53 protein-coding genes (1 of these 53 running past the window's edge) are annotated in these 57,671 nt (G+C 44.8%); 43 read left to right on the top strand and 10 right to left on the bottom strand.

The window, feature by feature from the left end; genetic code table 11:
- The 3 genes from recG to RTL34_RS08460 all read left to right on the top strand — a co-directional run.
- Positions 1-1,274 carry the 3' portion of an ATP-dependent DNA helicase RecG gene (gene recG / locus RTL34_RS08470; RefSeq protein ID WP_312116179.1) on the top strand. The gene continues 880 nt to the left of window position 1, outside the view, so only the last 1,274 of its 2,154 coding nucleotides appear in the window; its start codon lies beyond the left edge, outside the window; the stop codon is at positions 1,272-1,274.
- Between the two features lie 208 nt (positions 1,275-1,482).
- Positions 1,483-1,662 carry a hypothetical protein gene (locus RTL34_RS08465; protein WP_282842130.1) on the top strand — a complete coding sequence of 60 codons (180 nt, stop codon included), beginning with the start codon at positions 1,483-1,485 and terminating at the stop codon, positions 1,660-1,662.
- A 265-nt stretch (positions 1,663-1,927) separates the two neighbouring features.
- Positions 1,928-3,745 (top strand): alkaline phosphatase D family protein, encoded by a 1,818-nt coding sequence (locus tag RTL34_RS08460; protein WP_312116176.1) that lies wholly within the window; start codon positions 1,928-1,930, stop codon positions 3,743-3,745.
- A 60-nt stretch (positions 3,746-3,805) separates the two neighbouring features.
- On the opposite strand, the gene RTL34_RS08455 is transcribed toward RTL34_RS08460, so the two are convergent.
- Positions 3,806-5,467 carry an electron transfer flavoprotein-ubiquinone oxidoreductase gene (locus tag RTL34_RS08455; protein ID WP_312116173.1) on the bottom strand — a complete coding sequence of 554 codons (1,662 nt, stop codon included), beginning with the start codon at positions 5,465-5,467 and terminating at the stop codon, positions 3,806-3,808.
- Between the two features lie 547 nt (positions 5,468-6,014).
- Between RTL34_RS08455 and RTL34_RS08450 the strand changes: the two genes are divergently transcribed.
- The 4 genes from RTL34_RS08450 to RTL34_RS08435 all read left to right on the top strand — a co-directional run bounded on the left by RTL34_RS08450 (position 6,015) and on the right by RTL34_RS08435 (position 9,384).
- Positions 6,015-6,728 (top strand): DUF1285 domain-containing protein, encoded by a 714-nt coding sequence (locus tag RTL34_RS08450; RefSeq protein WP_312116171.1) that lies wholly within the window; start codon positions 6,015-6,017, stop codon positions 6,726-6,728.
- A gap of 190 nt (positions 6,729-6,918) precedes the next feature.
- On the top strand, positions 6,919-7,788 hold the full coding sequence (gene murI / locus RTL34_RS08445; RefSeq protein WP_312116169.1) for a glutamate racemase: 870 nt from the start codon (positions 6,919-6,921) through the stop codon (positions 7,786-7,788).
- A gap of 128 nt (positions 7,789-7,916) precedes the next feature.
- Positions 7,917-8,924: a DUF4062 domain-containing protein gene (locus RTL34_RS08440; protein WP_312116166.1), complete on the top strand. Its 1,008-nt coding sequence runs from the start codon at positions 7,917-7,919 to the stop codon at positions 8,922-8,924.
- A gap of 199 nt (positions 8,925-9,123) precedes the next feature.
- The gene (locus RTL34_RS08435; protein ID WP_007115866.1) at positions 9,124-9,384 is read left to right on the top strand and encodes a hypothetical protein; all 261 of its coding nucleotides are present in this window, start codon (positions 9,124-9,126) and stop codon (positions 9,382-9,384) included.
- A 161-nt stretch (positions 9,385-9,545) separates the two neighbouring features.
- Here the strand turns inward: RTL34_RS08435 and RTL34_RS08430 are convergent, their stop codons facing one another.
- Together RTL34_RS08430 and msrA are read right to left on the bottom strand one after the other, a co-directional pair.
- Positions 9,546-10,931 (bottom strand): lytic murein transglycosylase, encoded by a 1,386-nt coding sequence (locus RTL34_RS08430; protein WP_312116162.1) that lies wholly within the window; start codon positions 10,929-10,931, stop codon positions 9,546-9,548.
- A gap of 254 nt (positions 10,932-11,185) precedes the next feature.
- A complete protein-coding gene (msrA, locus tag RTL34_RS08425) occupies positions 11,186-11,716 on the bottom strand; it encodes a peptide-methionine (S)-S-oxide reductase MsrA (RefSeq protein WP_050325183.1) in 531 nt (176 codons plus the stop codon).
- 279 nt (positions 11,717-11,995) lie between these two features.
- Between msrA and cmoA the strand changes: the two genes are divergently transcribed.
- Both cmoA and cmoB read left to right on the top strand, forming a co-directional pair.
- Positions 11,996-12,769 (top strand): carboxy-S-adenosyl-L-methionine synthase CmoA, encoded by a 774-nt coding sequence (cmoA, locus tag RTL34_RS08420; protein ID WP_096488316.1) that lies wholly within the window; start codon positions 11,996-11,998, stop codon positions 12,767-12,769.
- 48 nt (positions 12,770-12,817) lie between these two features.
- The gene (gene cmoB / locus RTL34_RS08415) at positions 12,818-13,870 is read left to right on the top strand and encodes a tRNA 5-methoxyuridine(34)/uridine 5-oxyacetic acid(34) synthase CmoB (protein WP_312116158.1); all 1,053 of its coding nucleotides are present in this window, start codon (positions 12,818-12,820) and stop codon (positions 13,868-13,870) included.
- Positions 13,871-13,950: 80 nt separating this feature from the next.
- Here cmoB and RTL34_RS08410 read toward each other — a convergent pair whose 3' ends face one another.
- The gene (locus RTL34_RS08410; RefSeq protein ID WP_007117392.1) at positions 13,951-14,169 is read right to left on the bottom strand and encodes a DUF2788 domain-containing protein; all 219 of its coding nucleotides are present in this window, start codon (positions 14,167-14,169) and stop codon (positions 13,951-13,953) included.
- Between the two features lie 266 nt (positions 14,170-14,435).
- Between RTL34_RS08410 and argS the strand changes: the two genes are divergently transcribed.
- Both argS and RTL34_RS08400 read left to right on the top strand, forming a co-directional pair.
- Positions 14,436-16,253, top strand: coding sequence for an arginine--tRNA ligase (argS, locus tag RTL34_RS08405; protein ID WP_312116155.1), 1,818 nt, complete (start codon positions 14,436-14,438; stop codon positions 16,251-16,253).
- A gap of 62 nt (positions 16,254-16,315) precedes the next feature.
- Positions 16,316-17,041 (top strand): SPOR domain-containing protein, encoded by a 726-nt coding sequence (locus RTL34_RS08400; protein ID WP_309593856.1) that lies wholly within the window; start codon positions 16,316-16,318, stop codon positions 17,039-17,041.
- A gap of 60 nt (positions 17,042-17,101) precedes the next feature.
- Here RTL34_RS08400 and plsB read toward each other — a convergent pair whose 3' ends face one another.
- Positions 17,102-19,855, bottom strand: coding sequence for a glycerol-3-phosphate 1-O-acyltransferase PlsB (gene plsB / locus RTL34_RS08395; RefSeq protein WP_312116151.1), 2,754 nt, complete (start codon positions 19,853-19,855; stop codon positions 17,102-17,104).
- A 183-nt stretch (positions 19,856-20,038) separates the two neighbouring features.
- On the opposite strand from plsB, the gene RTL34_RS08390 reads away from it, so the two are divergent.
- Entirely contained in the window at positions 20,039-21,013 is a 975-nt protein-coding gene (locus RTL34_RS08390; RefSeq protein ID WP_312116148.1) for an acyl-CoA thioesterase, read from the top strand.
- A gap of 64 nt (positions 21,014-21,077) precedes the next feature.
- Positions 21,078-21,551, top strand: a complete 474-nt coding sequence (locus RTL34_RS08385; protein WP_312116146.1) for an acyl-CoA thioesterase — start codon at positions 21,078-21,080, stop codon at positions 21,549-21,551.
- Between the two features lie 98 nt (positions 21,552-21,649).
- On the opposite strand, the gene ribBA is transcribed toward RTL34_RS08385, so the two are convergent.
- A complete protein-coding gene (gene ribBA, locus RTL34_RS08380; protein ID WP_312116144.1) occupies positions 21,650-22,765 on the bottom strand; it encodes a bifunctional 3,4-dihydroxy-2-butanone-4-phosphate synthase/GTP cyclohydrolase II in 1,116 nt (371 codons plus the stop codon).
- Positions 22,766-23,214: 449 nt separating this feature from the next.
- On the opposite strand from ribBA, the gene RTL34_RS08375 reads away from it, so the two are divergent.
- Positions 23,215-23,868 carry a BLUF domain-containing protein gene (locus tag RTL34_RS08375; protein ID WP_312116141.1) on the top strand — a complete coding sequence of 218 codons (654 nt, stop codon included), beginning with the start codon at positions 23,215-23,217 and terminating at the stop codon, positions 23,866-23,868.
- 39 nt (positions 23,869-23,907) lie between these two features.
- Here the strand turns inward: RTL34_RS08375 and RTL34_RS08370 are convergent, their stop codons facing one another.
- Complete coding sequence (locus RTL34_RS08370; protein ID WP_312116249.1) at positions 23,908-25,191, bottom strand: replication-associated recombination protein A; 1,284 nt, start codon at positions 25,189-25,191, stop codon at positions 23,908-23,910.
- 622 nt (positions 25,192-25,813) lie between these two features.
- On the opposite strand from RTL34_RS08370, the gene RTL34_RS08365 reads away from it, so the two are divergent.
- From RTL34_RS08365 to RTL34_RS08345, 5 genes are all read left to right on the top strand, one after another.
- Positions 25,814-27,769 (top strand): TolC family protein, encoded by a 1,956-nt coding sequence (locus RTL34_RS08365; protein ID WP_312116138.1) that lies wholly within the window; start codon positions 25,814-25,816, stop codon positions 27,767-27,769.
- A gap of 46 nt (positions 27,770-27,815) precedes the next feature.
- Positions 27,816-29,027, top strand: coding sequence for an HlyD family secretion protein (locus tag RTL34_RS08360; RefSeq protein WP_312116136.1), 1,212 nt, complete (start codon positions 27,816-27,818; stop codon positions 29,025-29,027).
- An 8-nt stretch (positions 29,028-29,035) separates the two neighbouring features.
- On the top strand, positions 29,036-30,490 hold the full coding sequence (locus RTL34_RS08355; RefSeq protein ID WP_312116134.1) for an ABC transporter permease: 1,455 nt from the start codon (positions 29,036-29,038) through the stop codon (positions 30,488-30,490).
- On the top strand, positions 30,490-31,677 hold the full coding sequence (locus tag RTL34_RS08350; RefSeq protein ID WP_312116132.1) for an ABC transporter permease: 1,188 nt from the start codon (positions 30,490-30,492) through the stop codon (positions 31,675-31,677). The genes RTL34_RS08355 and RTL34_RS08350 overlap by 1 nt, the downstream gene beginning before the upstream one ends.
- A 198-nt stretch (positions 31,678-31,875) precedes the next feature.
- Entirely contained in the window at positions 31,876-33,321 is a 1,446-nt protein-coding gene (locus RTL34_RS08345; RefSeq protein WP_312116131.1) for an L-serine ammonia-lyase, read from the top strand.
- Between the two features lie 50 nt (positions 33,322-33,371).
- Here the strand turns inward: RTL34_RS08345 and RTL34_RS08340 are convergent, their stop codons facing one another.
- The 3 genes from RTL34_RS08340 to RTL34_RS08330 form a co-directional block, all read right to left on the bottom strand.
- Positions 33,372-34,931 (bottom strand): pyridoxal phosphate-dependent decarboxylase family protein, encoded by a 1,560-nt coding sequence (locus tag RTL34_RS08340; protein WP_312116129.1) that lies wholly within the window; start codon positions 34,929-34,931, stop codon positions 33,372-33,374.
- A gap of 77 nt (positions 34,932-35,008) precedes the next feature.
- The gene (locus RTL34_RS08335) at positions 35,009-35,578 is read right to left on the bottom strand and encodes a nucleotidyltransferase family protein (RefSeq protein ID WP_099833351.1); all 570 of its coding nucleotides are present in this window, start codon (positions 35,576-35,578) and stop codon (positions 35,009-35,011) included.
- 83 nt (positions 35,579-35,661) lie between these two features.
- Complete coding sequence (locus tag RTL34_RS08330) at positions 35,662-37,026, bottom strand: diaminobutyrate--2-oxoglutarate transaminase (RefSeq protein WP_312116125.1); 1,365 nt, start codon at positions 37,024-37,026, stop codon at positions 35,662-35,664.
- Positions 37,027-37,870: 844 nt separating this feature from the next.
- On the opposite strand from RTL34_RS08330, the gene RTL34_RS08325 reads away from it, so the two are divergent.
- The 24 genes from RTL34_RS08325 to RTL34_RS08210 all read left to right on the top strand — a co-directional run bounded on the left by RTL34_RS08325 (position 37,871) and on the right by RTL34_RS08210 (position 57,544).
- Positions 37,871-38,476 carry a 2Fe-2S iron-sulfur cluster-binding protein gene (locus RTL34_RS08325; RefSeq protein ID WP_159767911.1) on the top strand — a complete coding sequence of 202 codons (606 nt, stop codon included), beginning with the start codon at positions 37,871-37,873 and terminating at the stop codon, positions 38,474-38,476.
- Positions 38,473-39,516: an FAD binding domain-containing protein gene (locus RTL34_RS08320; RefSeq protein ID WP_312116122.1), complete on the top strand. Its 1,044-nt coding sequence runs from the start codon at positions 38,473-38,475 to the stop codon at positions 39,514-39,516. The genes RTL34_RS08325 and RTL34_RS08320 overlap by 4 nt, the downstream gene beginning before the upstream one ends.
- Positions 39,513-41,936 carry a molybdopterin cofactor-binding domain-containing protein gene (locus RTL34_RS08315; protein ID WP_312116120.1) on the top strand — a complete coding sequence of 808 codons (2,424 nt, stop codon included), beginning with the start codon at positions 39,513-39,515 and terminating at the stop codon, positions 41,934-41,936. Before RTL34_RS08320 ends, RTL34_RS08315 begins: the two co-directional genes overlap by 4 nt.
- A 21-nt stretch (positions 41,937-41,957) precedes the next feature.
- Positions 41,958-43,052, top strand: coding sequence for an XdhC family protein (locus RTL34_RS08310; protein ID WP_312116118.1), 1,095 nt, complete (start codon positions 41,958-41,960; stop codon positions 43,050-43,052).
- The gene (locus tag RTL34_RS08305; RefSeq protein ID WP_312116116.1) at positions 43,036-43,737 is read left to right on the top strand and encodes a nucleotidyltransferase family protein; all 702 of its coding nucleotides are present in this window, start codon (positions 43,036-43,038) and stop codon (positions 43,735-43,737) included. The genes RTL34_RS08310 and RTL34_RS08305 overlap by 17 nt, the downstream gene beginning before the upstream one ends.
- 9 nt (positions 43,738-43,746) lie before the next feature.
- On the top strand, positions 43,747-45,033 hold the full coding sequence (locus tag RTL34_RS08300) for a molybdopterin molybdotransferase MoeA (RefSeq protein WP_312116115.1): 1,287 nt from the start codon (positions 43,747-43,749) through the stop codon (positions 45,031-45,033).
- Positions 45,034-45,035: 2 nt separating this feature from the next.
- Positions 45,036-46,040 carry a GTP 3',8-cyclase MoaA gene (gene moaA / locus RTL34_RS08295; RefSeq protein WP_312116114.1) on the top strand — a complete coding sequence of 335 codons (1,005 nt, stop codon included), beginning with the start codon at positions 45,036-45,038 and terminating at the stop codon, positions 46,038-46,040.
- 139 nt (positions 46,041-46,179) lie between these two features.
- Complete coding sequence (moaC, locus tag RTL34_RS08290) at positions 46,180-46,677, top strand: cyclic pyranopterin monophosphate synthase MoaC (RefSeq protein WP_312116113.1); 498 nt, start codon at positions 46,180-46,182, stop codon at positions 46,675-46,677.
- Entirely contained in the window at positions 46,664-46,927 is a 264-nt protein-coding gene (gene moaD / locus RTL34_RS08285) for a molybdopterin converting factor subunit 1 (RefSeq protein ID WP_144918644.1), read from the top strand. Before moaC ends, moaD begins: the two co-directional genes overlap by 14 nt.
- A 37-nt stretch (positions 46,928-46,964) precedes the next feature.
- The gene (locus RTL34_RS08280) at positions 46,965-47,456 is read left to right on the top strand and encodes a molybdopterin synthase catalytic subunit (protein ID WP_312116112.1); all 492 of its coding nucleotides are present in this window, start codon (positions 46,965-46,967) and stop codon (positions 47,454-47,456) included.
- Positions 47,457-47,462: 6 nt separating this feature from the next.
- Positions 47,463-48,200 (top strand): sulfite exporter TauE/SafE family protein, encoded by a 738-nt coding sequence (locus tag RTL34_RS08275; RefSeq protein ID WP_312116109.1) that lies wholly within the window; start codon positions 47,463-47,465, stop codon positions 48,198-48,200.
- A 309-nt stretch (positions 48,201-48,509) separates the two neighbouring features.
- A complete protein-coding gene (locus RTL34_RS08270) occupies positions 48,510-49,847 on the top strand; it encodes a tyrosine-type recombinase/integrase (protein ID WP_312116108.1) in 1,338 nt (445 codons plus the stop codon).
- A 7-nt stretch (positions 49,848-49,854) separates the two neighbouring features.
- Positions 49,855-50,046: a hypothetical protein gene (locus tag RTL34_RS08265; protein ID WP_312116106.1), complete on the top strand. Its 192-nt coding sequence runs from the start codon at positions 49,855-49,857 to the stop codon at positions 50,044-50,046.
- Between the two features lie 105 nt (positions 50,047-50,151).
- Positions 50,152-50,850, top strand: a complete 699-nt coding sequence (locus tag RTL34_RS08260; protein ID WP_312116105.1) for a hypothetical protein — start codon at positions 50,152-50,154, stop codon at positions 50,848-50,850.
- A gap of 124 nt (positions 50,851-50,974) precedes the next feature.
- A complete protein-coding gene (locus RTL34_RS08255) occupies positions 50,975-51,244 on the top strand; it encodes a helix-turn-helix transcriptional regulator (protein WP_076775354.1) in 270 nt (89 codons plus the stop codon).
- A gap of 10 nt (positions 51,245-51,254) precedes the next feature.
- A complete protein-coding gene (locus RTL34_RS08250) occupies positions 51,255-51,521 on the top strand; it encodes a helix-turn-helix domain-containing protein (RefSeq protein ID WP_076775352.1) in 267 nt (88 codons plus the stop codon).
- Complete coding sequence (locus tag RTL34_RS08245; RefSeq protein WP_076775350.1) at positions 51,518-51,739, top strand: hypothetical protein; 222 nt, start codon at positions 51,518-51,520, stop codon at positions 51,737-51,739. Before RTL34_RS08250 ends, RTL34_RS08245 begins: the two co-directional genes overlap by 4 nt.
- Before the next feature lie 2 nt (positions 51,740-51,741).
- A complete protein-coding gene (locus tag RTL34_RS08240; RefSeq protein WP_312116100.1) occupies positions 51,742-52,095 on the top strand; it encodes a hypothetical protein in 354 nt (117 codons plus the stop codon).
- Between the two features lie 106 nt (positions 52,096-52,201).
- Positions 52,202-52,948 carry a hypothetical protein gene (locus RTL34_RS08235; protein WP_312116099.1) on the top strand — a complete coding sequence of 249 codons (747 nt, stop codon included), beginning with the start codon at positions 52,202-52,204 and terminating at the stop codon, positions 52,946-52,948.
- Positions 52,949-53,075: 127 nt separating this feature from the next.
- On the top strand, positions 53,076-55,157 hold the full coding sequence (locus RTL34_RS08230) for a DUF3987 domain-containing protein (protein ID WP_312116097.1): 2,082 nt from the start codon (positions 53,076-53,078) through the stop codon (positions 55,155-55,157).
- Positions 55,158-55,428: 271 nt separating this feature from the next.
- Positions 55,429-55,695 carry a hypothetical protein gene (locus RTL34_RS08225; RefSeq protein WP_312116096.1) on the top strand — a complete coding sequence of 89 codons (267 nt, stop codon included), beginning with the start codon at positions 55,429-55,431 and terminating at the stop codon, positions 55,693-55,695.
- Positions 55,696-55,820: 125 nt separating this feature from the next.
- Positions 55,821-56,459, top strand: coding sequence for a hypothetical protein (locus RTL34_RS08220; protein ID WP_312116095.1), 639 nt, complete (start codon positions 55,821-55,823; stop codon positions 56,457-56,459).
- A 117-nt stretch (positions 56,460-56,576) separates the two neighbouring features.
- On the top strand, positions 56,577-57,116 hold the full coding sequence (locus tag RTL34_RS08215; RefSeq protein ID WP_312116094.1) for a surface-adhesin E family protein: 540 nt from the start codon (positions 56,577-56,579) through the stop codon (positions 57,114-57,116).
- Positions 57,117-57,385: 269 nt separating this feature from the next.
- On the top strand, positions 57,386-57,544 hold the full coding sequence (locus tag RTL34_RS08210; protein ID WP_312116093.1) for a hypothetical protein: 159 nt from the start codon (positions 57,386-57,388) through the stop codon (positions 57,542-57,544).
- Positions 57,545-57,671 lie beyond the last annotated feature (127 nt).

Raw genomic sequence — 57,671 nt, 5'->3', positions numbered from 1 at the left:
CAACCCATGCCCAAAATCGGGTCGTGGGAGAAATCGTCAAAGATTTATCAACGTCAGTGCCCATGCTGCGACTCGTGCAAGGCGATGTTGGCGCAGGCAAAACCTTGGTGGCAGCTTTGGCGGCGTGCTATGCGCTTGATAGCGGCTGGCAAGTGGCGGTGATGGCACCGACAGAGATTTTGGCGGAGCAACATCTTAATAACTTTAAAAACTGGTTTGAACCGCTTGGCATCGGTGTGGGTTGGCTGGCGGGCAAACAAACAGCCAAAGCGCGTGAAAAAGCCTTGCAACAAGTACAAGACAACGAGGTGCAAATCGTGGTCGGTACGCATGCGCTCTTTCAAGAGCATGTCAATTTTGCCAAGTTGGGCTTGGTGATTATTGATGAGCAGCACCGTTTTGGGGTGGAGCAGCGAATGGCGCTCGTAGATAAAGGCTTGGCGCATACCACACCGCATCAGCTGATTATGACAGCCACACCCATACCGCGTACCCTTGCGATGAGTGCATTTGGTGATATGGATACGTCCATTATTGATGAGCTGCCGCCCAACCGTACCCCCATCACCACCGTCACCATAAGCCGTGACCGACGCGATGAAGTGATTGAACGTATCGCTGCCAACTGCGAGCAAGGCAAACAAGCTTACTGGGTGTGCCCACTAGTCGAAGAGTCTACCGTGCTTGATGCCCAAGCTGCTGAAGCGACCTATGCCGATTTGAATGACAGGCTCAATCTCAACATTGGTTTGGTGCATGGCAAAATGAAACCCAATGACAAACAAGCGGTCATGGCGGATTTTAAAGCGGGTAAAACCGCTTTGCTGGTGGCTACCACCGTGATTGAAGTCGGGGTCGATGTGCCCAATGCTTCGCTGATGGTGATTGAAAATGCTGAGCGATTAGGGTTATCGCAATTGCACCAGCTACGCGGACGCGTGGGACGTGGCACGCAAAAAAGCTTTTGTGTATTGCTTTATCAAACGCCATTGTCAGAAACGGGTATCGAGCGCCTCAATGTGCTACGAGATAGCAATGATGGCTTTGTGATTGCGCAAAAAGATTTGGAACTGCGCGGTGCAGGGGAGCTTTTGGGTAAACGGCAGACAGGGTTTGATAGCTACTATGTCAGTGACCTAGCGAGGGATGAAAGCTTGCTAATCGTGGCGCAAGCGATTGCTAAGTACCTAATTGCTGATGAAAATCGCAAATCACAAGTGCAGCAATATATCAGCCATTGGACACCCGATGCCATTAAATACATTAACGCGTGATAGCGCATAGTAGGCGCTTAAATTCTGATAGAGCGCTATTTTTACAGATAAAGCGCCTATTCACATCTGCAATTTTTTGTTATTTTATGCCATATGACTGATGGATGAATGGACACTTGCATGGCTATTGGTTTTAGTTGATTTTTTATACATGGGGCAATATCACTGTTATTAATATAGAACTATCAATATTTTAAGGATATATGTTATGCCACAAACCAAATATGATGTACCTATCGCAGACAAAGCGCATGCGGATGAAATCATCAAAAAAACCGAAGACATCAAAGGGGTCAAGTTTGTCAATGTTAACCCTAATGGCACCATCGTTGTGACCCATGGTGACGACTTTGATGAAGCGGCATTCAAAACGGCCGTGGGTATCTAGCTACTAGTCTTGATAAGCGACTAGGTTTTATGCCTAGTTTTATTGCCTGTATGTTTTATTACATAAATTTTTGACTGCACAAAAGCTGACTTCGGTCAGCTTTTTTATTGGCTAAAATTTGCCGTTAATTGTTCATTCAATTGTCATACGGTTGTCACCTTCGTCAGCTAATGTTTCCTAGCGATAGCGTATCTTTTTATTACAATTTGACTTATCACAATTTGACTTTTCATATTGTGGCTTTGCCTAACCTTGAGGAAATCCCATGACTGACCAACCCGCTGAGCAAAATTCTCCTATCCACAATTTGCTTAAAGATACCCAGCCATCAAATCCAAGTATCAACCGTCGCCGTTTTTTACAATCTACCTCGCTTGCGACTGCCGCAGGTGCATCGATGTTGCTAGCGGGTTGTAATAATGACAATGATGATAATGATAACACAGCGCAGGTTAGCTTTTTACATGGCGTAGCCAGTGGCGACCCGCTTGCTGACAAAGTGATTTTATGGACTCGGGTGACACCGGTGAGCAGTGGCAGCAGCCTTGATGTCGAGTGGCAAATTGCCAGTGATAATACGTTTAATACCATCATCAATAAAGGCACGAGCAAAACAAACGGTGGGCAAGATTATACGGTCAAAGTGGATGCCACGGGTTTACAGCCGAATACGCCTTACTTTTATCGATTTATATGTGGTGGTGTCACCAGTCCGATTGGCAAAACCAAAACCCTACCTGTCACAAATGTCAATCAAGTGAAACTTGCGGTGGTGAGCTGTTCAAACTATCCTGCAGGCTATTTTCATGCGTATGCCGATATTGCCAAGCGTAGCGATGTCGATGTGCTGCTCCACTTAGGTGATTATATCTATGAATATGGTCGCCATACCATCGATGACCAAGGTAAAACGGTGCCTGCCTATGCTTCAAGCCAGGCCGCACAGCTCAAGCGCGAAGTCATCCCAGTTGAGGAGTTACTCACCATTACTGGCTATCGCTTGCGCTATGCCCAATATCGTACCGATAAAGATTTGCAAGCGGTACATGCCGCCATGCCAATGATTGCGGTGTGGGACGACCATGAGATTAGTAATGATACTTATAAAGCAGGTGCTGAAAACCACCAATCCAATGAAGGCGATTGGAATCAGCGCAAGATGGACGCGATGAAAGCCTATCATGAATGGATGCCCACGCGTAATAGTGTGATGACGCAAATTTATCGTAGTTTTGATTTTGGTAATTTACTCAGTCTACATATGCTAGACACCCGTGTTATTGCCCGGGACAAACAGCTAGATTACAATAATTTTTTAGTTAAAGATGCCAATGGTCAGCTCACCTTGGATGGCACGAAATTCACCGCAGCAATGCGAGATACCAGTCGCCAATTGATTGGTTTGCCCCAACAAAATTGGCTGGCAGGTCAATTGCAAGCGTCAAAGTCGACTTGGCAAATTCTGGGTCAGCAAGTGGTGATGGGGCAGATGTTTATTCCTGCACCCGTACTGCTCAACTTTATGAACCCTGCCTTGGGGGTAGATGCCGTCACTTATCTGACCCTAATGCAAAAAGCGCAGACCGCGCCCACGACCTTGACGCCGCAAGAGCAGAGTATGGTACAACAATTGCAGCAAGCCCCATTCATTCCTTATAACCTAGATGCGTGGGATGGTTACGCGGTGGCACGCGAGATGATTTATGGTATTGCCAACGCTATGCAAAAAAACTTAGTGGTATTGGCAGGCGATACCCATAACGCTTGGGCAAATAATCTAGTCAATGTCAAAGGTGAACCCGTCGGGGTGGAATTTGCGGTACAATCAGTGACATCGCCAGGTTTTGAAGAATACTTAGCGACAGTTGACCCAAAACAGCTATCGCTGGGGTTACCCATGTTGGTCAAAGGCGGTACGTTAAAATGGTGTGACACCTCTCAGCGCGGTTATATGATTGTGACAGTCACCCCTGAGCAATGCACCAGCGACTGGGTGTTTGTCAGTGATATCACCAAGCCCACCTATACAAGCAGTGTTGGTAAAACCATGCGTGTCAGAGTGGGTGAACCTTATTTGGTTTAGACAACTTTGATAAAACCCAATAAAAAAGCCGCTAACTTAGCGGCTTTTTTTGATACATCATTACATATTTGGGTAATTTGGACCACCACCGCCTTCTGGCGTGACCCACGTGATGTTTTGTGAGGGGTCTTTGATATCACAAGTTTTACAGTGCACACAGTTTTGTGAGTTGATTACAAATTTTGCGCCGCTGTCACTTTGTACCACTTCATATACCCCTGCTGGGCAGTAACGCTGTGCAGGCTCAGCAAAGATTTTGAGGTTACGCTTAATTGGCACCTCTGGATCGGTTAATTTTAGATGACAAGGTTGATCTTCAGCGTGGTTGGTATTGGAGATAAACACGGAAGATAATTTATCAAAGGTCAGCTTACCATCGGGCTTTGGATACTCAGGGATATAAGCGTGGTCTGCGCGCTCAAGCACATCGTAGTCTGGCATTCTGTCACGAATAGTCAGTGGCATTTTACCCTTAAATATATTTTGCTCTAGGAAGTTGAACGCACCGCCCATCCAGATACCCATGCGGTGCATCGCATTTGCGAAGTTACGCGCTTGGTACATGTCGTTGTAGAGCCAGGATGCTTTGAATTTTTGCTCATAAGTTGGCACTTCGTCATGTTGACGACCGGCAGCAATCGCTTCATACACGGCTTCAGCGGCTAACATACCGGATTTGATGGCGGTATGAGTACCTTTGATTTTTGCTGGGTTTAGGAAGCCTGCATCGTCACCCACTAACACACCACCGGCAAAATACAGTTTTGGTAATGAGTTTAAACCGCCTTTGGTCAAGGCACGCGCACCGTAAGATAAGCGTTTACCGCCTTCTAAAATATTGCGAATGAGCGGGTGGGTTTTTAGACGTTGTAACTCATCAAATGGCGATAGGTAAGGGTTGTGATAAGACAAGTCAATCACCATACCAAATGACACTTGGTTGTTTTCATCAAAGTATAACCACCAACCACCGTTACTATGCGTCTCGCTAAGTGGCCAACCTGAACCGTGCAGCACCATGCCTTCTTGGTGTTTGGCAGGGTCAATTTCCCAAAGCTCTTTTAAGCCAATCCCGTAGTGCTGCGGGTCTTTGCCTTCTGATAGGTTAAAACGGCTGATTAAGCGTTTACCTAAGTGACCACGGCAGCCTTCAGCAAAAATGGTGTATTTTGCCAGTAGCTCATAGCCTGGCTCATAGCCTGATTTTGGTTGACCTTCGGCATTGACGCCCATGTCACCTGTCAATACACCACGGACAGAACCATCTTCGTTGTAGAGGATTTCAGCGGCAGAAAAACCTGGGAACATCATTACTTCAAGCTCTTCGGCTTGGGTAGCTAACCAACGTACAAGGTTACCCAATGAGATAATGTAGTTGCCATGGTTGTGCATCAAACTTGGGACGATTTTTTCTGGCAATTCGCGGTATTTGGTCTTATTTTTGAGCATGTAGACGCGGTCACCTTTGGTTTGCACGCGAACGGGCGCACCTTTTTCTTTCCAATCAGGAATCAGTTCAGTCAGTGCATTAGGCTCCATGACCGCACCTGATAAGATATGGGCACCAAATTCTGACCCTTTCTCAACGATACACACGCTAAAATCAGGATTGCCAGCAGCAATGGCAAGTTGACGTAGACGAATTGCCGCAGATAGACCTGAAGGTCCGCCACCCACGATAACTACGTCAAACTCCATTTGCTCGCGTTCGATGTCTTGCATACAAACTCCTTAGAAAAATAAAATTCAGTGATGACAACTTGCTTAACCTTGCGCGCATTGGGTTAAACAATGCGGTTCTTCAGCTTACATCTGACAATACACATAAGTTGCATCACGATGATTTTTGCAAGGCTAGTGATCTAGAAGGTTAGCCTTTGATTATCAGTTCATCAAATAATTGCTGGCACAGGCTGGCAATGTTATCAATGGTTTTCTTGATTTTAACATATAATGAATCGTTATATGAATTCAGAAAAAATACTACTTAGTATAATAGATTAACCGTTTAACCACCTAATATTTTTGCAGGAGAAAATGACTGCCGGGCTTAATTTATCGCATCCAATCTGACTTGTCTTATGCTATCTGTCACCTTTATATACAATAAATCGACACAGGTACTAACAGCGACTATTTGAAACCCAGCGTTGAATTGACTACTATGTACCACAAAGTGATGTCAACACAGCGCATCATGGCATTCATAAACCCATACAATCCTCTAAATCCTAATCTAAATAAAAACTACCATAATACGAGCTATAAAATGACTAATACTGATACTAATAATGTAGCATCTAAACCCAGTTTTGATACTAGCTTTGATATAAGCGAGCTAAGCCAACAAATCGAGCAATCGGTTACTTCGCAAGCCGTAGCAGCCGCAAATCATCCGACACGCCAAATTCCACCGCTTGAAAAATGGCAACCCAAACTCAGCGGTGCGATGGATATGGTGGTCAAAGCCAATGGCGAGTGGTGGCATGAAGGCAGTCAAATCACCCGTCCACTACTCATTGATCTGTTTGCCAAAGTGTTGTGGTCAGAGGTTGATGACAACCACCACGTTCAGTATTTTTTAAAAACCCCTGTTGAGAAATGGCAAATTCAAGTAGAAGACGCGCCACTGCTAGTCAATCAAGTGGACGTCATTAACGAGCAATTTGGTGGTACTAGCAAACCGGTGTTGCAGTTCACCACCACGCAAGGCGATGTGGTGATTGCTGACGAGCAGCATCCGATCCGTTTGGGTTTGCCATTTACCCATGCAAACCAGCATGATGCTGGCTTACAGCAAAAACAAGCCAGTCAGCCTTATCTGTTGGTTCGCCAAAATGGTGACTCAGCATTATACGGACTCATTCATCGCAATGTGTTTTACCATTTGATTAAGTTGGGTGAGTTGGCAGAGGGTGAAGAGGGGACGTCATTGATTTTGCACAGTGGTGATAGCACTTTTACCTTGACGATGACCCTCTAACCAGCCGCTTTAGCCAAATTTTGATAACTTGTGAACCAGCAAGGTGACGAATTTGCTGTCAAATTCAGCAACTGCATTTTTTTGTAGTGAGCGTCTAAAAATTGGTATAAGATAGTGGTCTATTTTATGGGTAGGCGATTATTTTGCGGTTTTATCTAGCAAACACCCTGCGAGTTGGACTGATTAGGCTATGGTAGAGTTAGCAAGCGCGCCGATAGGCGTATTTGATTCTGGGTTGGGCGGATTGTCGGTATTGACCCATTTGCAGCGACGCTTGCCATTTGAACGTTATATCTATCTTGCCGATACCCTGCATGTACCCTATGGCTCACGCAGTGAAGTACAGATTCGTGAACTTACCTTGCAGGCAGTGGACTGGCTACACTCGCAAGGCTGTAAGCTTATTGTGATAGCTTGCAATAGTGCCTCTGCGCATGGATTACAGGCGGCAAGGCGGCAGTATCCTCAAGTACCGATTGTCGGCTTAGTCCCTGCATTAAAACCTGCGGTGATGCAGTCGGCGACCAAGCAAGTCGCGGTGTTGGCAACCCCAGCGACCTTGCACGGGTATTTACTCAATGAAGTTATTGAACAAGTCGCCAAACCGCAGCAAGTGACTGTCCACAAATATAGCTTTAACAGCCTAGTGCCTTGGGTAGAATTGGGTATGCCAAGCCATCACCCAGCCGTGACGGATTTAGATCACTTGCTAAGTGAGTTACAGGATAAAAAGGTAGACCAGTTGGTACTGGGCTGTACCCATTTTCCTTTTTTTAAAGCCTATTTGGCACAGCGTATCGACGAGCTGATGACCCACCAAGCTATGGGGCAAGTGGCATTGATTGATTCAGGCGATGCCATTGCCAAACGGGTGCATGATTTGCTTGAGCAAGCCAATCAGCTTGCCTCTCATAAAGAGCGACCACGGTTACAGTTTTATGCCACCGCCAACTTACCCACTACTGAGCAGGCGGCAACGCGTTTGTTGCAGCGATTTTTGCCAGAGTTGGGGATTGATTTTTTTACCTTGTGTGTGACTCAACATCGCGCAGTGTATTGAACTTGTTTGTTAGTCAGCATGGCTTTTTACCCTTTTAGCTTTTAACGATTTAGCTTCTAACGAGTCAGCTTTTAACCCTTTACTTTTTTAATTAATTGCGTTCATTAGAGCGTTATGGAGAAGATAGCATGTCTCAAAAGAAACGTTATCATATTCATATCTCTTTGGTGAGAAATGAAAATCTCTACCTAGAGAACGCGCTAGAGTACGCGTTATCGACGGATTATTTTTTGACTTGGGATTTGCTTGCGACCCATACCAATTTTGTTGAGTACAGCCGCCAACAAATCGACCAATGTGATTATATGATTTTTATTTTGGGCAATGATTACGGTCATTTAAGCCTATCTGGTGTCAGTTATCTGCACTTATCTTATATCTATGCGTCTTCAAAACGTGTGCCGATGATTGCGTTAGTCAATACCCAACCAAGCCAACATGAGCTATTACGTCAACGGTTGGATTTGTTTAATTTGGTGATTAAAGAGCAAGGTTCGCGGGCAATTCATTTCGATCAGAACCATGATGGTGTGCCAGACTGTGTGCGAATGCTTGAGGAAATCAAAGACAAGTTTCCGCGATCAGGTTGGGTCAAAGACACCCTTCCATTGAGGACGCTACCGACAGGCGCTAGTGGGGATTTGAAGTCGGTTTTTGTCTCGGATAGATTTCATATCCGTAATAGTGTGCAACCCGCCTTAACTGCCAGTAGTCTAGAGCGCGATCAAAAGCCGCCTGAACTTGAAGTCAGACCGACCCAAGTCACGCCAAAAGAGCTCAATGAAGCGTTATTGGTCAATTACACCGCACACGCGTTTGAAGGCGGCAACTTGCGAGAAATCAGCGCAGCTTATACATTTAGCTGGGGCAATATTGTGCAAATGCTACAAGCATTACCGCAACCGTTTACCAGTAATATGATGTTGACCCAAATTAATGATGCCCTCAAAGATGCTGCGATGGCAGAGGCGCTCAAAATCTCACCCAAAATCCATGCCGTCTCTCGCTGTCAAATTAGCAATATCGATTATCAATGGATCAAAAGCCAACTGGTGAAAAAACAATGGTTGGTCTCGGTCAAAGAAGAGCGAAGTATCCGCGAGCTGTGGCAGATTAACATCATTGTACAAGCTTAATCCGTCATTTTTAACACACCTTTTTTAGTGGTTTATCTCAGTATTTTACCCAAGCATGTTATACCAGCTTTCACCAAGCCATGATTTACTCATGTCATGATAATGTTATACAGACCTGCTAACTAGCGTCACATTTGTTTGTGTTATGATAATCTGAAAATGCATATAACGATAACGAGAATAAAAAGAGGAGAAAATTATGAGCAATCATGTGACCCAACAAGCAGACGATCTTGAAAACAACATCAACCAACTTGAAGATACCATGCACGAAGCGCAGCAGTTTCGCACCCTCGAAGAGCAAGTCGAAGATATGAAACGCCGTGGCATCAACCCACGCGATAACTTCAAAAAATGGGATGAAGACGAAGAGGACAATTGGGGCAGCAATTCAAAAGGCGAAGTCAAACCGATCCAAATGGATGATGGTGAAGAGCCCACCCCGCCACCTATTGTATAAGGTTGTACAATGCGCGGATATTAACAAAACCCTATCACTATCAACAAAAAACCCTTAATGGTGACATTAAGGGTTTTTTGTTTGGGGATGAAAAATTGATAAACATTGTAGATGACTAAGTCCCAAATACCTCAGGTTTAAATCATTTAAGGTTTCAATGACTAAGGCGTTGTCACCCCACCTTGCCCATTATCGATACGATAGTAACTCGTGCGCCCATTGGCATCGCGTATCATTTTAGTGGGCGTGGCAGTAACCGTTGAATTCGGTACAGACTGGTATCGAACGGGCGTTTGGGTCGGGTATTGGGTTGGATACTGAGCATTGCCTGTTGGCTGAGTCATTAGCATACGGTAGAGTTTCATACCCGCACGACCATCCGGGTTGACACCTTGCTGCCGTTGAAAATCTTGAATCGCATAGCGCGTTTTATCGCCAATCATGCCATCAGCTTGACCAATATCATACCCACGATTAAGTAGTGCTTGCTGAATTTCACGGGCTTGACGGCGACTAATACCGGCATCATCCGTTGGCCAAGGTGTGACAAAGCCGACATTGCTAGTACGGTTTTGGCTAATCATATCGGATAAATGCGCAATCGCTAGCGCGTAGTTCTCTGACGCATTGTAACTATAAAACGCATCGAAATTTTTACCCACTAAGAACGCCGGGCCTTTAATACCCGCAGGTAATAGCAAACCTGTACTATCAAGGCTAGAAGGTAGCGGCTGACCATTGGCAAGAGTCAGACCTTGACTGCGCCAGTAGCTCATCGGTTTTTTGGCCTTGCGGTTGCTATCTGCCCAAAACCCTGCAGGCAACTTGACCTCAAATCCCCAAGGTTCGCCCGTGCGATAACCTGCTTTATCCAAGAAATTGGCCGTTGACGCGAGCGCATCAGCTTGGCTGTTGACCAAATCTTTACGTCCATCACCATCAAAATCTTGCGCCAAGCGTAAGAAGGTACTTGGCATAAACTGGGTTTGCCCAAACGCGCCTGCCCATGAGCCAGTCATATCATCACGGCGGATGTCACCATTTTGCAAGATACGCAGCGCGTTGGCGTATTCCGTGCGAAAGTACGATTGACGACGATCAAAGCAAGACAGGGTCGCTAACGACTGGATTAAGTCTTTTTTACCCAGCTGTTTACCAAAGTTAGATTCCACCCCCCAAACACCGAGTACATCCGTTCCTTTCACGCCATAGCGCTGCTCGATGCGGCTTAACGTACTTTGCAGTTGGTTTTTGGCATTGATACCGTCTTGCACACGCTCTTCATCGACCAAACCTGAGAGATAGTCCCACACTTCTTTTTGAAACTCAGGTTGATAGTTGAGCGAGACAATCACGCTAGGGTCAGGCTCAGTTGGGCGATATTGTTCTAAAGTGCTGGCTACACCGCGAAAGGTGCTGCTGTTTTTGAGATTGGATAAACACTGTTGAAACTGGGCATTGCTAAGATTAGGCGGTGTCGGTGCGGCATTGGCTTGGCTAATCATCGCCACGCCTGCCAGCGCCATAAAAATCGGAAGTAAACGCATAACAAACCTTGAATAGTGATAGATAAAGACATCAACAAACGGGGTGAATTTTGACTCATTCAAGGGTATAAAAAAAGCCCGCTTAGTGAAAGGAGTAAATGCATTTAATTACATTTTTTCACATTGGGTGATAAAGCGTTAATTTTTGCACGGTTATAGTAAGTCCAATTATTTAACGCGAAAAAATTGGGCATTAACGCGGTAAAGCCCAATTTTGGAAAGACTAATAAGTATCAATAAAATCACAATACGCGTTATTGTTCGATCATAAAACCGCTAAAATATTGTTTAAGCTTAGCAAGCTTGGGCGGAATCACAAAGTTGCAATAGCTTTGGGTCGGGTTGTTGGCGTAATAGTCTTGGTGGTAGTCCTCGGCAACGAAAAACTGCGCAGCAGGATGCACTTCGGTCACCACCTTGATGCCTTGCTCATCACGAAGCTCACCAATCACACGGTCAATGGTCGGTTTTTGCTGCGCTTCATCGGTGTAAAACACCACAGAGGCATATTGTCTGCCGACATCATTACCTTGACGGTCTTGTGTCGTCGGATCATGGGTGGCAAAGAAAATATCCAATACCGTCTCAAGCGGAATAATGGTCTCATCAAAATCGACTTTAATCACTTCGACATGACCGGTATCGCCGCCACAGACGGCTTTGTAGTTGGCGCTTACTTCATCACCGCCCATATAGCCTGATGTGACATCGGTCACACCTTTGACATGACTAAATACGGATTCGGTACACCAAAAACAGCCACCGCCTAAAATAATCGTTTGCATAATAGTACCTTTTTATGGTTATTTCATTGGTTTGATATAAGGGTTAAAATAAATTATTAAAAGTAAAACGGGTGAAAATGTTAGAATAGCAAAGTTTACTCGCCATTCAAGTTAGGCAATGTAAACCAAGTTTCCGCTATCTAAAAACCTGACAGTTTAAGCGTTTGTTAAGCGTTCCTTAAGCATTTTATTGTTGAAGCGAGCATAAAACTGTCAGCGATACTAAGTCAGCGATACTGAGTCTTAGTAACGCTCAATCAGCCATAGTGAGTCAGCCGCATGAGTCAGCCCCAAGCCAAACCACCCCTCGATACCTTATTTACCACGCCGCTAGATGCCAATGCGCGGTTTAGCTTTGATGAGCAAGTGGTGGCTTGTTTTCCCGATATGATTCGCCGTAGTGTGCCTGGGTACGGACAGATGCTCGCCATGTTGCCGATTTTTGCCAAACGCCATTGCCAGTTTCGCCAAACCAATAGCGACGGCAATAAAGTCAGCCGCGTCTATGATTTGGGCTGTTCACTCGGGGCGGTGAGTTTTGCGCTCGCAGGCGAGTTTGCGCCGCAAGATTTGCAAATCAAAGCCATTGATATCTCAGAGCCGATGATCGCCAAAGCGCAAAGTGTACTGATGCAGCATTATCCTGAGCATGATATCGAGCTGATTTGCGCTGATGTGTGTGAGGTGGCGTTTGAGCGGTGCGATATGATTGTGCTCAATTTAACCTTGCAGTTTTTATCCCCTGACAAGCGCGAGCAGTTACTCAAACGCTGTTATGATGCGTTGGCTGAAGGCGGTATTATGATTTTGACCGAAAAAACCCATTTGCTCGATGAAGCGGACGATGCCTGGCGTGTTGAGCGGTATTATGATTTTAAACGCGCCAATGGCTATAGTGAGATGGAAATCAGTGGTAAACGCAATGCGCTCGAGAATGTGCTTATCACCGATACCCTCAATTTTCATCATCAGCGTTTAGCAACAGTAGGGTTTGACCGCCATTTGACGTGGTTTCAGTTTTTAAACTTTGCGTCGATTATTGCGTTTAAGTGATGATTGCCCTTAAAAGATGAAAACCTGTCAATCCTAAAAGAGTCCACCATGAACCATACCATCAAAACTGCCGAAACCGACGTCTATCTTACCTTGCTGCAATTGGCGGAAAAATACCCAGTTGCCAATGAATGGCTTGCCAAGTTGCCCAACTGGCTCGCTACCATCAAAGACAAATCACGCTACGCCCATGCCCCATTTTATCAATCGCTTATTGAGCGCTTGCCCGTGGTTGACAACGCGCAAGTAGACTTAAATCAACCCTGTATCACCGCAGCATTTGATTGGCAAGACAATGAATACAAGCAAACCCATGCGCTACTCAAACGTTTGATGCCGTGGCGCAAAGGCGGTTTTTTACTGGGTCAAGATGACCTGCAAATCCATATTGATACCGAATGGCGTAGTGACTGGAAATGGGATAGGGTATTGCCGCATATCAGCCCACTTCACGGCAAACGCGTGCTAGATGTGGGTGGTGGTTCGGGTTATCACGGTTGGCGTATGGCGGGCGCAGGGGCAAGCACGGTGATTGTGATTGACCCATCGTGTCTGTTTTATCACCAGTTTATGGCGATTCGGCATTTCGTCAGAGACGCTGACCGTAACGATTACGGACGCAACACAGTGCACTATGTGCCCGTACCGCTTGAAGCCTTGCCCAATCCTAGCCTGACTAGCGGGCAAGCAGGGCTGTTTCATACCGTGTTTAGTATGGGCGTGCTGTATCACCGCGCGTCACCGTTTGAGCATCTTGAGCAATTATACAATCAACTAGCAAAAGGCGGAGAATTGGTACTAGAAACCCTGGTGATTGAAGGGGATGCAACATCCGTGCTAGTGCCAAGTGAGCGCTATGCACAGATGAATAACGTGAATTTTATTCCATCGGTTGCGGCACTGTCGCTATGGCTGTACAAAGTAGGCTTTGTGGCGGTGCGCTGTGTCGATGTGGATGTGACATCGACGGATGAACAACGCAAAACCGACTGGATGGATTATCAATCTTTAAGCGATTTTCTTGACCCCAATGATAGCAGCAAAACCATCGAGGGCTATCAACGCCCGACCCGTGCGGTGATGATAGCCAAACGACCGTAACGGTAACATAAACAAGTAACATGGGTAATGCGGTTTGGGGTAATGGCGTTTTAGGCTAGTAAGGTTTAGAGCAGGGTAGTTTAAAGCGTCCTACTAAAATACCACTCCAAGACCATTTTGATGAGAAAGCCAAAAAAACCGCCGCCCAATGCCAAAAAAATCCAAAATGTGCCTTGTTTGCCTGCATTGTTTTTCTTGGAAATATCGTACATGATAAAAAATAAAAACGCGATAAAGATAGGCAGCAGCACATACATGCCAAGTTTGGTGATTAACTCACTAGAGACTAAAACAAACATGTTATTATCCTATGATTGTCATCAGACATTAAAAAATTTTAGCACATATTATACGCCAAAAAACCGCGTTTCCTTGTAATGGCATGTATCTTTTGACAGGATTATAATGAAAAAACCATCAAAAATTGGTATATTGAACGCCAAAATCAATCTCCCTCGATTGTGAGCGAGTGATAGCGTCAAATCGATGGTGATTCATTGATTTATCGTGCTTTTTTAGCTATCAATCCTGCAACAAAACCTGTGAGCCAACAAAGAGAATTTCCATGTCAGAACAACAACCCGTCATTTCGCAAGCCTTAGCATTAGTGGTGGAATCACTAAAACAACAGCAAATTTTGCCAATCGATTGGGTTGATAACAGTACCATCAGCCGCACCAAAGACCAAGCGCACGGCGATTTTGCTAGTAACCTTGCCATGATAGCTGCCAAGACTGCCAAGAAAAACCCGCGTGAACTGGCGCAAACCATCGTGGCGATGTTGCCTGCCTCGGACATGATTAGCAAAGTTGAGATTGCAGGACCGGGGTTTATTAACTTTTTCTTAGATGATAACGCGCGTTTTGCTATCTTAGACACCATTATGGAGCAAAAAGGCGACTTTGGTACATCCGAAGAATTTGCCGGTCAAAAAATCCAAGTTGAGTTTGTCTCTGCCAACCCAACCTCAAGCCTACACGTGGGTCACGGTCGAGGCGCTGCGTTTGGCATGAGCGTGGCCAATTTACTAGAGGCGGTTGGCTACCAAGTCGGGCGGGAATATTATGTCAATGATGCGGGTCGTCAGATGGATATTTTGGCAACCAGTACCTATTTGCGCTACCTTGAGCTGTGCGGTGAGCCAATTGTATTTCCCACCAATGCGTACCAAGGCGATTATGTCAAAGATATTGCCAAACCCATCAAAAAACAGCATGGCGATAGCCTAAAAACCGCCTGGGAACATATGCTACTCAATGTACCTGCCGATGCCCAGTACCAAATCGATGCCAACGGCGAAAAAGTATGTGTGTCAGGTGATAAAGAAGCCCATATTGACGGGCTGATTGCCAATGCCAAAGCCAATTTGGGCGATAACTATCAGATTTTTCATGAAGCTGCACTTAGTACCATCTTGGCAGATATCCAAGATGATTTGGCGGATTTTAATGTCCATTTTGACCAATGGTTTAGCGAAAAATCAATCCAAGATGCCATTGTGCCTGCTTTGGAATTATTAGAGCAGCGGGGGTTTTTATACCAAAAAGACGGCAACTTGTGGTTTAAATCCACCGAATTTGGCGATGAAAAAGACCGTGTCGTCCGCCGTGCCAATGGTCAATTTACTTATTTTGCCTCGGATATCGCCTACCACAAAGACAAGCTTGACCGCGGCTATGACAAAATTATTGATGTATGGGGCTCAGACCACCACGGCTACATCAAACGCGTGAAAGCGGCATTGACGGCGATGGGCTACGATGCCCAGCGTATGGATGTGATTTTGGTGCAGTTTGTCACCCTATGGCGTGGTACAGAGCAAATCCAGATGTCATCACGCTCAGGTCAGTTTGTGACCTTACGTGAGCTGCGTCAAGAAGTCGGCAATGATGCCGCGCGCTTTTATTATGTCGCGCGTAAACCAGAACAGCACATTGACTTTGACTTAGAACTTGCCAAATCCCATACCAAAGATAATGCGGTATATTATATTCAATATGCGCATGCGCGTATTTGCCGTGTGCTTGAGCGTACTGAAGAGCGCGGTATCAAGGTCGATGACAAAGCCGGCAAAGCCCACCAGCATCTGTTGACCCAATCTGTCGAAACGGATTTATTGAGCTTGCTGGCTTCTTACCCTGAAGTGCTACGCCGTGCTGCGGTCAACTATGAGCCGCATTTATTGACCAATTACCTCAAAGATTTGGCAAGTTTGTTCCACGGTTGGTACAACGATAACCGTATCTTACCCAAAGATGGCGAAACCCCGACCCAAGATGAGCTTGACTTAATGCAGGCGCGTCTGCGGTTATCAAAATCGGTACGCCAAGTGATTCAAAATGGCTTAATTTTGTTGGGATTAACGGCACCAACCAGTATGTGATATGATTAAGATACGCTAAAAACGCTGTAATATTACCGTATCCCATGTCGTAGGAGATAATGATGGCAAGACCCAAAGGAGCGACCCCGCGTAAAGCGCCAAGTACGATGTCGTTTTTTGCTGCCATGTTGGTGGGCATGATATTGACCGTGGGGATTGGTTTGTTTGTTTATTTGTGGAATCCATTTAACCAAGGCAAAACCACGAGCAGCGACGAAGCGCCGATGGTGCAGCCAAAGGTGCAAGACAAACCCAAAACCAATAACTACGAGTTCTATGACTTACTCAAAGAACAGCAGGTCAGTGCAGTCCCCGACGAGGCCGCTGCTAGTCAGCCAGTCTCGGCGCAGCCTGATGTGGTGTTGACCCAACCTGACAGCACCAGTGCGCCAAAATCAGCGAATGTCAGCGTGGTCGATAATCCCTTGTTGTCTGATGATAACGGTACCAAGCCACGCGCTTCAGCCAACAATAGCACGATAGACACCAGCACCGCTGCCGATGACAAAAGCAGTGCCGATGCCATAGTGATTGGCAATGAAGAGCCTACGCGGACTTATATCTTGCAAATCAATAGCTTTGATAATGCTGATGATGCGGATAAACGCCGTGCTGAAGTGCTAATGGCGGGGGTGGATGCCCAAATCGTCAAAAAACGCTTAAGCAATGACCAAACTGTCTATCAAGTTATCTCTCGCGCCATGAGTAGCCCAGAGATGGCGGCACAAGCCCAGCGCCAACTACAAAATAGCCGCATTGATTCACTGATTGTCGAGCAGCGTCGCTAGGCTGATTTGCAGGCAAAAAAACCGTGTTGTGATAACACGGTTTTTTATTTTTTGGTGGCATTAAGCTTTTTTACGACTAAATTTGCGTTGCTTTTTGTTTTGCAGTTCAGTCAAGGTGCGTTTGATTTCCTCATCAGTCAGTTGTGAAATTTGCTGTAAGATATGCATCACGTCCATATTAAGGATAAATCGCGCGCTTTTTGCCATGGTATGAATGCGAGCATCAAACTCAATCACCCCGCTAGCCGACACCGTAATATAGCCCAAACGCTCTAGCGCATCCATAAAGCTAGTAAACAAGGCACGGTCAAAGAAATCTGGCATGTCATCTTCGTATAGCACGGATAGGCGCTGACCGAGCAGATGACCCAAATCAATCACTTGATCTTTGGTGAGTTTGCCTGAGCCTTGCTGACTCAGCAGCGCAAGTACCATAAAGTAGCGCTCTAAACTTTGCTCAACTGAGTTGGCAAGCACTGTCAACTGCTGATAGCTACGGGTATTCGGCTCTGGCGTGGTCAGGATGCGATGACCGTCCGCATTCACCCCTTTGTCCACGATGATTTTTTCTTCGACTAAAGTATCGATATGCTCACGCAAAGTGTCATTTAGGGTGCGCAGTGGGTATTTCAAAAACAACTCTGCTTGCAAGAAAGGATACATAATACCCACCACCCGCTCAATGGTGTTTAGGCTCATGGTGCCATTACGCTGTATCAATGAGGCACACAGTGACGCGATGATATAAATATGCAAAATATTGTTGCGAAAATAGCTCAGTAGCGGCGCTTGACCGTCCGCAATACGAATCAAGTCACCGAGCACATGTGGGGTGCGCTCGATGAGTTTAAGCTTGACACCATAGTTAATAATGGATTCTGGGCTTTGCTGGGTGATTGATACATCATCATCATACGGGATTTTTTCTGCGATACGTTGATACAGTGCCAACTGTTCACGACAGCTTTGCTCATCGAGTGCACCATGCGGCGTATCGAGCAGTACTAAAGATAGCAAAGTGACTGGATTAAGCACCGCAGAGCGGTTGATACGCTGCATGATTTTGATGCCCAAATTGTCAATCATGTGAGTGACATTGGCAGGCATATCACTATCGGTACGGTCTTTGGGTAGGGTATTTGGGGCAACCTCAAATTTTTTCATAAAATCAGCTAGATACAGCGGCTGACCAAAACTGACGTGCACATGACCGAAGATACGCTCGATTTTTCGGCTGGCTTTTAATAGACCTAGCAGCGACTCGGATTCTTTGGGCTTACCTTTAAGCTCACCCACATAAGTGCCGCCTTCCATAATACGTTCATAACCGATGTAGGTCGGGATAAAGACAATCGGTTTGCCCGCTTGGCGCAGATGGCTTTGTACTGTCATCGCTAGCATTCCTTTTTTGGGCGGTAACAAGCGACCTGAGCGCGAGCGTCCGCCTTCAATGAAGTACTCAATCGGCGTGTTGCGCATCAACATACTATGTACGTATTCACGAAACACCGCAGAGTACAGCGGATTGCCTTTAAAACTGCGACGCATAAAGAAAGCGCCGCCATTGCGTAGTATTTGACCTAGCACGGGGATGTTTAGATTCTCGCCTGCGGCAACGTAGGGCACCCGCAACCCACGTTTATAAATTACGTATGACAGCAACAGATAGTCCATGTGACTGCGGTGGCAAGGCACATAGATGATTTCATGGTCGGATGCCAGTTCGCGTACCCGCTCAAAGTGCGCCACTTCAACCCCGTCATACAACTGTGTCCACAGCCAGGTCAAAAAGCGGTCAAAAAAGCGCACGGTTGCAGACGAGTAGTCACTGGCAATCTCGTTCAAATAGCCACGCGCCAATTTGCGGCTTTTGGCGAGTTCACGTGAGTTTTCTTTGCTATCGACATTCACGGCATGCTGAATGGCAGGCGTATACAGAATTTTATCGACCACATTGCGACGGTCTGATAAGTCAGGGCCCAAGATGGCTTCTTGTTGTTTATCCAGATAACCTTCTAAACGCTGCTGTACCCGTTCAGTGATGGTGTGTAAATGATGGCGGTCGTTACTAGCAGTATCAGTGGGTGCCACGCTATCGGCTTGCAGCACAGGGTTCTTGCTAATCTCATCTTCGATGATGCCACGCAGGTCTTTGGGTGAATGAAACTGCACATAGGTATCCCGCCCTTTGACCCCGATATTAAATAGCTGTTTACTGATGGTGGGTACTTGCCATTCATCAGCGGTGAGGAGGTTAAACAGCGAATCTTCTTTTTCTGGGGCGCGTCCCCACAAGATAGTGACAGGGATAAAATCAATGTGTAGTGTTGGGTATTGCTCGACGGCTTCAATCAAGCGTAATAGGCGAGGTGAGAATACGGCGCTGTCATGAGACAGCTTTTCTGTTTTATGGTGATGCAAAAAAATCATTGCGGTATTTTCATCAATACCATGCGCCCGATCGATGACATTGGCTAGGGCAGGGGGTAGGTCGTATTGTTTGGTTTCTAGGTCAATTAAAATACTGTTGCTACGAGAATACTCTTTGAGCACATAAAAGGTGAGTCGCTGGCTTGAGGTATTGGTATTGGCGCTTGCTAAGTTATTGCTAGCTAGCGGTAAATTATCATCGCTAACATCGGTGCTAGTTTCGCTAATATTGGGGATGTCGCCGATGAGTTGGGATTTGACGGCGAGCCCCAATAATTTGCCAGAGACTTGTCGGTAAAGATTTTTTAACAGCGGGGTCGCAGCAGGATGGGTACCTTTGTTGTTCGCTTGGGTAGTGCCTGAATTTTTCCCTACGTGATTCATAGTATGCCTAGTGATTGCGTGATTTTTTCGTAAGTTTTTTAAAGATAAATACAAGGTTTAAAATATGTCTTATCATGCCATAGATTGATGAATTTCTAAACCTTATCACTCAAAAATTCTTGTATAATGAGTGACTTTAATCCATTTTATCTACCCAAAATAACGTTAATGATAAGAGCGTCTATGGCAAGCCAGCAAGATATAAACCATACCCATACGATTGATATCACTCACCAACCACAGGTGCCCGTAACAGCCGTAACGCAGCAGTTTGAGCCGCAAGCGATTTGGCAACAATTAGTCACGCAGTTATTGGAAACCTTAACCCTCGTGCCGTATCAAGACAGTGTATTTATTGGGCAAAGCCACGACTATGTCGGTGCGCGTATCTTTGGTGGGCAAGTACTGGGGCAAGCATTGATGGCCGCCAGCCATACTGTGGAGCATGCAAAACCTTGCCACTCATTTCATGGCTATTTTTTGCGCGGTGGCGATATCAATAAGCCTGTATATTACCAAGTCGAGAAATTACGTGATGGTCGTAGCCTTGCCTCACGTCAAGTGATAGCACGCCAATATGATGACGATAATCAACCGAGCATTATTTTTACCATGATGGCGTCTTTTTCACCGTTTGAAGAAGGGCTTGAATATCAACAAGCGATGCCAACGTATCCTGCGCCAGATGTGTTGCTGACCGAGCAGCAGCTCAAAGACCAAGTGGTAGGCAAAATCCCTGATGCCCTAAAAGCGCGCTTTATGCGCCAGCGTCATATCGAAATCAAGCCAGTACAGCCGCGTGACCCGATTCATCCAAAAATCATGGAGCCTAGCCAAGCCAACTGGCTACGTATTCCGCAGCTGGGTAAACAGTCAATTCAAGTGCAACAAGCACTGCTCGCATTTTCTTCTGATTTTTATTTGATTGGTACAGGGCTGATGCCACACGGGATTAGCTTTATGACCAAAGGCTTGCAAGCGGCAAGTATCGACCATAGTATGCATTTTCACCGCCCATTTGATATGAATGATTGGTTACTCTATAACATGTGGTGCGATACCACGTCACAGTCAAAAAGCCTAAACCACGGTCAATTTTGGCAAAATGGCAAATTGGTCGCCACAACCCAGCAGCAAGGGCTAATGCGACTGCGCTAGTGATTCAATAATTTTTATCTTGTGTTAACTCGTGTTAAATAGTAGCCGTATGAGAGAGGAAAATATGTCCAATCCCCCAATGAGTGATGCTGCCCGTCAGAACATCGCCCAACAAGACAATCACCCATTAAAAGGCTTTGCTGTTATCTATGAGCAAAAAGTGGAATGGGGCGATATGGATGCGTTCAATCATGTCAATAACGTGGTGTATTACAACTATGCCCAGCGCGCGCGTATCCACTACCTTGAACAAGTCGATATGTTTAACTTACAAACCCATACCGTGATTGCTTCGTCATCTTGCCAGTATTTGAATTCGGTCACTTTCCCCGATGTGCTTTGGATTGGCATTCGTGCCAAAAAAATAGGTAATACCAGTCTGACCCATGACTATGTTTACTTTAGCACGGCCCAGCAAAAAGTCGTCGCTACCGTGTCGTCCGTCATTGTGTTTTTTGACCAAAATGGCAAAAACAAACAACCGATTTCTGAGGGTCAACGCCAACAACTTGCCGAGTTAGAAAGTCATACGGTTTAACTGTTGCTAAAATTTAACTGTTACTAAAATTGTTAAAAAAAAGCCACAAGCTGCAATGCTTATGGCTTTTTTTGTCTGATAAATTGCTATCTGATGAATCATTCTTTGTGGTCTGGGTTAGCAACGGTTTCGACCAAGTTTAGGTCAAACCCTGATAACGCGTTGAATTTGAGCGGTGATGACAGCAAACGCATGTCACGCACGCCCAGATAACGTAAAATCTGTGAGCCAACCCCAATGCTGCGGTAGGGTTGGTGATTAAGCGGTGAGTTGGGTTTGTCAGCGACAAAGTTATCGAGCGCTTCGCCCATATCAATCGCTTGCTGATGCCCAATCCAGACAAACACGCCACGCTCTGATTCGCTGATTTCTTTGAGTGAGGCATGGATATCCCAGTTACTCTTACCGCTGTTGGGTAGCTGCACGGTGAATAAATCGCGCAATGGTTGGAAACTATGCACCCGCACAGTGCTCACGCCTTCTTGAGGGTTGCCTTTGACCAGTGCCAAATGGGTATCCTCTGAATTTTTTTCTTTAAAACGATAAGCAGTAAACTCACCAAACTCAGTTTGCATAGGATAGGTTGCAACCATTTCGACCGTTTGCTCGTTGGCAATACGGTAGTTAATCAAATCGGCGATGGTGCCGATTTTTAAGCCATGTTCTTTGGCAAAAATCTCTAGGTCATCACGGCGCGCCATTTCGCCATCTTCTTTGATAATTTCACAAATCACTGCGGCAGGTTCAAGTCCTGCCAAGCGTGTTAGGTCACAGCCGGCTTCAGTATGACCGGCACGATGTAGCACACCGCCATTTTGTGCCACGATCGGGAATACATGACCAGGTTGTACGATGTCTTCTGGCTTGGCAGTCGAAGACACTGCTGTTTGGATGGTTCTGGCGCGATCTGCTGCTGAAATACCTGTGGTGACCCCTTCTGCCGCTTCAATCGATACCGTGAAGTTGGTGCTAAATTTAGCGCCATTTTTATCCGACATAAGCGGTAAATTAAGCTGTTCACTGCGGTCAGCGGTGATGGTCAAACACACCAAGCCACGCGCATGAGTAATCATAAAGTTAATATCTTCTGGGCGTACATGGGTGGCTGCCATCAACAAGTCGCCTTCGTTTTCACGGTCTTCATCATCCATCAAAACGACCATTTTGCCTGCACGGATGTCATCGATAATTTCTGCCGTTGTATTAAATGCCATAAAAGTGCCTTTGTTAGCTATTTATTGGAATAACATTGATTAAAAAACTAAAAAACTGATTAACAAATAGGGACAGAAAATAAGCGCTATCAGCTAGTATTGTTCAAAATATTGTCAAAATTAACCTTAACATCACCTCATCAAACTGGGTGAAGCTAGTATGCGCGCCCATTTCTTATTTGCGCGCTATTATAGCATTAACTCAGTGAGTCTAAGCAGCGAAATATTGATAGCCATAAATGTTAGTACTACACTCAGATAAAACATGCGACTAAATTTGTCAAAAAATTAACAAAAATTGACAATTTTGTATAATTTTTGAACAAAATTTTAAAAAAATGGTATATTATTAGTTAATAATTAATAAAAATTACATTTTTAATACGTTTTAAAAACGCTATTAAAAAGTCATAGACGTCTAACCGATTTACTTACCTAAGGATTCTGTGATGTCAGTCTTTTATCTTATCTACACGAGCAAAATTACCTTACAAGCAAGCTTGCATAACATGACATTGATTGATATTTATCGTCAGGCAGCTGCGCGCAACACCCAGGCAAATGTCAATAGCGTACTATTTTTTAAGCAAGGCAACTTTCTACAATATATGGAAGGCAGCAAGAACGCGATAACCCAGCTATTTGACAAAATCAACGCCGATAAAAGACACAAAAATATTCACGTCATTGAGCAGGGACAGGCGCCCAATAGACTGTTTGGGCATTGGAAAATGCACTGCATCAATTTAGATAACGTCAACGATATGGATGATGTCGATGATATTAGCCCCCTGCTAGGCTATTTTGAAACTGCGCAATTTGATAGCGCCAGTGTACCAAGGTTACTTGCGGATGTAGAAAACTATTATCGTTCGGGCAAATGGCAAAGGCATCAACATACCAACTTTGATAAGGGCAGTTATAGCCATGCCAAGCTGCGCCGCTTGGGCTTTAAGCATCGCTATTTTTTGTGGATTCAGCTTGGGTTTTTATTGGTGTTTTTATTGCTGGTGATATACTGGGTATTACAGAATAGGGTTCATTTGGCTGCGCTAAATCATCCATTGTCTGCTTTGACGGGTTTTTTAGCCGCCGCGCTTTAATCATCGCTCTTCAATGATTACCCTTTAGCCACTGCTTTTTTAACCACTGCCCTTTAACCACTGTATAAAGGCATAGGTTTGCTGTTCTTTGGCATTATCAGCAAAGTCAAACAACCGCGTGCCCAGCAAATTATCAGGCAGGTACTGCTGTGGGTGGTAATGGTTGGGGTAGTCATGCGGATAGATATAATTGGCGCCATACCCTTCGGCGCGCATCAGCTTGGTGACGCCATTACGCAAATGTAGCGGTACAGGCGATTGGTCATTTTCAGCCAGTCGCATCGCTTTATTTATGGCTTGGTAACTAGAATTGGACTTCGGCGAGGTCGCCAAATACACCACCACTTGCCCCAAAATAATCCGCGCTTCAGGCATACCGATGCTCTGCACACTTCGCAGGGCGGTATCGGCAAGTAGTAACGCATTAGGATTGGCAAGTCCGATATCTTCACTTGCCAAAATCACCAACCGCCGCGCAATAAAGGCAGGGTCTTCGCCCGCTGTCAGCATCCGCGCCATCCAATACAGTGCTGCATCAGCGTCACTGCCGCGGACTGACTTAATCATCGCTGACACTAGGTCATAATGGCCATCACCCGATTTGTCGTAGCGTACCAAGCTTGCACCTGCCACCGCGATGACATTGTCATCAGTCACCACAATCGCTGACTGGCTGCCTTGCTTAAAATTGGGGCTTGATTGAATGGCGAGTTCAAGTAAATTCAATGCCTTACGCGCATCGCCTTGCGATAGTGCAAAAATCGCCTGACTTGATTGTATTTCAATCTTAAATTGTTTAAAAACTGCATCATCGTTGATGGCACGCTGTAGTACTTGGCTAATTTCATCTTCACTCAAGGGATTGAGCCGATATACTTGGCAACGAGACAATAGGGCATTGTTGACACTAAACGAGGGGTTTTCGGTGGTCGCACCAATTAAAGTAATATCCCCTGACTCAACCGCGCCGAGGAGTGCGTCTTGCTGGGCTTTGTTAAACCGATGAATCTCATCGACAAATACCACCGGCGGCTCGCCAAATAAGCCGTCATCTTTTGCCAGTACTTCACGCAGCTCTTTGACCCCTGCATTGATAGCCGAGAGCGGGCGAAAAGGACGACCCACTGCATCGGCTAATAGCATGGCTAGGGTGGTTTTGCCGATGCCTGCTTCGCCATGCAAAATAATCGATGGCAAGTAACCTTGCTCAACAATACGGCGAATCGGTGCATTGGCACCGAGCAAATGGGTTTGTCCGATTACCTCGTCAAGCGACTTTGGGCGGACACGTTGGGCAAGGGGGATTTGAGCGAGTTGATTCATCATTAAGGTATAAGTTTAACTGGATTACTTAGTCGAAGGTTTTCAGCGATTTGACTATTTTTTAAATTGGAATTGTAGCTAAGTGCGGTACTTATTTAGTAAAACTAACTTAGTGAAAGTAGCTTGGTAAAAGTAGTTTGGCACAAGTAGCTTTGCAAATTAACTTGGTAAAAGTAACTGCATCAAAAACAACGAGGGTTTTTTAAGAATTTTAGCATGCTTAAATGACAGCGGTAAGCTAACTTGTTTGATTTGTGTGACTACTTGGATTGAGAAATATTTTTACTTTGTTAAATAAAAATAAACAGTAATGATGTGAGGCTTAATGAGCCATATTTTTAAAAAAACTACAATATTGTTAATATGACAAGTGTAGATTGACGGGTCAGTTTTTTCTTTTTACAATCTCATACTTTAGTTAATATTCAAACTGACAGTTAGTGCTCACTTTGGTATTTCATTATTATTTAATTAAGCATTATTTAACAAGACAGTTTTTTATAAGACAGTTTTTTGGTAATACGGGCATCGTAACAGCGACCGCATCAATTACTAGGGTAATTGACGGCTTGCGGGGTTGTTATGTTGCGGCAAAGCCATAGGCAAGTTATTAGCGAGTCGTATGAAATTACACCAATCCATCAAACCATCGACTTACCCAGTAAGCCATCATCTGCAGCCACTATCACGCGTGCTTACCCTATCTACGTTTACGGCGGCAATGGTTTCGTTGAATTTGTCCTTATCTTTGGCTGCGACTGCTGCGACCACGGTCACCAAACCCAGCACTACCAAAACGACCCCGACAAAAACTACAACAAAAACCACAACCACGACCACAACAAAAACCACCAAAACGACCAGTAGTTCCACTAAAAATGCTAACAAGCCGCCTGTTAAAACATCGGCTAAAATCACGCCAGTAGCGCCAACCATAAAGCCCACTAGCAGATTGCAGCCCAGTACCAGTGGCGACATCGCAGAGTTTACGCCGGTAATCAATACCCCGCCCAATCCTGAGCCTGTACTCAATGCTAGCCCTGTCACGGACGCACCATCAGCAGACACGCCATCGAAAAAAACCGCGACCCGCGCCAATGACGTCAAAGGTGGCAAAGTAGCTGGGCTCAGCTACGATCCTACTATCAATAATGGGGTGCCTTATCCGCCAAGTTATGGCCTGGATGTGCCCAGTAATTTGACACTGGCACAAGCGCAGCAGTACCTAGTCAAAGTATCACCCAAAGTCGCGGCTGACAATGCGGCAATCGTGAGTAATGAGCTGCGAGCTGAGTCGACCAAAGGCTTAAACAAACCGATTGTGTATCTGGGTGCCAGTGCCACGCATGTACATGTGGATAACAATATAGATACCACGGGCATTAAAAACAACCTAGCCATTGACAACGCAGTCAATAACAATATTGGCAATTTGCCCATCACTTTGCCACTGCCTACCACCCCTGTTGATATCGGTGGCTTAATCACCGACCCGATTCCCAATAGCATCCCTGCCAATGTCGACAAAAATAGAACAGGCGCAAATGTCACCGTGCTGTGGTCTGCTTATAACGGACATAAAACCGAAGCAGTGACCAGTTTGCTCAATGGTATGACGGATGAAAGCCGTGCCGATGCTGACTTGTCACTGGATGAACAATACACCACGCTTACCAAACGCTATTTTCAAACCCAGCTTGCCATCATGGCAGCTTATCTACGCGCCGATGCACTCAATGCGATTCGTGCCACCGACCATGCCGCACAGCGCGCACTGGATGTGGGGCTGATTTCAAAAGTCGAGCGTTTGGAAGCCAAAAAAGCCTTAGCCGATGCCGAATACGAAAATAGCAAAGCGCTGAACGATGCTGAGCTTGCCATGACCGCGCTACAGCGATTACTGCGGACGCCGTATTTTATCAAACCGACATCGCCTTTATTTGTATCCACCAAGCCGTTGCCGCCGCTGAGTTATTTTCAGCAGCAGGCTAAAATGCATCACCCAGGGTTTGATAAGGTTGCCGCCAAATACAACCAAGCCAAAGCGCTGCATGAATTTAGTGAATCCGCCTACAAACCCAATGTCACCGTCTTTGGTCGCTCTGAAATCGACGCTGACCCAAATTGGATTGCTGGAGTGTCTGCCAACTGGAAATTGTGGGGTGGGGTAGATCGCCGTACCAGTACCCAATCTAGCCTTGCCAAGCTGCACCAAGCCGAATTTAGCCAAGTGGATGTCAATGATAATATTATGTTATTGGTAGAAAAAAATTGGCAAACAGTCAACAATGCACGCGATAATTTTATTGCCTTAAATACCAATATTGAGCTTGCCAGTGAGATGCTACGCTTTCGTCAGCTTGGATTTAAAGAAGGCGTCAACACGGCCGTAGAAGTGATGCAAGCCGAAGCCAATTTGGAAAAAGCCAAAACCGAACAAGCCAAAGCGGCAAATGATTATGTACAGGCAATGGCAGACTTGATGCAAAGCTGCGGTACGCCGCTAGAGTTTAACCGTTATATGCAGGCAGCGGACGTCAAGCTACCCGCGATTTATTTTGAACATCGTAAGAACTAATCAATTATTTTAACCCGTGTCTTTATTTCACCAGTAGGCTTACCGTATGGCTGATCCACAAAACCCAACACCAGACAATGCGATGGACAACGCTAAAGACAACACTTTGGACAGCGCTGCGGATAATGCTAAGGCAGCGATGAACGCCCAAGCTGCCGATGAGCCGCACGCAGAGGACAGCCTGTCAGCCGCTACGACGGATAGCCGCTACGTGCCGCCTACCAAAAAACCCAGTAAAATCCGCACCATCATTATAGCTTTGATTATCCTTGGGCTGATTGGACTGGTCGCATGGGGGCTAATCAAAGACAAGCGCAAAACGCGCAGCGAGCCTGTGACCATCCAAGGGCATATGGAAGTAGAGCAAACGCCTGTCGCTGCCAAAGTTGCCGGTCGTATTGCCAATATTTATGTCAAAGAAGGCGATGAAATTAGCGTCGGCACACGCTTGATTGATATGGATAGCCCAGAAATCAATGCCAAGGTCGAAGAAGCACAAGCAGGCAAAGAATTAGCCCAAAGCCAACTGGACAAAGCCAATAATGGCGCAAGACCGCAAGAAATTGAAATGGCAAAATACCAATACGATGCTGCCCAATCCGCGGCTGACCTTGCCAAAGTCACCTATGAGCGTATCAACCGACTCGCGGCAGAAGGCTTGATGTCACGCCAAAAACGTGACGAAGCCTATACCAACTATGTCGCCAGTGTCGATAAAGCCAAAATCGCCAAAGCGCAATATGAGTTAGCCAAAACAGGCGCGCGCAGTGAAGATAAAACCGCTGCCCAAGCGCAAGTCAGCCAAGTAGAAGGCAAGCTTAAAGAAGCGATGGTTGCCAAAGAAGAAGCCAATCTTAAAAGTCCGATTGCGGGTATCGTGGACAACGTGATTGTCAAATCAGGTCAAGTGGTTGGACAGGGCGTACCACTGATGACCATTGTTAACCCCAAAGACCAATGGGTCGTGCTTAACGTTACCGAAAATAACCTAAACCATTTTGCAGTCGGTAGTGAATTTAGCGGTACTGTCCCTGCGTTATCGGTCAACAATCAGCCTTACCGCCAAGTGTTTAAAGTGTACGCAAGTTCCGTGCTATCAGATTTTGCCACGTGGCGCCCGACCAACAGCAAAGACGGCTTTGATATGCGTACCTTTGAGATTCGCGCGCGCCCGAGCCAGTCAGATACACGCCTAAGACAGGGCATGACCGTATTGGTTGATATACCGGCAAGCCGTCAGCCAACCCAAACACAATGAAGTCAACTATGGCATCAAAATCGACATCAAAACTGACATCAAAACTGGCATCAAACAAGGGCTCTAAAGCGTCACCGACATCGTCCGCTGTGCCAAATGCCAGTGACGGTGCTAGTGACAGTGCTAGGGCTAGTGACAATGACCATCAGCGTCATGCGTATGCGCAGTTTGATAACCGCTCAGGCTTTGTGCAATTCTTTGCGGCGTTTTGGCACAGTGCGCGCCGTGAATGGGATTTTTTGGTGCAAAATCGCTGGGATTTTTCCTTGATGTTTTGGATGCCCATCGTATTGATATTTTTGGTTTGGTGGATTTTTAGCAAAGGCATGGCAGTCGGGATTCCGATTGCGGTCATAGACAATGACCACTCTGCGCAATCTGCGACGATTATCCGTTATATTGATGCGACGCCTGAAGTTGCGGTGGTCAAAAGTCTTCATAGTGCCGCTGCCGCTCAGCAAGCCATCGAGACTACCGATGTCATGGCGGTGGTTGAAATCCCAGAGAATTTTTCAACCAATCTACTGGCTGGCAAAACCTCGCGCTTGCTACTCAATGTCAATGCCCAATATGGCACGCATTCAGGCATGATACAAAAAGCGGTACAGACAGCAGTTAGTACCTTTTCGGCAGGGGCGGAGATGCAGCGGCGAGTCGCCATTGGCGAAGATATCACCCTGACCAAAACCAGTTATGCACCGATACAATCGCAAAGTGTGGCACTGTTTAATACCGCCAATAACTATCAGCAATTTTTGGCGGTCACTGTGGTACCAGCCTTGCTACATATTTTATCAATGGTGATTGGGGCGTCAACCGTGGGGCGAGAGCTGGTCGACAAGACGCTAGGTGAGTGGTACCAGTCGCTAACATCCCCCAAATTTGCCAGTAACCATGCCAGTAGCCACGCCTTTAACCGCCCCTTTAATCATAGCCATCCTGTCACACTAGGGCACGAAAAACCCAAACTATGGTTGATTATTGCAGGGCTCAATGGCAAACTAATTTGGGCGATGTTTGCCTATACGCTTTGGGCCGCGGTGGCATTGACCTTGGTGATGCAAATTTTCCCCATACGTTTGGCGTCCGTGGCGATTACTTATCTGATATTTTTAATGTTTATGATGGTGTCGTTCTGGCTTGGGGTGATTGTCACAGTAGGCACGTTTTCGTATCGTCAAGGCTTGTCATTTACCGGATTTATCTCCGCGCCGTCATTTGCTTTTTCAGGGGTGACATTTCCATTTTTGGCGATGAGTCCTGCCGCGCAGCGTTGGGCAAATGCCCTGCCATTAACCCATTATCTCAACTTGCAAACCACCCAATTACAAATGGGCGCACCGCCATCGTTTGCCTATAGCAGCTTTATCGGATTTTTTATTGCCGTCATGATTACCTTGTTGTTAGCCGCATTGTTGACCAAAAAGGCCTTGCTGAAGCCTGAAAAATGGGGGCAACGCTGATGCCCTCCCAGACAACGCCCAGCAAAGTCGACGTAAGCAAAACTGCCAACATTTGGGAGCGCGGTTTTTTGCTGCAAGTTTTGCATGTGTGGCGCAGCGTGTTTCAAGACAAAGGGGTGCTTACTATGCTACTGATTGCCCCGATTATTTATGGCTTTTTTTACCCGTGGCCGTATTCAAAAGAAGTGGTGCGTCATGTTCCTGTGGCAGTGGTGGATTATGACCATTCAAGTTTATCGCAGACCATTATCAGCTACGCCCAAGCCAATCCGCGCATCCAAAGCACCATTGTAAACGATGAAAACAGTGCCAAGCAGCTGATGTGGCAAGGCAAGATTGCAGGCTACATGGTGATACCCTCAGGGCTGTATCAAAAAGTGACCACAGGACAACCTGCCAAGGTGAGTATCCTTGCCAACGGTAACTATTTTTTGCTCAATAAACAAGTACAAACGGGGTTTTTAGAAGTCATCGGCACCGTGTCCGCAGGGGCGAAAGTACAAAAAAATGTTGCCATCGGGCAAGACATCACGGTTGCCAAAAACAATATTTCCCCGGTTGCGCTGACGATTAATCCGTTATACAACCGTACCGAAGGCTATGGTAGCTACATTGTCCCTGCGGTTGCGATATTGATTCTGCAGCAGATGTTTTTGATGGGCACGGCAATGCTAGTGGGTACTTGGGCAGAGCAAGACATGCACCGCGCTTCGATAAAAACGTGGCTTGCGCGAATATTGGGGTTGGCGTGTTTTGGTTTTGTGCTCGGCTGTTTTTATTATGGCTGGGTATTTTCCAACAATGATTATATCCGTAACCAAAATCTGGCGGGCTCACTGGTACTGCTTGCCCTGTTTTTCCCTGCGGTAACGGCACTGGGCTGTCTACTTGGGGTGTGGTTTGGGGCGCGAGAACGGGCGATGCAAATCTTGGTCGCAAGTTCAATGCCGATGCTGTTTGTCTCAGGGATTTCGTGGCCGTATCAAATGCTGCCTGAGCCACTGCAGTATTTGCGCTGGGTATTGCCTAGCACCTCGGGGATGAATGCCTCTGTGATGCTCAACCAAATGGGCGTGCCACTGGCGTATGTCAACGTGTATCTCATGGCACTCATGATGATTTTCTTGGTTTGTTTATTGCTGCTACTTTTATTAGCGAGTAAAGAAAGTGAATCGTTAGCAGATTAATCCTTGCCAACGGTTATTTTCTTCCTCATACGGTTACACAGGTGGTTACTTGCCAAATTTGCGATGCGTGTAGCGAGCATCTATCATTTGATAAACTTTTCGATAGCACATTGACACAGATGGGCAATTCGTGGTTATCTAACACAATGGATACAACATAATTGAATTTTTCAACTGATTGGCATATAGGATTTATCAGTGATCAGTATTTTTGATTTATTTAAAATTGGGATTGGACCTTCAAGTTCGCATACCGTCGGACCGATGAAAGCGGCGAACCTGTTCGTTAGCGCATTATCACAGCAGCAGCTACTGACGCAGGTGGACAGGGTGCAAGTCGAGCTGTTTGGTTCGCTCGGCGCGACCGGTAAAGGGCACGGTAGTGATATAGCGGTGATGCTAGGTTTGATGGGAGAGCAACCACAGACGACGGATGTCACCGCTATTTCACAAAAAATTGCCGATATCCAAGCGCAAAGCACGCTGTCTCTAAATCAGCAGCATGAGATTAACTTTGTTGCTGACAAGGATTTAATCCTAAATGGTAGGGTATCGCTGCCCCATCATCCCAATGCTTTGACTATCACTGCTTTTACAGGCAATGAAATTGTTTACCAAAATACTTATTATTCAATCGGCGGCGGGTTTGTGCAGACCGAGCAAGAAGCCCGAGCAAAAGAACCGGTGATTGAAAGCGTCAAAAAACCAGTACCTTATCCCTTTAACAACGCCAAAGAATTATTACAAATTTGCCAACACCATCAACTCTCAATCGCCCAGGTCGTTCGAGCCAATGAACTGGCTAACTTGAGTGAAGATGAGCTGCTGGGTGGACTTAACGACATTTGGCAAGTCATGCAAGACTGTGTCAATGATGGTTGTCGCCACGATGGTATTTTGCCAGGGGGCTTACAAGTACAGCGCCGCGCCAAGGCGATTTATCAGCAGTTATCCGCTGCCGATAGCCGAAAAGCGTTTAATGATGCCCTTGCCGTGATGGATTGGGTGAATCTCTATGCCTTGGCAGTTAATGAAGAAAACGCCAGTGGCGGACGCGTGGTGACTGCTCCCACTAATGGTGCAGCAGGCGTGATACCTGCGGTCATGCATTATTATCGAGATTTTTGTCCAAGTTATATGCTGCAGGGGTTACATGATTTTCTGCTAACTGCTGCGGCGATTGGCATCATTATCAAAGAAAACGCCAGCATCTCAGGCGCAGAAGTGGGCTGTCAAGGGGAAGTCGGCTCGGCGTGTGCGATGGCGGCGGCAGGGTTAACCTATGTGCTTGGCGGCAGTCCTGCCCAATGTGCCAATGCTGCCGAAATTGGCATCGAACATCACCTTGGCATGACGTGTGACCCGATTGCGGGGTTGGTCCAAGTGCCTTGTATCGAACGCAATGCCATGGCGGCAGTAAAAGCGATTAATGCCTCAAGGCTTGCGCTTAAAGGCAATGGGCAGCATGTGGTATCGCTTGATAAAGCCATCAAAACCATGAAAGAGACAGGCAGAGATATGATGTCAAAATATAAAGAGACCGCAATGGGCGGGCTTGCTATCAATGTCCTAGATGAGGATTTTGCCGCCCAATCAAATCTGATTCCGACGCTGGATGTGACGGTCAATTACAGTCAATGTTAGTGCTATAGTAAAAAAACCGATTCGCCAAGGAATCGGTTTTTTTGTGCTTATCAATCAATCGCAGGCTGATAATCCCCTGTGATAATACCGTCTTTGATGTCATCGGCTTGCGCCAACACTTGCGCCAATAAGGCTTTGACATTGTCAAGCGTGGCGATGGGGCTTAACGTGGTCATTTTAAGCGATTGCACATCTTGGTTAGCATCCCCTTGCTTTTGGTAACTGACGCGCGTCACGCCGATGTTGGCTTCACCTTTGGCAAATAGCTCATCGGCGACATTTTGGTTTAAGCTATCAATCAACTCAGCCGGGTAGTCTTTGGGTACCACGCGAAATAGCACGGAGGCAAACTGTGGCTCTACCAACAATTCAAGCCCATCAGTCGCTTTGATGTAATCAGCGACTTCGCGGGTCAAATCAACGCCATGGTCAATCATCGAGCCGTATAATTCTTCGCCCAAGGCTTCCACTGTCAGCCATAATTTTAGCGCATCAAAACGGCGCGTGGTCTGTAGCGACTTAGAGACTAGGTTGGGTACGCCATGTTCTTCGTCATACGCAGAGTTCAAATATTCAGCTTCATAATGCATGAAGCGATAGTTGGCTTCCTCTTTGAGCAAAAACGCCCCGCAAGAGATGCTTTGGAAGTAATGTTTGTGGAAGTCGAGTGTGATAGAGTCGGCTTGCTCAATACCTGCAAGTTTATCGCGGTAGTTATTCGATAAAATCAGCGCACCGCCCCAAGCGGCATCAATATGAAGCCATGCACCGTACTCATGGGTGAGCTTACGAATCGCAGGAATTGGGTCAATCGCGCCCGCGTCGGTGGTGCCTGCGGTAGCGACCACACAGGCGATGATTTTGCCTTCGTCTTTGAGTTGCGCCATGGTGTGTTCAAGTGCGGCAACATCCATCTGCGCTTGGTCATTGACTGGCACAGTGACCACCGATTGAAAACCCATGCCCATCATTGCCATGTTTTTTTGCACGCTAAAATGCGCGTTTTCTGAGCAGATGACTTTCACTTTTTGCATGGCATCGGCTGGGATACCATCACGCTGTACTGACCATTCTGACCCATCGTCATTTTTATAGTTTTTGGCGATACACCAATCACGGGCGAGTAACACGCCCATCAAGTTGGATTGGGTGCCACCTGAGGTGAATACGCCCGCTTGTCCGCTACCAAAACCGACTTTTTGACGTAGCCAATCAATCAGTTGCACTTCCATAAGTGACCCTGCTGGGCTTTGATCCCAAGAGTCCATCGATTGGTTGGTGGCATTAATCAGCACTTCGGCGATTTGGCTTGTGACCATCGTTGGGCAGTGCAAGTGAGCGAGCGAATGTGGGTGATGCACTTTTAGGCTTTTATTAAGGAATAATTCGACTGAACGTTTTAATGCGTCTTCCAAGCCAAGTCCTTCTTTTGATGGCTGAAAAGCAATCTCAGCGCGCAGCTGCTTGATACTACCGCCGGTGTACATTTTGTCGTTTTTGAGCCAGTCGGTGACAGCTTGTACAGCAGTATTCATGTTTTTTTGGTAATCGGCAATGGATTGGCTGTCATTACAAAATAACGCTTGGCGATGCTGTGATAAGTTTGACATGGTAAGTCCTTGCATTCTTTAAGAGTGAGTTAACTATAAATTGTCATTAAACAGAGTGATATGAGCAAATGGTTAATTTATTTTACAAAATTACGCTTATACAGTTGATGATTTACAATATTGGCTTTGGCATCGTTTTTATCCCAAATTTGCAATTCCCACGGATAATAAAAATTGCTCGCATTTTTAAAATACACATGCACACCGATGTACCCGTCGAGATCACGTAAATACCAATTTTTTAGACTGTAATCTGTTTTCCAATCATCCAGTTTTTCCATGATGTCTGTCACATCAGCCGATGGCAAAATTATCCGAGCACCAAAAATATCATTTAAAATATTATTGACTGGGTACTGGTTTTGTCGTGCCAAATAGCGATTGACTTTGTCATAGATACTTTCAGCCGTTTTAACACGGTAAAAAAAATCGATATTTTGGGTATCGGCAAATGCCAAATAATCATTGATCGCTTCATGCAAATTAAGCCGATATGACAAAATAGGCTCAATAGGGACGGTTTTGAGCGTATGTGATAGATTGATTTTTTGTACCTTGCCTGTTTCAAAATAATCTTGCCAATACTCACCATGAATCCGATTGATTTCTCGAATCAGGCGTTCGGTCTTGGCGATAGTGGTTTCCATATTTTACTCAAAATGAAATAAACAGATAATAAAAACGGCAAAGCTATGTCAGTAACTTTACCGTCTTGATAGGCAATAATCAATTACCCACGTACTTTTTGCACGGCTTCAGCCACTGACTTTTTAAAGCGTTCAAGCACCGCATCACATTCTTCTTGAGTGATGTTAATCGGGCAAAGCAAGCGAATGACTGTACCGCCACGACCACCTTTTTCCAGCAGTAACTTGTTGTCAAAACACGCTCTTTGAATCGCATTCGCCATGTCAATGTCAGCAGGATACGAGCCGATACGGTCAGCAGGTTTACGCTCATCGACAATCTCAATACCGGTCATCAAGCCGCGACCGCGCACGTTACCGATACAAGGAAATTCTTTGGCGATTTTTTTGAGTTCATCACGCAAAAATTCACCACGGATACGCGCATTTTCCGCCAAGTTTTTGCTGCGGATTTCATCCAATACTTGAATCGATGCCGCCATTGCAAGCTGATTGCCACGGAAAGTACCCGTGTGACCGGCTGGCGCCCATGCATCGAATTTTTTGTTGATGGCAAGTACACATAATGGCAAACCACCCCCGACCGCTTTACTCATCACCACCACGTCAGGCACGATGTCGGCATGTTCGAAGGCAAACATTTTGCCTGAGCGCGCAAACCCAGCTTGCACTTCATCCAAAATCAATACGATATCATGCTTAGCGGTCACTTCACGGATTTTTTGTAGCCATTTTTTGGGCGCAGGCACGACACCGCCTTCACCTTGAATCGCTTCTAGGATGACCGCTGCAGGTTTGACCACGCCGCTTTCAACATCTTCAATAAAGTTTTCAAAGTAGTAAGTCAGCGCATCAACACCCGCTTCACCCCCTAGACCAAGTGGGCAGCGGTATTCATGCGGATAGGGCATAAACTGTACCCCTGGCATCAAATTGCCCACTTTCTCTTTGGCAGACAAATTGCCAGTCATGGCAAGCGCGCCATGGGTCATACCGTGATAACCACCGCTAAATGCGATAACGTTGTCACGCCCTGTATAAGTTTTTGCTAATTTAATTGCCGCTTCTGTACCATCAGCACCGGTCGGACCGCAAAATTGCAATACAAAATCTTTTGGGAAAAAAGACAGCAAGGATTCGGTAAATGCATCTTTGACAGGTGTAGTGATATCTAGGGTGTGCAGTGGCAGACCACTTTCTAACACATCATATAAGGCTTGTTTGACGGCTGGATGATTGTGACCCAAGGCTAATGTACCAGCACCGGCTAGGCAATCAAGGTAATCATTGCCTTCAACATCGGTGACCCAAATACCTTGGGCTTTAGCAATAGCTAGCGGTAGTTTGCGGGGATAACTACGAACATTAGATTCCATCGTGCTTTGACGAGTTAAGTAATATTCGTTAGTGGCATGAGAAATAGGGTGTACAGGGGTGTGAACGCTCATATCGGATTACCATCTCAGATAAGGGTTTAAGAAAATTTGCTTGTGGCTATCTTTCTCGAACTTGTGAATAAAATATCAGTCAGGATGACTAACACCAAAACAAAAACGTTATACCGCAAAACCCCAAAATGCCATGACACTGCACCCAAGACCTAACAATATAACGTTCAAAATTTATGGGGGCATAATACCCTTTTTTTGTGAAAAATAAAGTCTTTTTTGCAAAAAATCGCATGAATCCTCCAAAGTGATAACACAGCGGCGTATTTTGCGATGACAGAGGCAAAAAATCATGGCAAGCGGTGAGCAAGGTGAGCAAGGTGAGTAATGAGCGGCACAACACCACAAGTAAGTATGAAAAGTCTGACAATCGTTGATAGTCCAAGCAGTTTATAAAACTCTGCAGTCACAATTTCAGTCACGATAATGATAAAAAAATTACCTAGTTAATACCATGTTAATGAATTATTTGATACAAAATAGCCAAGTGTCAACAAGGCTAACAACATCCAAGCTTATACCATCAAAATTTTATAAAAGCTAAATTGCTTATTGAGACTTTTACACGGATAAACATACAAAAGCTGATTAAAAAAATAAAATAAAATAAAATTAATTACCTAGCAAAATAGACTGGCAAAAGAACTAGTAAAAAAATTACCAAAAGAAACTGCCAAAAAAACGGGATGGCTACATACGCAAAAATAACAGACCCTTCTAATGTTAGCAGTGTCCTTGCATAGTAAAGGCGTAGCGAATTTTTAGAAACTATTTTAATAACATGCGTCAATCCTAGATAACACACTTAAAATAAACCCATAACAACTAGACGAGAAGCAACTTTATGCCACAATCCTTAACACTTACTATCAATCAGCAACAACACACGTTGACGAATCTAGATGTACGCACCACAGTGCTGGATGTCTGTCGCAACCATCTTGGCTTGACTGGCAGCAAAAAAGGCTGTGACCACGGTCAGTGTGGCGCGTGCACCATGCTGATTAACGGTCAGCGGGTCAACAGCTGTCTGACCCTAGCGGTCATGCACGAAGGCGATAGCATCGAAACCATTGAAGGCATTGGCTCACCTGAGGCGCTTGACCCGATTCAACAAGCGTTTTTGGAACATGACGCCTTTCAATGTGGTTATTGTACCCCTGGGCAAATTTGCTCGACCAAAGCGATGATTGAAGAGCTACGCCAAAACTGGGCAAGTCATGTGTCGGATGATTTGATGCAGCCTTTATCAAAAGATACAGCACAATTTAAACAACAATTAGATAAAGAAATCTCTGAGCGTATGAGTGGCAATATTTGTCGCTGCTCGGCATACCCCAACATCGTGCGAGCGATTAAACAGGTATTACAAGAAACCGGTTTTTCGGCAGAGACAGATAACGTAACCACTCAGACAGCAGCTACTCAGGCTACAGGAGTGTCGCTATGAAAACTTTTGATTATCAGCGCGCCAACTCGGTGGATGACGCCATCAAAATAGCCACTTTAGCTGAGGGGCATTTGGCTGAGGTGCAGCGTCCGTTTTTTATCGCTGGGGGTACCAATTTACTTGATTTGATGAAACTCGAAATCGAACAGCCAACACAGCTGATTGATATTTCACGTTTGCCGCTTAATACAATTGAAGCCACGCCAGAAGGTGGGTTAAAAATTGGCGCTATGGTCAGTAATAGTGAATTAGCGGCTCACCCTGTTATTCGTCAAGATTATGCAGTGCTTGCCCGTGCCTTGTTGTCGGGCGCATCGCCGCAACTGCGTAATAAAGCCAGTACCGGTGGCAATCTGCTACAGCGTACCCGTTGTTACTATTTTTATCAGCCTGATAGTCCGTGTAATAAGCGTGAGCCTAATTCTGGCTGCGGGGCAAAGGCAGGTCTTCATCAGAACTTAGCAATTTTAGGCACGAGCGAGCAGTGTATTGCCACCCATCCATCGGATATGGCGGTGGCAATGCGATTGCTCGATGCCGTCATTGTTATCCAGCAAGCCGACGGAAAAACCCGCCAAGTGCCTATCGCTGAATTTTATCGCTTACCTGAGCAAACCCCTCATATTGAAACTTGTTTGAATCTAGGTGATTTGATTACCCATATTATTTTACCGCCACCCTTAAAAGGCGTGCATAGCTATGACAAAGTGCGTGACCGTGCGTCGTATGCCTTTGCTTTGGTGTCCGTCGCTGCCGTGATTGAGCATGATAATGATACACTCACCAATGTGCGACTTGCATTTGGCGGTATTGGCAGTCAGCCGTGGCGAAATACCGAGATTGAAAAAATACTTATCGGTAGCACAGGCGATGCCGTGAGTATTGAGCTTGCGGTGGCGACCTTATTCAAAGAAGCAAAAACCGATGAACAAACTGAGTACAAGACCGTGCTAGTACAACGTCTTTTACACCATGTTGTGCAACGAGCATTACAACAACCCAATCAATCAAGTCCTTTAAGTAGTGGAGTGAGTGCATGAGCCTAACACAAATTTTTGGCGAATCGCCCCTTGAAAAAAAACTGACCATGGACAAGCCTATCGAGTCACGGCTAGATACGACTGATAGCAAGCTCGTTGGCAAACCACTGAGCCGTATCGAAGGACACCTAAAAGTCGCAGGCAAAGCCACATATACTGCCGAAAACCAATTTGACGACTTGTGTCATGGGGTGATGGTCGGTGCAACCATTGGTAAAGGCAAGGTAAAAAAAGTACATAAAGATACCGCCTTACAAGTTGCAGGTGTGATTGGGGTATTTCATGACCCATTGTTTTTACGCAACCCGCAACAAGGGGGTATCAAAATGGCGCCTGTGCAAGGGGCAAGCGAGGTCTTTTATCATGGTCAGCCAATTGCTTTGGTGGTCGCAGAAACCCTAGAAGCGGCTCAAGAAGGCGCGAAGGCATTACAGATTGACTATGAAAATGATGAAAAACACGGGCATTTTGACTTTAACAAGCAAAAAAAGCATACCCAGTTTATTGATTGGGTAACCGATAAAAGTGACGACATTGGCAAACCTGAAAAAACGCTTAAGCAATCAGAGGTCAAAGTCGATGTGACTTATACCACGCCAAGCCAAAGTAACATGCCGATGGAACCGCACAGTTCGTTGGCGCGTTGGTTTGAAGGTAAGCTAACCCTTCATACTTCTAACCAAATGCTTGCCTCTTCCAAAATACAACTTGCCAAAGCCTTAGATATACCGGAAGACGATGTCCGTTTGCTATCGCCCTATGTTGGTGGTGGGTTTGGCTCAAAACTGGGTATTTCACCAGAGTCGGTGATGGCAGCCATTGCGGCTAAAGACTTAAAACGCCCCGTACTGGTGAACATGACCCGACCGCAAGTCATGGAAACTACCGTCAGACGCACCAACACTGAACAACGGGTGGCATTGGGGGCGGATAAAGATGGCAAAATCCATACCATTATTCATAATAGCATTGTCACCAATTTACCTTCAGAAACGTTTTTTGAGCCAGTGGCGGTCTCTACCCACTTTTTGTATGGCGGTGACAATCGCCAAATCAAATACGAAATGGCGCGCATGAATTTTACCTTAACAGGCTCTATGCGTGCCCCTGGCGAAGCAGTGGGTCAGTTGGCACTCGAATGTGCCATGGACGAACTGGCGCATGCGTTAAAGCTGTGCCCAATCGAACTGCGAAAACGCAATGAACCGAGCGAAGACCCAAGCAAAAAAATTCCCTACAGCACCCGAAAATTGCTGGCGTGTATGGAGCAGGGGGCAAAAGCCTTTGGATGGGATGAACGCCCACAAACGCCCGCAAGTCGCCTTGAAGGCGATTGGCTGATTGGCTATGGGATGGCGTGCGCCGCGCGTAGCAACGAATTAAAACCCTCACAAGCCCGTGTGAGCCTGTTGCCCTCTGACAAACCGCTTGGGGTCATGGCTCGTATCGAAACTGACATGACTGATATCGGTACAGGTAGCTATACTATTTTTGCGCAAGTGGTTGCCGATATGCTGGGCTTACCGATTGACCATGTCGAGGTCAAACTTGGCGATACCGATCTGCCCCCTGCTGCAGGGTCAGGCGGTAGCTGGGGAGCTTCAAGCGCTGGTAGTTCAATTTATCTGGCATGTGAAGCGCTACGAGAAAAGATTGCCGAGAGTGTGGGGCTGCATGCCGATAGCATTGGCTTTAAACAAGGCAATCTATATAGACAATTTGAGCATGACCCTAGCCTAGCTGAAAAAATTGGCGAAAAAATTAACCATACGTTAACCGATACGTTGGATAAACTAGCAGAAAAAACAGGGTTTAATTCTGAGGTCTCTGTAGACAATCATGATAATGTACTCGATTGGGAACAAGTCGATACCCAGTTACCGCTGAGCAGTTTTTTACAGCAATATGCCCCGCATGGCTTGGTAGCTAATGGTAAAATCGAACCCGGTAAAACCAAAAAAGAATACCGCCATGCAGGCTATGGCGCACAGTTCGCTGAAGTCGGGGTACACCGGGTAACGGGTGAAATTCGGGTTCGCCGTATGCAAGGCACATTTGCTGCAGGGCGTATTTTAAATGAAAAAACAGCGCGCTCGCAGTGCTTTGGTGGGATGGTGTTTGGTATAGGGGCAGCCTTGATGGAGCAAATTCACCATGATAAACGTGACGGTCGTCTATGTAATCATGATTTAGCCGAATATCAAGTGTGTGTGAATGCCGATGTGCCTGACTTAGAGGTAATAATGTTACCCGAAACTGACCCCTATGCCAACCCGCTCCACAGCAAAGGCATAGGCGAATTGGCATTATCAGGGGCAGGGGCAGCCATTGCCAATGCAATTTTTAATGCCACAGGCGTTAGAGTACGAGACTACCCCATTACTTTGGATAAACTGCTGTACCAGTTGCCATTACTGTAATCGGCTACACTGTCATTTGCTATGAACCATTTGTTTGATATTTTTGATACCCTTGAGCAGTTACCGCCCAACAGTGAGGCGGTACTAGCCACAGTGGTGAGTGTCGAAGGGTCAGCCTATCGGCAACCTGGTGCTAGAATGTTGATTTTAGCCGATGGTCAATCCATAGGCATGGTGAGTGGCGGTTGTCTTGAAAAACACTTGGTTCAGCGAGCCTTCTGGCTCACGCGAGATGGGGCAACGCTCAAAACCTATCATACCGCAACCGATAGTCAGTTATCACAAGATGGGGTAGCTGATGACAGTGATGAGCAGGAAGGCTTTGGGCTCGGCTGTCAAGGCGTCATTCAAGTATTATTTGAACGTCTGGTTTTGAATGAGCAATCTGTATTATTTGCCTGTTTTCAGCAATTAAAACAGACAAAACAGCCACAAATACTGGCTACAGTTATCACCTCAAACTCAGATGAGTTTGTGGTTGGACAGCATCTGCCTTTGACACAGTTGTCGCAATTGGGTCAACAAGACTGGCAATTGGTTAATCAAAGCGCTGCCAGCCGTAAAAGTCGATTTATGCTGCATGTTTATCAAAAACAATCGCAACAACTGAGCGTCTTTGTAGAAACGCTACAACCGCCACTACAGTTATTAATTTTTGGGGCGGGGCAAGATTGTTTACCCTTGATGACCATGGCAAATTTACAAGGCTGGCAGGTGACGGTGATTGATAGTCGTTTGGATGCGATTGCCCGTTGTCGCGGGCAGGCTCACGCCAATTTTGTGCAGATTGCCCTTGATGAGGCTGAGTCTGTGCAGACTTTTTTTGAGTCACCTCAGCCGACCGCTGTGGTGATAATGACCCATAGTCTGAGTCAAGACAGAGTATGGCTCAGCCAAGCCTTTAAAGCCCAAAATTCACCTTTTTTTATTGGGCAATTAGGGCCAACCTATCGCACTGAGCAGTTGCTTGGTGAGATTGACGATGGTTATCAACTGGTGAAATCTGCTAATTTGTTCTATCCTGTGGGTTTAGCGCTCGGTGGGGATACGCCCGAAGCGGTAGCTTTATCTATCACTGCCCAAATTCAACAGGTATATCATGAGCGTCATTCATAGCATTCATCCTAGCAATTTAACCGTGGTGATTTTGGCGGCAGGATTGAGCCAGCGTCTTGGTTTTGCCAAGCAGCTGATTGTAAAAAATCATCAAACCTTGCTGGCTGAAAAAATTCAACTGGCACGCCAATTGCACCCTTATCAAGTGTTGGTGGTTTTGCCAAAACTTGATAACCCAATATCTAAAGCGTTATACAACGAAGTTGCACCATTTGCCGTCACAGTCGTTGATAATCCAACGCCGCAAACAGGGATGGCGCAATCGATTCAGTATGCAATGAAAACATTACAACAACAGCAATTAAGTGCTACGATGCGGATTTTGTTTTTGACTATTGACCAAGTGGCGGTAACCCTCGATGATTTGAGGCTATTAAGCCAAAACGTTGAAGACCACCAGCTGATTGTGAGTGAGTATGGTGATAACAATCGACCAATTTGGGGGATTCCCGTCAATTTACCTTGGGGTTTTTTGCGAGCATTTGGTCATCAGTTGCAAGGCGATAAAGGTTTTCGGGCGTTATGGCAACATCAAACCGCTATCGTTTCACCCACCGACGGTACGGTTTATCAGCTTTATCCAATACTGCTGCCGCATTTAGGCCAAGATATTGATACCTTAAAACAATTTGAGCAGCTAAAAACAGCCTATCACCTTTTGCCGCCGACCCAACATTTTAATTGAGACAACCTGATGATTTCTGTCAATGAACTAAAACAAGCGATTAATGCGCGCCTAGAGAACTATTTAACGTCGCGTCTGGGCGAGGTAAAGACGATAACAGTGGGTTTGTTAGAGGCGCAAAACCACATTTTAGCCCAAGATATTGCCGCATCCTTTGATATTCCCCGCCAAAATCTATCATCCATGGATGGTTTTGCGATTGCTACGGGTAGCTATCTTGACCACGATAGCCAACTTGAAATCATCGGTGAATCGGGGGCAGGTAAACCTTTTAGCGGTCGTTTGCGACCCAATCAAGGCGTGCGAATTTTTACCGGCGCGGTGGTGCCAAATGACTGTGACACGGTGGTGATGCAGGAAGACACTAACCTTAGCGATATTCAGCACAGTTTGGATAACAGCCAAGCCTATCACATTCGCTTGACCCAAACTGCTAAGGTGGGCGCAAATATTCGCCGCCAAGGCGAGGAAGTGCAAGCAGGCGAAACTGTTTTAACGATTGGTAAACGCCTAAACCCCAGTGATATCAGCTTACTCGCCAATTTAGGCGTGGATAGCGTTCCGGTATTTCAGCCACTCACGGTTGGCATTATTGCCACCGGCGATGAGCTGGTTGAGGTGGGGCAGCCGCTGGCAACGCTTGCCCAAATTTATAATTCCAACACGCCCACGCTAAAAGCGTTATTAAAGCAGTTGCCAATTGCCATTCAAGATTATGGCATTGTCCCTGACAACCTTGAAATCACTCGTCGCACTGTTCAGCAAGCGATAGCCGACTGTGATGTGATTATTTCTACGGCAGGTGTATCGGTGGGTGATTATGATTTTTTAACCCAAGTCATTCAGGCGCTCGGCAAAATTCACCATTACAAAGTGGCAATGAAACCAGGCAAACCCTTTATATTTGGGGAATTCGAGCAAGATAAAAAAACGGTCATGTATTTTGGGTTACCCGGCAATCCGCTATCTACCGTGGTGTGCTGCCTTAATTTTGTCCAACCTGCGCTGTGGCAACTATCGGGCGTGATACAATCAGATATCCCAAAACCGCTGCAACTGTTTGCCAAAACCACCCACGACATCAACAAGCGAGCAGGACGCCAAGATTATCAGCGAGCGGTTTTTTGCCAAAATGAAGACGGCAGTTTTAGCGTCACCCCTTTATCTGCCCAAGACTCCCACCGTGTAAAACAGCTTAGCCACGCCAATTGCTTGCTTGTATTACCCCAAGACAATGCAGGGGTAAAAGCAGGCGAAATAGTGACGGTGCAGCCGTTTAGTTGGAATTTTAGCTAACGATGACTCCGCAGCATTCTTCATTAAATTTGGTGGACAATTTTCATCGCCAGTTAAGCTATTTACGCCTGTCGATTACCGATTTCTGCAACTTTCGCTGTCATTACTGTCTGCCCGATGGCTATACTGCCAACGCGGGTAAACGCCCTGACAACGAGCTTTCTGTATCCGAAATTGATATTTTAATACAAGCCTTTGCCAAACTAGGTACCACCAAAGTGCGGCTGACGGGGGGTGAGCCATCGATTCGACAAGATTTACCGCGCATCATCGAACTTGCCAAACAGACCCAAGGCATCCAAACAGTGGCGGTTAGCTCCAACGGCTATCGCCTTGCCAAGCATTTAGCCGACTGGCAAACGGCAGGGCTAAATCAGCTTAACATCAGTATTGATAGCTTTGACCCCACCATTTTTAAACAAATCACCGGCTTTGATATATTGCCAACGCTGCTAAAAGACATGGATAAATTGCTAGCAACCACCGATATTAAGCTAAAACTCAACGGTATTTTGATGGCAGACACCGCCTTTGATAACTTGCAATCTGTATTAAGTTTTGTCAAAAATCGCCCTGTCACTTACCGTTTTATTGAGTTTATGCAAACCTCGGATAATAAAGCTTTGTTTTTTGCCCAACATAGCAGTGGTCAGCGTATCAAAGATTTTTTATTAGAAAATGGTTGGCAATCCCAACGTCGAGCAAGCGATGCAGGCCCTGCGATTGAATATCGCCATACCGATTATGTCGGTGGCATTGGGCTGATTGAGCCTTATGCCCCGCAGTTCTGCGACAGTTGCAATCGCCTGCGAGTGAGTAGCCAAGGCAAAGTACATTTGTGTTTGTTTGATAATGGCAGTTATGATGTGCGTGCGTTTTTGGCAAATGGCGATTTCGATGGATTGGTTCATGCCTTGCAAAGCTTAATGCCGATTAAGCCCGAGCATCATTTACTCAAGCAAAATGACAGTGGTATCATGGCGAATTTGTCGATGATTGGCGGTTAATCAATGACGGGTTTTTTTAAAATATAAATAAAATATAAAATAGGCAAATTTAAGAAAAATTTGCTTATCCAAGCGCAGCTTGATAACCGTATATGTTGATGTAATTTTGTGCCACATTTGAGGGGTGAAAATCCAAAACATGACAACACAATTAACTCCCTTAGACCTGACACATTTAGACGCACACGGCGATATCGCTATGGTCGATGTGTCCGGCAAAGCGATAACCCAACGCACCGCCACCGCCGTAGGGCAAGTTATTTTCCCTAGCGACAGTTACCAAGTGATAAAATCCGCCGACGGCATCACCAAAAAAGGCTCAATCACCCAGAAAGCCCACATCGCAGGGGTCATGGCAAGCAAACGCACCCACGAGCTGATTCCGCTTTGCCACCAGCTGCCACTCGATGGGGTAAAAATCGGCTTTGAGTATGATGATAACAACTGCTCAATCCACGTCACTGCCACTGTCAAAGTCACCCACAAAACAGGCGTAGAAATGGAAGCCTTAACCGCTGTGTCGGTGGCTTGCCTAACGATTTACGACATGACCAAAGCATTATCTCACGACATCACCATCAGCGATATTAAGCTACTCACCAAAACAGGGGGCAAATCCGACTATGCCAACACCTAGCACGTCTGAGAAAAATTTAGCCATCTTATACTTTGCAAGCCTTGCTGAACAAGCAGGGAAAGATGAAGAAACAATCCGCTTTGACGGTGATAACTTGACCGAGCTTTACCAAACATTAAGCGCACACTACGGTTTTAAACTCGCCCAAACCAAACTTGCTGTGGCAATCAATCACCACATTGCCAACTGGCAAACGCCGCTCCAAGATGGCGATATCGTCGCCTTTATTCCACCTGTGGCAGGCGGTTAAATATCACATACACCCTTTAAAAAATATAGAGAAAACCATGAATGCATTGCATCAAGGCTCAGCCACCATTAGCATCAGTGAAGACCAAGCCTACCAAACCGTGATTACCAGCGGCTTTGCATTGACTGACCGAGTCATTGACGATAGACGGCTTAAACACGCCTTAATGAGCGATACTTGTGGGGCGTTAGCGACATTTGAAGGCTGGGTGCGTAACCACAATAACGCTCGCCCTGTTAGCAAACTCACTTACTACGGCTACGAGCAACTGGCACTCAATCAAGGCAAAAAACTGATTGAACAAGCCAAAGCCCAGTTTGACATCGAAAACGCCATTGCCATACACCGTATTGGCGACCTTGCGATTGGTGAGATGGCGGTGTGGATTGGGGTAGTGGCTGCCCACCGTTATCCTGCATTTGATGCGTGTCGTTGGCTACTGGATGCGATTAAAGCGGATATCCCTGTGTGGAAACAAGAATTTTATACCGACAGTACTGAGAGTCTGTGGCTTTCTAATAATGGTTAATAAGCAATGACAACTACCGTATTAAGCGTGCTGTTTTTTATTTCTGCCTTGCTCTATTCATCAGTCGGGCATGGTGGCGCATCGGGTTATCTAGCGATGATGGGGTTAGTCGGCGTTGCGCCAAGTATGATGAAACCTACTGCGCTATGTCTTAATATTTTGGTGTCCATCATTGCGTTTTGGCGATTTTATTCTGCAAAAAACTTTTCTTGGCAAATTTTTATTCCCCTTGCTATTGCCGCGGTACCGATGGCGTTTATCGGGGGAATGACCCATTTACCCAGTCATTTATATAAGCCGATTGTTGGGACGGTACTGATTTTTTCGGCTATTTATTCATTTATCTTTGCCAAAAAACTCACCAGCGAGCAACCATTAAAACAGGTGTCAAAATGGCTTTTGGCAATCGTGGGGGCGGTTTTAGGGTTGCTTTCGGGATTGACGGGGGTGGGTGGTGGTGTGTTTTTAAGTCCAATTCTATTGTTTAACCGTTGGGCAAGCCCTAAAGTTGTCGCGGGGGTAGCGTCCGGGTTTATTTTGGTGAATTCAATTTCAGGCTTGTTTGGTGTGTTATCGACAGGGGCAAAGCTGCCAAATCAACTACCAATTTGGCTTGTAGCAGTGTGTGTAGGGGGTTTTATTGGCGCAACTTATGGTAGTAAACGCCTTGCCGACCCCATGCTCAATAAATTATTATCTCTGGTGTTAGTTATTGCAGGGATGAAAATGCTGGCAAATTTTTAACGGTTATGTAGACCCCAACCGCTGCCTCTAGCACCAACCTAAAAAAGTACCAATCTAAAAAAGTACCAATCTAAAAAAATACGATGAATTGCAACATCTAATCATTTCAATGCTTAAGCTATAAAAAAAACCCATTGCAGGGGAACATATAACGAAAACATACGAAAACAAACCCCAACAATCGAAAACATAAAACCCTTTACTATCAAGGCTTGCAAAGGTATTATGGCAACTATTGGTAAACAATCGACAACATTATAAGACGCAAAAAAGTGTGGTCAAAAGTGTGGTCAAGATTAGGGGTTAATTGTGGCAAGCATTAAAAGCGATAACCAAATCAAAAAAGCGATCAAGGATAGTGTGGGCAAAGATAAAGCCTATTATTCTATTGATGGTTATAAGGGCTTAAGAATACGCATAAGGGGCGATTATGTGGAATTTCAGCACCGCTATACACACCCACTAACAAAAAATAAAATCGAAATGACATTAGGCAACTATGCCAACGGATTTACACTAGAACAAGCCCGCCAAGCTCACCGTGATAATTTAGCCTTGTTAGAGCAGGGGATTGATCCTAAGACTAACCGGCAACAGGAAGTTAAAAAGCAAGCCTATGCAATGGACACCACATTTAAGGCCGTTGCATTGGATTGGCTAGATGAACAGACCAATAACCCTACCCATGTTCTAGCAGAGCAAACCCTTAAGAATTGGCATTTTCTTTTAGACCCGTTGTTAAAAGAGTTTGCAGACACGCCGATAAACACAATAAGCACCCCCCAAGTATTAAGACTACTTAAGCAAGTGCAAAAAACGCATATTCAAAAGGGTAACCGGGTAAAGGGAATTGCAAGCCGTATTTTTGCCCATGCGGTTATCAATGGCTTGATAGAGCATAACCCCGTAACGGCAGTTAAAGAGGCTAGAGCCTTAAAGCCAACACGCCAAAAACATCACCCCGCTATTATTGACCCCCAAGAATTTAGCCTACTCCTAAAAGAAATAGACAGCTTGCCCGCTAGTGATAATTTCAATAAAGAGATATTGCAATTACTGGCCCTTACTTTTGCCCGTATTGGTGATATCTGCAGTATGAAATGGGCTGATCTAGACTTGACTGCCAAGCAATGGGAATTTGAGCCACAAAAGGGCGTTAATCGGCATGATATGGTTGATAGCTTAGTAATACCTCTAGTACCGCAAACAATGGCCATTATTGAGCGTATGAAGCCAATAACAGGCGGTATGGAATACGTTTTTTATAATGGCAGACGAAAATCAAAACCTTTTGCAGATGGGCAACAAGTTAATAAATTGCTCAATAGTCAATCAATGAATAAGGCGGGCATAGGCAAGGATTTTTGCAATAGGGGTTATTTTGGGGTACATAGCCCGCATGGGTTTAGGGCAACTGCTAGAACCATGTTAGAGGAACGATTAAATTACGATTATCGCCTTATTGAAATGCAGTTAGGCCATAACGTAAGGGACGCTAACGGCAGGGCATACAACCGTGTTAAATGGCTTGATAAACGTCATGACATGATGGCTGCATGGGCAAATTATCTTGATGATCTTAAAGCGGATAAGGTGGACAATGTTATTTACTTGGACAAGCTAAGAAATAAGGCTATTAATGAGTAGGTCAACCATGAATAACGCCCCAGCTATGAATGATACCTTGCCAGCAGTGGACATCAAGCCTACCCCAAGCGGGCATATTTTGGTAATGACCCATGAGCAAATAGACCAGCTAGGCGATATTTTGGACAATCCTTTTTTACCGCTCAATGACCTACAAAAGGCGTTATTTATGCGGGGTTATCGTTTGATTAGAGTTTAAGACCAGTTTTGCAAGGCTAGGAGTAATTACCCGAAAGGCGGGACATTCGCATCAAGCCCGCCACCGCCTTGCACCTTTCTTTGTTGGGTGCGTATGGTGCGAGTGATGTTTAATGATGAAGATAAGACGTTAGAGTATATTTTAGGTAATCCAACCAATGAAGCAATATTTAAAAATTGTTTTAAGCCTATTTTTAGCGATGAAATTGAGTTTGAGAATATTGCAGTTGTTTATGATTTAGACACCTTTATATATCAAAAAATCAGAGAGCTATTAGAGAGCAAGGAGGCTATTTCATCTGATGATGTCATAAGTTTATATAAAAAATTTAAAATACCTAAACGTGTTTTAAATAACTTACTTAGTCAATTTGATATTGAAGATGATAGAGACTTAAAAGTAGCAATGGACATTGTTGAAGAATTGAAAAACATTATTTTTTTAAGAGAAATGGCACTGTTAGTTTATTTTCGCTGGAAACGAGCCTCCACATCAATTTTTTGTACTCAACTCGCTAATATCAAATACGCTAGATTGTCAGCTAGAATTGATTATGAAAATCAATATAATGCTAATGAATCTAGTATGAAAACTAAAATTGCGCAGCAACGTTGGGGAAACAGAGTAGAAGAACAAAAAGCTTTTTACCTAAGTTTATATAAAAAAAGGTGTCAAGAGTTAAATAAGAAACTTGCTGCGACTTCTGTAGCGGAATGGATAGCTAGTCATCATAATAATTATAAAATTAGTTATGAAAGAATTCTTGAACTTCTAAGAGAGGCGGTTAGAGAGAATAAAAAGTAGGTATTACGCCGTAAACCCTAGTATTTAAAAAGCAGTTATATCCCAATAAAAATTCCTAAACATTACACTTCCTTTAGCAACATTCGATATCAAACCCCGAATAAACACTAAAGGAGTTAATGCAATGGCATACAAAACCAAAGCCCCGCTAACAGTGGACACCACGCCAGCCGAAAAGGGGGCAGGCGAGCCACTACCCACCTTTACCGACCTTGCCAACAACCCCAAAGGCATAACCAGCCGTAGCACCGTAGCAAAGCTACTGGAAATCCACGTTTTGACGCTCACACGTTGGATCAAGGCGGACAAGTTTGTAAAGCCTATCACTATTGGTAATGCCCATTATTTTAGAAATAGCGAGTTAATCGACTATTTAGACAATAAGACAGCATAAGGGGTAAACCATGCCAGCCAACACCCCAAGCCCAAACGACACCACCAGCCACAAAGCCCAGCTATTAGCCTATTTGATGACAGGCGCAAGAATAACGCCCCTTGAAGCCTTACAGCGTTTTAATTGTTTGTCATGTTCTCAAAGATTGGGCGATTTACGCAGGGATAACAGCATACCTATCCAAAGCCGATTTATCACCACGCCCACAGGCAAAAAGGTAAAAGAGTATTGGTTAGAGCCTAGCTATATTCAATCAGTCAAGGGGGTAACCGCATGAGCGTATATCCCGACATCGAGCGCATAAACCCGAATGATGATTATTTTGTAGTAATGAATAATGAGCCGATACAACCAGCGAATACCGATATATTCATGGATTACTGGACAGCCGAAACCGTTGTAGAGTTTTTACAAGCCGTGAACCCTAATCAAGTATTCAGTATTAAAAGGGCAGTATTTATAGAGCCACCACAACAGTCAATTTTAAGGGTTTAAACGTGAGACGATATAAACATACCACCCAACACCCAAACAAGCTACAACGTGCTATCCGTGGGCAGGATATTAGCAAGATTATGGCAAAGTTGGGCGAGATTATCCAAACAATCAATATCGCTATTTTGTTATTGATGATTTTGGTAGTGATTACCCAATGTCAGCCAGTGGAAGCAAGCAACAAAATAGGAAATAAACCACTATTTTACGCAACAAAACAGGCAATTCGGGGTAATTATCAAAAAGCTTGTATCCCTTGCCAGTCAAGGGGTGGAGCGTGCAACAAACATCAACTCATGCAACAGAATTTGTGCAAAATGCACCAAAAAACTTTAGAAAGCAATCATCAAAAATGAAAGCAAAAAAAACTAGTTTGAAACATGGTTTAAACATGAAAAAGGGCATTATCCTTTTACAGATAACGCCCCAAGTCACACCACATGACCTTATGGAAATAATAGCATGAGTAAAATTTTAAGACTATTAAATATTGGTGAATTTAATTCACTAAATGATAGCTTGCCATTGGTGGCGGGCATGATTGACAATAGAGGCCTCTCAAAAATTCACGCAAGCGGACAGCCATTCCGTTACCTTTTGGCTTTTTTTGTGCCCAAATTTCGCTTACTCTCTCAAAGTGGCGATAACAAGGCACAAACCCATCTACCCCAATTCGCAGGGGTAAACCGTCATATCATGCCAGCATTGGCAAAAAGTTATGGCGGGGTGACATTGCAAAATAAGCCTTTACGGCAAATATGCGAGGCGGTTGCTTGCGTGACCGAGAGTGAACCCCGCCACCCTATGATTCTTCATAGTGTGGTAAATACTCAAAATAATACGCAAGGAGGCATTATCATGCCTTATAAAATCATCATGCCCGCAGGCAACATCCAAATCAGCCAACGCAAAAATACATTTGCCCATAGTGCAACCGATAGCACAGCTCACACCCAAACCGACCTACAACGCCAAATCGACCGCCTAGAAAGCCGATATTCAAATGACCTACGTTTAAACCTTGAACGGTTAAAAATGCTTGAAGCGGTTATTGATGACGTAGCCCACGCCTTGAGCTTTATAAAAAGTAATACGTCGAAACACCTTACCGAGCCACTAAGCACAGGTTTAGGCATTGGCCAATTACTGGCAATGGATTTTATCCAGTCTTTGAGCGATGACATTGCAGAATTGGAGGGCAAGGCATGACAGACGCCGCCAAATACGGCAAAAATAAGGGGCGTCAAGCCCTTTATTTCTCTAAGTGGTATTACACCAGCACCCACCGCCAAAAAGCCAATAATCGCCAAGCTATAAGTAATGGGAGGCTATCAAAATGAATAATTTAGCTCTATCAAAAAATACAAATAAAGCCTTTCTTGAATTTATCAAAGGACAGCCAACGGCAAGTTATGAAACCTACCAACATAACCTAGCATTGGTTAATATTGCTCACTGTATCGGTAAAGATAAATTGCTTTACCTAGATAGCAATATCAGCGTAGATAACACCAACCAGCCAACCGCCAACAGCATAGGCGTTATGTTGTTTGATGAGCATTACCAGCCGTCTAACCTTGCCATATTCCCGTTAAATAATGCAGAGCCATTCCCATTACATGGCTTAGAAAATGATTGTTTTATATTGGGCAATGGCGGGCAAGTGGTGGCAGTCGCAAATATTGATACTGCTATCGAGCTATACCCCTATTTAACAATCAATGGCGAATACTCACTGATTGCACCATTGAAGGATTGGCAGTTTGAGCGCATGGTTAAAGCCCACGCCAGCCACAGCCAAGTAACCCTATTCACCGATTACCCCACAGGCAAGCAACTGGAAACCACATTCAAGGGGCATAACGTGCGATTGGTGGCAACGGTGGACACGATAACCGATTTAGTTATCAGCTATTCATTAGATGAAATCATCAACGACCCAAACAAAGAGCCAGCCTTGCAAACTAAGGTTAAGGAATTAAACGGCATTGAATGGGGCGAACCCGAACCACTGGAGGACACCAACACGCCCGCCACCCGTTACCCTATTGAAGCATGGCAAGGGGTTTTAAGGCAGGCAGTCGAGGCAATCGCCTATCATGCCCAAGTACCCTTAGCAATGGCGGGGCAATGTATTTTAGGGGCATTATCTACCATTGGGCAACGCTACATTAATGCACCCATTGGACACACCCACAAGCCAGCCAGCCTATTTCTGATCACAGAGGGCGGAAGTGGTAGCGGTAAAACTTTTGCCAGTGAATTATCCCACTACAGCATAAACAAATGGGACGAGCGCATTTATAAAACCTATATCGAGCTTTTAGGCGAATGGAAAAATGAACTAGACAGCCTCAAGGGTAAAGAGCGCAAAGAATACTTGCAAAGCAACGCCAAGCCCAGCAATGATAGTATGCTTATTCAAGAGGGAACGATCGAGGCAATCTTAGACCAATTTATTTTAGATGATAAGGCTAACCTATCATGGACAACAGATGACGCAGGGCAATTTTTTAATGGGCATACCATGAAAGGCGATACCGCAGGCAATGCCATAGCCAGCCTTGCTAAATTGTGGGACGGTTCACCCGTTAGCCGTGTACGCTCACAACGAGGCGCAAACCCGCAGTTTAAAACAAATGCCTATGACGTAAGGTTAACGCTAGACCTACAAGGACAGCGCATTATCTTAGAGCCAGCCTTAACCGACCCTATGCTAGTGCAACAGGGATTTTTAGCCCGTGCGTTATTGGCTTGCCCCGATAGCCTACAAGGTCAACGGGTATGGAATACGCCTGAACGATTGGACAATAACCCGCATGATGACCCACGATTGCAAGCGTATTGGACAAGGTGCGATATTTTATTAGACCCTTTACCCACTGAAATAACCAAAGACCCTACAGGCAAAGAAATAAGGCTAAATATGCCTTTTGAGAACCGCCAAGCAAGGCAAGCCCTAGCGGACTTTCAGCAACGAGTAGAGAACCGCCAAGCCAAAGGCAACGCATACGAATTTTTAAAGGCGTTTGCCTCACGCATGGCGCAAAATGCCAGCCGTATAGCCTCATTAATGGCGTTTTTTGATTGCCAAAAATCGGTATCAGTGGACTATCTAGAACGGGCGTTTATGTTGGTGGAATACTCAACAGCCGAAAGATTGCGTTACCTTGATATTAAAACCAACGAGAAAAGCGACACCCAAAAGCTAATTGATTGGTTAGTGGACAGAGCCGGCAAAGATAGGTTATTTAAACTTAACCGCACCTATGTAGCCAATTCTTGCCCTATGCCTATGCAACGCAGTAACAAACTACTGCAACAAGAATTGGATAAATTAGAGCAGGCGGGATATATACGCCAAGAGCAAGAGGGCAAAAAAAGGGTGATTTTAATTAACCCTTGTTTATTCAAATAACTATAAAAATGCCACAACGCTACTTAATTACTTAAAAACCTAGCAAGACCAGTCATAGCAAGGGTTTATCTTAAGTAAAGTAGTTAAGTAGCCATTACTTAAGTTACTTAAACTAGCTTATAAAATCACCAACTTAAGTAATTTAAGTAGGCGTTACTTAAGGTAATTACTTAAGTTAAAGCCAGTCATAGCAAGGGTTACAGCCAGTTTAAGTAATTAAGTAGCATTTTCTTATTTTTATATGAATTTAGCTAAGATAGGATTGTCAAATATGACCCATGACACAAAGATATATTTAACTATTGCTGATAAGAAAATATTTATCAGTCAAAGAAAACTTGGGATAGCCCAGCGAAATAAAAACCCAGTGCGAATAAATATTCATAACGGGAAAATAGTAAAAAAAAGTGGTAATAATAAATGGCAGGTTCTACTACTAGCAGGAGGCAACCGCTACAGATGGTTTATATCGGATTGGGGTGATGATGAGTATCTAGACACTAGCCAGTATTTGCCATTGCCACCAGCCACCAATTAGGCGGGCATGATAAAGGGTTACATTTAAAATGCGACCCTTTAAGCGGGCGTGATGGGGTATGGTGATTTAGCCAAATAGCAAAAATAGCGGCTGAATTGCATGTAAAATTAAAAAGGAAACTAAAAATGAAATTTGATGCGCTATTTGAAATGAATGCACCTGAGTTTTTTAAAGAGGCGGAACTTAATAAGACCTTTATAAGACAAATAGAAGAAATAGGTGAAGATTATTATGACTATGTTATCGACTCAATTATTTCTGTGAATACTAATAATGCTATGAATCAGAGTGGTCATAGTCATGGAGCTGGAGAACCTTTTAACCATGAGCCACTTTTGGGGCTATATAAGACACATTGCATTGATCCAAGTGTACAATCTATGTTTATGAATATGGAACCATCTAAAAATGGTCTTAAAAAATCTAATAATCAAGAGAATAAATTTGATATTGATTTTACAGAAAAAGAAAAGGAAAATTTAATGGAGCAACTAAAAAAAGAACAAGATATTGCTTCTGCAATAAAAAAACATTCAAAAGATAAACTTGATAAGTTATTTAACAAATATAAGCAGAGACGAGCTAATCAGCAAATTACTGGGAATTGGTTAATATTTGGCAAAAGTGATAATAAAAATATTTTCCTATATTTGTCAGTTGGATATGATCATTCTCCGAAAAATGACTTGAAAATTTATCAATCGTTAGTGGATATGTACTCAGAAAGATTTATCCAAGAATTAAAAAGCAAAGGTAATGTATAAACTCAAGTTCGTATGAGTTTCTATGAGCATCAAACATTAACGCAATTAGCTAGTCATTAATTGCTTAACCATTACTTATCAGATATAGTGAAAATCCGACTTAGATGGGAATTGAATATGAAACGGTTAGCAGTAGCGGTTTCTGGCTTAATGATGGCGAGTGTGGCGGTTAGTGCAGTTTGGGACGATGATGTAACAAATGTGAATGGTGATGTTTTTAACGTGGATTTAGATAGCATCAAAAATTCATCTTATCAATTTAATTCGATTGTCGGATTTTGGACAAAGGCAAAGTACGCAAAAAACCATAAACCCCTAGTGATTAATGGAAAGAATGTAAGAAGTAGTAAATTCTTTGAGTGGGTGAATTGTAAAGACAAAACAATAAGCAATCAAACCCAAAATATCTTTTATGATGTTAATGAAGTCATTATCAAAACACAATCGAGCCCAATTCAAGGATTTAGCGAAATAATCCCTGAAAGTACCGCTGAAATTTATTTTAATACGGCTTGCAGTATAGCTATGTGGAAAGAATATGTCACAATACCGTCTGATAGCAATGGAAAGAAAAACCAATATCAGTTAGATTCTTTGATAAAAAGATACCCTTATCAAGCACATTTACTTGAAGGCAAAGAATACGAGCCGCAGTAATTCCCACAGTACATGATTATAACCCGCTCAATGAGTGGGTTTTTTAATACTCAAAACTTCTATAAAACAGAGATATCAAAGCTTTCAAATATATTGAAGTGGACTTTTTTGCAATTCATAAAAAAACTTAACCCTAAATAAACCAACAGCAGACCAGTCCCGCTGAGGTGGCATATTTAGAATTGAGCCAAGAAAATTATATTTTAAAAACCATTGTATAGCAAGTTAGTGAGCACCACCGCAACCACCAAGCCGGCAATAATAAGGCATTGGCAAAAAGTGAACAGCGAATTGAACAGCTACCCGCCTATGGTTCAATTCAAAAAACCGAACACCCAGCAACACGCCAAACCGCCATTAATGGGGTATTGATGAGAACCGAACACCAAACCGAACAGCAAAGCCGAATGATAGGCGGGCATGATTGATTTTATTTATCGTCATTGGTATGCAGTACGCACCAAATGAGCCGTTATTCAGTGCGAACTTTGCGCACCAAATGTAAGCATCCGACCATTCCCTATTGTGGGGATTGCCAGACATGAGGTAGCAGCT

It is taken from the genome of Moraxella sp. CTOTU47915 (assembly GCF_031986685.1).
In the GTDB taxonomy this organism is placed as follows: Bacteria; Pseudomonadota; Gammaproteobacteria; order Pseudomonadales; family Moraxellaceae; genus Faucicola; species Faucicola tetraodonis.
Note: the sequence above shows the minus strand (reverse complement) of the source record. Positions and strands in the feature narration are given on the sequence as shown.

Coding starts and splice junctions, on each gene's coding strand:
- RTL34_RS08435 (WP_007115866.1), top strand. CDS start 9,124: ATGAGCAATCATGTGACCCAACAAGCAGACGATCTTGAAAACAACATC.
- RTL34_RS08430 (WP_312116162.1), bottom strand. CDS start 10,931: ATGCGTTTACTTCCGATTTTTATGGCGCTGGCAGGCGTGGCGATGATT.
- moaD (WP_144918644.1), top strand. CDS start 46,664: ATGCCAACACCTAGCACGTCTGAGAAAAATTTAGCCATCTTATACTTT.
- cmoA (WP_096488316.1), top strand. CDS start 11,996: ATGAGTCAGCCCCAAGCCAAACCACCCCTCGATACCTTATTTACCACG.
- RTL34_RS08310 (WP_312116118.1), top strand. CDS start 41,958: ATGAACCATTTGTTTGATATTTTTGATACCCTTGAGCAGTTACCGCCC.
- RTL34_RS08370 (WP_312116249.1), bottom strand. CDS start 25,191: ATGAATCAACTCGCTCAAATCCCCCTTGCCCAACGTGTCCGCCCAAAG.
- RTL34_RS08450 (WP_312116171.1), top strand. CDS start 6,015: ATGACTAATACTGATACTAATAATGTAGCATCTAAACCCAGTTTTGAT.
- moaA (WP_312116114.1), top strand. CDS start 45,036: ATGACTCCGCAGCATTCTTCATTAAATTTGGTGGACAATTTTCATCGC.
- RTL34_RS08340 (WP_312116129.1), bottom strand. CDS start 34,931: ATGTCAAACTTATCACAGCATCGCCAAGCGTTATTTTGTAATGACAGC.
- RTL34_RS08460 (WP_312116176.1), top strand. CDS start 1,928: ATGACTGACCAACCCGCTGAGCAAAATTCTCCTATCCACAATTTGCTT.
- RTL34_RS08325 (WP_159767911.1), top strand. CDS start 37,871: ATGCCACAATCCTTAACACTTACTATCAATCAGCAACAACACACGTTG.
- msrA (WP_050325183.1), bottom strand. CDS start 11,716: ATGCAAACGATTATTTTAGGCGGTGGCTGTTTTTGGTGTACCGAATCC.
- RTL34_RS08255 (WP_076775354.1), top strand. CDS start 50,975: ATGGCATACAAAACCAAAGCCCCGCTAACAGTGGACACCACGCCAGCC.
- RTL34_RS08235 (WP_312116099.1), top strand. CDS start 52,202: ATGAGTAAAATTTTAAGACTATTAAATATTGGTGAATTTAATTCACTA.
- RTL34_RS08220 (WP_312116095.1), top strand. CDS start 55,821: ATGAAATTTGATGCGCTATTTGAAATGAATGCACCTGAGTTTTTTAAA.
- ribBA (WP_312116144.1), bottom strand. CDS start 22,765: ATGGCATTTAATACAACGGCAGAAATTATCGATGACATCCGTGCAGGC.
- moaC (WP_312116113.1), top strand. CDS start 46,180: ATGACAACACAATTAACTCCCTTAGACCTGACACATTTAGACGCACAC.
- RTL34_RS08260 (WP_312116105.1), top strand. CDS start 50,152: ATGTTTAATGATGAAGATAAGACGTTAGAGTATATTTTAGGTAATCCA.
- RTL34_RS08305 (WP_312116116.1), top strand. CDS start 43,036: ATGAGCGTCATTCATAGCATTCATCCTAGCAATTTAACCGTGGTGATT.
- RTL34_RS08455 (WP_312116173.1), bottom strand. CDS start 5,467: ATGCAAGACATCGAACGCGAGCAAATGGAGTTTGACGTAGTTATCGTG.
- RTL34_RS08335 (WP_099833351.1), bottom strand. CDS start 35,578: ATGGAAACCACTATCGCCAAGACCGAACGCCTGATTCGAGAAATCAAT.
- RTL34_RS08225 (WP_312116096.1), top strand. CDS start 55,429: ATGACCCATGACACAAAGATATATTTAACTATTGCTGATAAGAAAATA.
- RTL34_RS08250 (WP_076775352.1), top strand. CDS start 51,255: ATGCCAGCCAACACCCCAAGCCCAAACGACACCACCAGCCACAAAGCC.
- RTL34_RS08375 (WP_312116141.1), top strand. CDS start 23,215: ATGTCAGTCTTTTATCTTATCTACACGAGCAAAATTACCTTACAAGCA.
- RTL34_RS08385 (WP_312116146.1), top strand. CDS start 21,078: ATGTCCAATCCCCCAATGAGTGATGCTGCCCGTCAGAACATCGCCCAA.
- RTL34_RS08275 (WP_312116109.1), top strand. CDS start 47,463: ATGACAACTACCGTATTAAGCGTGCTGTTTTTTATTTCTGCCTTGCTC.
- cmoB (WP_312116158.1), top strand. CDS start 12,818: ATGAACCATACCATCAAAACTGCCGAAACCGACGTCTATCTTACCTTG.
- RTL34_RS08400 (WP_309593856.1), top strand. CDS start 16,316: ATGGCAAGACCCAAAGGAGCGACCCCGCGTAAAGCGCCAAGTACGATG.
- RTL34_RS08330 (WP_312116125.1), bottom strand. CDS start 37,026: ATGAGCGTTCACACCCCTGTACACCCTATTTCTCATGCCACTAACGAA.
- RTL34_RS08280 (WP_312116112.1), top strand. CDS start 46,965: ATGAATGCATTGCATCAAGGCTCAGCCACCATTAGCATCAGTGAAGAC.
- RTL34_RS08350 (WP_312116132.1), top strand. CDS start 30,490: ATGCCCTCCCAGACAACGCCCAGCAAAGTCGACGTAAGCAAAACTGCC.
- RTL34_RS08440 (WP_312116166.1), top strand. CDS start 7,917: ATGTCTCAAAAGAAACGTTATCATATTCATATCTCTTTGGTGAGAAAT.
- RTL34_RS08245 (WP_076775350.1), top strand. CDS start 51,518: ATGAGCGTATATCCCGACATCGAGCGCATAAACCCGAATGATGATTAT.
- RTL34_RS08360 (WP_312116136.1), top strand. CDS start 27,816: ATGGCTGATCCACAAAACCCAACACCAGACAATGCGATGGACAACGCT.
- RTL34_RS08320 (WP_312116122.1), top strand. CDS start 38,473: ATGAAAACTTTTGATTATCAGCGCGCCAACTCGGTGGATGACGCCATC.
- RTL34_RS08215 (WP_312116094.1), top strand. CDS start 56,577: ATGAAACGGTTAGCAGTAGCGGTTTCTGGCTTAATGATGGCGAGTGTG.
- RTL34_RS08315 (WP_312116120.1), top strand. CDS start 39,513: ATGAGCCTAACACAAATTTTTGGCGAATCGCCCCTTGAAAAAAAACTG.
- RTL34_RS08465 (WP_282842130.1), top strand. CDS start 1,483: ATGCCACAAACCAAATATGATGTACCTATCGCAGACAAAGCGCATGCG.
- murI (WP_312116169.1), top strand. CDS start 6,919: ATGGTAGAGTTAGCAAGCGCGCCGATAGGCGTATTTGATTCTGGGTTG.
- RTL34_RS08390 (WP_312116148.1), top strand. CDS start 20,039: ATGGCAAGCCAGCAAGATATAAACCATACCCATACGATTGATATCACT.
- argS (WP_312116155.1), top strand. CDS start 14,436: ATGTCAGAACAACAACCCGTCATTTCGCAAGCCTTAGCATTAGTGGTG.
- RTL34_RS08355 (WP_312116134.1), top strand. CDS start 29,036: ATGGCATCAAAATCGACATCAAAACTGACATCAAAACTGGCATCAAAC.
- RTL34_RS08365 (WP_312116138.1), top strand. CDS start 25,814: ATGAAATTACACCAATCCATCAAACCATCGACTTACCCAGTAAGCCAT.
- RTL34_RS08300 (WP_312116115.1), top strand. CDS start 43,747: ATGATTTCTGTCAATGAACTAAAACAAGCGATTAATGCGCGCCTAGAG.
- RTL34_RS08410 (WP_007117392.1), bottom strand. CDS start 14,169: ATGTTTGTTTTAGTCTCTAGTGAGTTAATCACCAAACTTGGCATGTAT.
- plsB (WP_312116151.1), bottom strand. CDS start 19,855: ATGAATCACGTAGGGAAAAATTCAGGCACTACCCAAGCGAACAACAAA.
- RTL34_RS08230 (WP_312116097.1), top strand. CDS start 53,076: ATGAATAATTTAGCTCTATCAAAAAATACAAATAAAGCCTTTCTTGAA.
- RTL34_RS08265 (WP_312116106.1), top strand. CDS start 49,855: ATGAATAACGCCCCAGCTATGAATGATACCTTGCCAGCAGTGGACATC.